Source organism: Microbacterium sp. NPDC090014 (assembly GCF_044748285.1).
Taxonomy (GTDB): domain Bacteria; phylum Actinomycetota; class Actinomycetes; order Actinomycetales; family Microbacteriaceae; genus Microbacterium.
This window is the reverse complement of sequence record NZ_JBIVFS010000001.1, coordinates 2,086,208-2,141,602: the sequence shown is the minus strand read 5'-3', so window position 1 is coordinate 2,141,602 and position 55,395 is coordinate 2,086,208. Positions and strand designations below refer to the sequence as shown.

Sequence of the window (55,395 nt, the reverse complement as noted above, 5' to 3'; positions counted from 1 at the left end):
GGCACCAGACCGTCGACCGCGAACGACCCGAAAGTCCTCTGGTCGGCGAAGACGATCGCGAGCTCGCCATGCCGAGGATGCTCGATGCTGATCCGGATGCGCTCGTGGCGTTCTGCCTCGGCGTCCGGCGCCCGCAGCAGCATCTGTCCGCTCATTCCGAGGTGCGCGATCAACGCGGAATCAGCGGTGTCCAGCGGCAGCCAGAGGAACTTGCCCCGTCGGTCGGCTGCAGTGACTCTGCGTCCCTCCAGGCGCGCGACGAAGTCGGACGGCCCGGCCGCATGCCGTGTGAGAGCTCGTTCATCGAACACGCTCACGGCCGTGATGAGCGAGCCGATCACCGCGGGAGCGAGACCCGCCCGGACGACCTCGACCTCGGGAAGCTCAGGCACGCTCGTTGAGCAGTCGCCACGCGCTGAGCGCGGCGGCCATCTCTGCCGTCTTCTTGCTGCTGCCCTTGCCGGTCATCGCCAGATCGCCGACGACCACGGTTGCGAGGAATCGACGATCGTGGTCGGGGCCGCTCGCCTCCACCGAGTACTGGGGCGGAGTCGCACCGACTCGCGCAGCCAGCTCCTGCAGGCTCGTCTTCGGATCCATCGCCGCGCCGTAGCGCTCGGGGTCGGCGAGGAGCGGCGCGGTCAGCCGGAGCACGAGCTCGGTCGCCGCCTCAGGACCCGCTGACAGATACGTCGCGCCGATCACGGCTTCCATCGTGTCGGCGAGGATCGAGTCCTTGTCGCGACCGCCCGTCTGTTCCTCACCGCGTCCCAGCAGCAGATGGCTGCCGAGATCGATCGCTCTCGCGACCTCGGCGAGAGCGACCGTCGAGACGACGCTCGCGCGCCGCTTGGCCAACTCCCCCTCATCCAGCCCCGGATGGGTCGTGAAGAGCATCACCGTCACGGCTTGTCCGAGAACGGAGTCGCCGAGGAACTCGAGACGTTCGTTATGGGGGATGCCGCCGTGCTCGTAGGCATAGGAGCGATGGGTGAGCGCCAACTCCAGAAGCTCCGCGTCGATATCGACGCGGAGCTTCTCTGGGAGCGGTCTCGTCCCCCCAGGGACCTCAGTCACAATCGTGAAGTCGCGACTCAGACGTCGGCGACCTTGCGACCCTTGTACTCGAGGAAGAGCTCGGTGCCCTGCGAGTCGGTGACGACCTTGGCCTGGTGAGGACGGCTGTAGACGACCTGACCGTTCTCGATGGTCTTGACGAGTGCGACGGGCGCCGCCTTCCACTGCGCGCGGCGCGAGCGGGTGTTCGAACGGGATACCTTGCGCTTCGGGGGGTTACCAGCCATGACTAGCTCTCTTCTTTCTCGGCGGCTCGGCTCTGTGCCTCACCGTCTTGGTCTGTGATCTGCTGGAGCGCGCTCCACCGAGGATCGATGGGAGCCACCTGCTCCGTCCCGGTGCTCGCGGTCAGCCTCTCGCCCGTCTCCGGGTCGAGCCCGGGGCAATCCGGCTGACACACCGGCTGAAATGGAAGCGCCAATACGGCCGCATCCCTGACTAGAGTTTCAAGATCCACGTGGTCGTCTTGAACCTCGAAGTCAGTTTCTTCCTCACCAGGATACGCGAAAAGCTCCTGGAACTCGACTTCGACGGGCCGGGTGATGTCGATCAGGCATCTTCCGCATACGCCGGAGTACTCAGCATCGGCGGTTCCGGACACCAGGATGCCCTCGTGAACCGACTCGAGACGCACGTCCAGGTCGAGCGCAGAACCGGCTTCATACGCGACGATTCCCTCTCCCCAGCCTTCGCCGAGGGTCACCGAGAACTCGTGCTCGCGCATCTCGCCCGGCTTGCGGACGATGTCACGGACGGGCAGGACGAAGGGACCATTCATTCGGGAACGCACCCGGCAATGGTACCGGCTCCTGCGGGATGGAGGCTGGTTCCGCGCTGTGTGGAGACGGCGCCTCCGGAAATCAGATCCCGCGTGATCCGGTGTCGAGGAAGGATGCAACCGCCGGAGGCACGAACGGCGACACGTCACCGCCGAGGCCGGCCACCTGGCGGACCAGGGAGCTGGAGACCAGGGCATGCGCGGGGTCGGGCAGGAGGAAGACCGTCTCGATGTCGGCGAGGTGACGGTTGACGATCGCCATCGGGGATTCGTACGCGACGTCGATCTGCGAACGGATGCCCTTCACGAGAACTCCCGCACCGACGTCGCGGGCGTAGTCCACGAGCAGCCCCATGCTCCAGGAGCCCACGACGACGTTGTCGCCGATCCCGTCCTCAGCGATCGACTGCTCGAGCAGCGACATCCGCTGAGCGATCGGGAGCAGCGCCTCTTTGCCGGGGTTGTGAACCACGAGCACGTGGAGTTCGTCGTACAGCTTGGCTGCGCGACGGATCACGTCGAGATGACCCAGGGTCGGCGGATCGAACGATCCAGGGACGACGGCGATCCGGCTGCTCATGCCCCCAGCCTAAAGCACGCGATGCCGCGGTCAGTTCTTCGCGAGTGCCGCCCGGTCGTCGTCGCTCACGCGTCGCTCGATCGCCGAGCGGAGTCCGGGATTCGCCCGCAGATCCGGGTCGTCGGAGAGGATGCCCTCCGCGAGCTCCCGGGCTCGGACGATCAGGCCCGAGTCTTTGACGACCCGCAGCAGCTTCAGGGAGGACCGAACTCCAGCCTGTGCGGCACCGAGCACGTCACCTTCACCGCGGAGCTCGAGATCGACCTCCGCGAGAGCGAATCCGTCGAGAGTCGCTGCCACCGCGTCCACGCGTTCGCGCGCCACTGACCCCTCTTCGGCTTCGGTGACCAACAGGCAGAGCCCTGGAACGCCTCCTCGACCGACACGGCCCCTCAGCTGGTGCAGCTGCGACACCCCGAACCGATCGGCGTCGAGAACGATCATGGTCGAGGCGTTCGGGACGTCGACGCCGACCTCGATCACGGTCGTCGCCACCAGCAGGTCGATCTCGCCGCGCGCGAAGGACTGCATGACGGCGTCCTTCTCGTCGGACGGCATGCGACCGTGCAGCACGGCCCGTCGGACGTTCCCGAGCCGGGGGTGCGTCGCCAGGGCCTCATCGAGCTGCACCACGCCCCAGCGAGGACCTGACGCACCCTCGGGCGGGATCACGGGCTGCTCCCCCGCTTCCGCCGTCTTCTTGGTCGTGTCGATCGCCGCGCATACCGCGAACACCTGTCGGCCCTGGGAGATCTCCTCGGCGGCGCGCTCCCAGACTCGATTGAACCAGCCGGGATGCTCTGCGAGCGGAGCGACGAAGGACTCGATTCCGGCTCGTCCCTTGGGCATCGTGCGGATCACGGAAGTGTCGAGATCGCCGAACACCGTCATCGCGACCGTGCGCGGGATCGGGGTCGCGGTGAGAACCAGCGCGTGCGGGCTGGACCCCTTCGCGCGGAGCGCCTCTCGTTGCTCGACTCCGAACCGGTGCTGCTCGTCGACGACGACGAGGCCGAGATCAGCGAAGGTCGTCTTCTCGCCGAGCAGCGCGTGCGTGCCCACGACGATCAGCGCCTGTCCGGAGGCGACGCGGAGCGCAGCCTTGCGACGCTCGGCGGCCGGCATCTGACCGGTGAGCAGGGTGGGCATCACGAGCGGTGACATCTGCGGCCCGAGCATCTTCGCGATCGATCGCAGGTGCTGCCCTGCGAGCACCTCGGTCGGGGCGATCAGCGCCGCCTGACCGCCGGACTCGGCCACCTGGAGCATCGCACGCAGCGCGACGAGGGTCTTGCCGGACCCGACCTCACCCTGCACGAGACGATTCATCGGCCAGGCGGCGACGAGGTCGCTCGCCACCTGCTCGCCGACCGTCTTCTGGTCGGGCGTGAGGTCGTACGGCAGCGAGGCGTCGAAGCGCTCGAGCAGCCCACCGGGCTTCGACGGACGCGCGGTCGCCGACAGCGATCGCACCGCATCGCGCTGCTGCAGGAGGGCGGTCTGGAGGGTGAGCGCCTCGTGCATCCGCAGGGTGCGGACCGCAGGATCGATGTCGTTGCGGGTCTTCGGGCGGTGAATCTGCTCGAGCGCCTCTCGGGCGGTCAGAAGTTCCTCCCGCGCGCGGACATCGGGGGCGAGAGGCTCCGGCACGTCGCCGAGGCCGTCGAGCGCCCGCGTGATGAACTTCGCGATCTGCCACGTCTGCAGCGTCGACGTCGCGGGATAGATGGGAATCAGCACGGCAGCGCGCGCGTCCGCCCGGCGTCTGGCCGCATCCTCGTCGTCGAACAGCTCGTACTCGGGATGCGCGAACTGCGTCATGCCGTTGAACTCGCCGACCTTGCCCGAGAAGACACCTCGACGTCCGACCGCGAGGTCCTCGGAGCGCCACTTGGCCGCGCCGAGGTTCTTCGCGAAGAACGTCAGAGACATCTTGCCGATGCCGTCGCCGATCACGACGTCGACCATCGCACCACGACGGTTGCGCATCGCCCTGGCGCTGGAGGACAGCACCTCGGCGACGATCGTCACCGTCTCGCCCAGAGGGAGTTCACGGATCGGGGTCAGCTCGCCCGGATCCGCGTACCGTCGGGGATAGTGCGACACGAGATCGCCGACCGTCTTCATGCTGAAGGCTCTGTCGAGAGACTTCGCCGGCGTGGCACCCAGCGCCTCATCGAGCGACGAATCCAGCGTGAGCGACATGATCCGAGTCTAGGAGGCCGCACGGACACGACGTGCGCCGCAGCTGTCGTATCGTGAACGGGTGACGAGGATCATCGCCGGAACAGCGCGCGGCGCACGGCTCGACGTGCCCCGCGCGGGAACGAGACCCACCAGCGATCGCGTGCGGGAGTCGCTCTTCGGAGCGCTGGAGTCCGCGGATGCCATCGTCGGCGCGCGCGTACTCGACCTCTATGCCGGCTCGGGTGCGCTGGGACTGGAGACCCTCAGCCGCGGCGCGACGAGCGCGGATCTCGTCGAGCACGGCCGAGAGGCGGCGTCGGTGGTCCGCCGCAACGCCGCCACCGTCGCGAAGGCCGGAGCGCCGAGCGCGAGGGTGCACCAGAGCACCGTCCGATCGTTCCTGCTGCGCGCCTCCGGCCCGTACGACCTCGTGTTCTCGGATCCCCCGTACGACCTCGACGACGAGGCGATGACGGCGGACCTCGTCACGCTCGCGCCGCTTCTCACTCCCGACGCCCTCGTGATCATCGAGCGCGCCCGGCGATCGACCCCTCCCGACCTCGCTGCGGCCGGACTGGAGCTGATCCGCGAGAAGGCCTACGGCGACACCGCGCTCTGGTGGGCCGAGCCCACTCCCGCGACGGAGCCGTCTCAGCCCGAGGCCGAGTCCCAGTCGCGATAGGGATCCCAGCCGCTGACATCCGCGGGTGCGCCGTCGACCAGCAGCTCGTGCTCGCCCCGGGGCACGACAGTGCCGATGACGCGGAAGCCCGCCGGCACGATCCCCGGCGGGAAGCAGGCGAGAAGGGCGTGATCCTCGCCACCGGCGAGAGCTCGCTGGGGGCTGTCGCCGAGGGCTGCGCTGTCGAGTGCGATGGTGACCTCGGAGGCCGCTGCCATCCGTCGCGCGTCGAGCGCGAGCCCGTCTGAGATGTCCATCATCGCGGTCGCGCCCGCGGTGGCAGCGAAAGGGCCGAGACCGATCGGCGGCGATGGACGGAGCTGTGCAGCCAGAGCAGCGCTCTCACCCGGGGCGAGCAGGGACGCATCGACGGGGACCGGCGCCTCCCCCTCACGGAACCTTCCGAAGAGCACCGAGAGTCCGTGAGCGGCGTGCCCCAGTTCGCCTGCGACCGCGACCGCGTCACCGACCCGTGCACCCGACCGGGTCACGGGCGGCCGGCCCTCGAGATCGCCGAGCGCGGTGACCGCCACGGTCAGGACGTCCGAGACCGTGAGATCGCCGCCGACCACCGCGCATCCCGGTGCGAGTGCGGCGCAGGCTTCTCGGAAGCCGTCTGCGAGGCGCTCGATGAACGACAGTCGAAGGTCGCGGGGAACGGCCAGCGCCACCAGGAGCGCCGTCGGCCGTGCGCCCATGGCCGCCACGTCGGCGAGGTTGACGGCGGCGGCCTTCCAACCGAGGTCGTACCCCGACGACCACGCGAGCCGGAAGTCCGGGCCGTGCACGAGAGTGTCCGTCGTGGCGACCACCGAACCCGAGGGAGCCGCTATCACCGCCGCATCGTCGCCGGGTCCGACGAGCGTGTGAGAGGCCCGCGCCGTCCTCGCCAGGATCGCTCGGAGTATCTCCCCCTCCGACAGTTCGCCGAGGGTCGGATCATCGTCGCGAGGTCGGGAGGACATGCAGTCAAAGGTAGCCTGGATGCATGCCCCGCTCTCGCCGTCTCGCCGTCGTCGCGGGCTCGCTGGTCCTCCTCGCCGCACTGTCCGGCTGCTCGACGACGATCCACCTCGAACCCGCTGAGGACGCCAACGATCCAGCCTGCGCCGAGGTGTCCGTGCTGCTCCCCGACGCCGTCGGCGATCTCGATCGGGTGTGGACCGATGCTCAGGCGACCGGAGCCTGGGGCGACCCGACCGTCGTGCTGCGCTGCGGCGTCGAACCGCCGGCGCCATCGACAGAGGTGTGCACGACCATCGGCAGCGTCGACTGGCTCGTTCTCGATCAGGAGGAAGACCGGCAGCGTCTCGTGACGTACGGTCGCGAGCCCGCCATCGAGGTGATCATCCGCCGTGGCGAGGAGATCGACTTCCGTACGGTCGTCGAGAGCCTCTCCACGAGCATCCAGTCGGGCCTCGCGCCCGCCACGGCACGCTGCACCGACCGGGTGCCCACCGAGGAGAACCCGGACGACGGATCGACCGAAGGCTGACCCGTCGAGGGTCAGCGGCGCAGGCCCGCCTCGATCAACTCGGAGATCAGGTCGCCGTAGCTGAGTCCGGAGGCCACCCAACACTTCGGGAACATCGAGATCGGAGTGAATCCCGGCATCGTGTTCAGCTCGTTGACCACCAGCTCTCCCGTAGGCGTGAGGAACATGTCGACGCGCGCAAGACCTCGCCCGTCCACCGCCTCGAACGCACGGACTGCGGCATCCTGAATGGCCGCGACCTCGGATTCCTCGAGCTCCGCCGGGCACACGACGTCGACGCCGTCGCCGCCGAGGTACTTTCCCTCGAAGTCGTAGAACCCTCGAGTCGTCAGCACGATCTCGCCAGGAAGCGACGCTCGGACGCCGTCGGCCCCTTCGAGCACGGCGACCTCGATCTCGCGGCCGACCACGCCCGCCTCGATCAGGACCTTGTCGTCTTCTGCGAACGCGATCGCCAGCGCCGCATCGAGCTCGTCGGCGCTCTCGACCTTCGAGACGCCCACGCTGGATCCCGCGCGAGCCGGCTTCACGAAGAGCGGCAGGCCGAGCGCCGCCGCCGAATCGCGGATCGCGACGGCATCCTGTTCCCACTGGCGCGCGCGCACCGTCAGTCCGGCCGCCACCGCGATACCGGCGGCCCGCAGCGCGATCTTCATGAAGTGCTTGTCCATGCACAGTGCGGAGTCGAGCACCCCGCCGCCGGCGTAGGGGACCTCGAGGGTGTCGAAGTACCCCTGGATGGTGCCGTCCTCGCCGTGCGGGCCGTGGAGGATCGGCAGCACGATATCGATCTCGCCGAGGGATTCGGTGGTGCCGTCGGTGCGCACGACGCGCAGGCTGCGGTCTCCGCCGGGTTCCGGCCACAGCACCCGTGTGCCGTTGTCGGCGACCTCGGGCAGGTGAGCGGCATCCAGCGGGAACTTCGCCGGGTCGTCGTCCTCGAGGACGAAGGCGCCGTCGCGCGTGATCCCGACCGGGATCACGGCGTACCGATCGCGATCAATCGCGCCCAGCACTCCGCCCGCCGTTGCGGAACTGATCGAATGCTCGCTGGAGCGCCCTCCGAAGAGCACCACCACCGTCTGCTTGTCCATGGTTGGTCCTCTCACCCTGCGGGGTGTCGTCATCCGTCGTCAGGTGGGGTGCGATGTCACGGGGGTTCATCTTGCCGTCGAGCACCATCTTCACCTGCTCGACGATGGGCATGTGCACGTCGGACTCGCGGGCGAGTTGCAGCACGGGCGCCACGGACGCGAGGCCCTCAGCGGTCTGCTGCATCTGCTTCACGACGTCCTGGAAGCTGTATCCCTGGCCGAGCAGGCGCCCGGCCGTGTTGTTGCGGCTCAGCGGGGACTGACATGTCGCGATGAGGTCGCCCAGGCCCGCGAGTCCCTGCAGGGTCTCGGGGTGAGCGCCGTTGGCGACGGCGAAATCGGTCATCTCCACGAGCCCGCGGGTGATGATCGACGCCTTGGTGTTCTCGCCGTACCCGACGCCGTCGACGATGCCGATGGCCACCGCGATGAGGTTCTTCAGCACTCCCCCGAACTCCGTGCCGATCACGTCGGTGTTCACGAACGTCCGGAAGTAGCTGTTACGTGCCGCGCGCGCGACCTCCTCGGCGGTCTCCCGACTGCGTGAGGAGATCACGGCGGCCGTGGGCTGCTCGCGAGCGATCTCGAGCGCGAGGTTCGGCCCGGAGGCGACCGCGATACGGTCGGGATCGCAGCGCAGCTCCTGCTCGATGACCTGGCTCATCCGGAGCCCCGTCGTGCGCTCGACGCCCTTCATCAGGCTGACGATCTTGGCGTCGTTGTCGGCGAGCAGCGGCCGAAGCGCCTTGAGATTCTCCCGCAGCGACTGACTCGGCACCGAGAGGTACACCTGGTCGACATCGCGGAGCGCGATCGCCAGCTCGTGCGTCGCGGACATCGTGCGCGGCAGGTTGATGCCGGGCAGATAGCGGGAGTTGCGCTTGGCCTCGTCGATCTCGTGGGCGAGTTCGGCTCGGCGCGCCCACATCGTGACCTGCGCCCCGCCGTCGGCGAGGATCTTTCCGAACGTGGTGCCCCAGCTTCCGGCACCGATCACCGCGACGCGTGGTCCTGCGGGAGCGTTGCGCTTAGGAGTCAAGGCGACCCGTCTCCTTCTGTCCATGGGCGGACGGGTTCCAGCGCTCGGCCGGAGCCTTCTCGTCACGCAGGTCCTCGAGCAGCGCCGTGATGGCCTGCATCAGTCGTTCGGTGGCTTCGTTCAGCGCAGATGCCTCGCCTGCACGACCACGGAGGTCCGACAGATCGACGGGATCGCCGATGACGACGTCCACGGGCTTGCGCAGCGGCCAGAGGCTGAGCCCCTTCTGGTAACGCCCCATGATCCGCTGGGTGCCCCAGTGGGCCATCGGGATGAGTGGGATGCCGTCGGTCAGCGCGAGCCGGACAGCCCCGGACTTTCCGCGCATCGGCCACATGTCGGGGTCGCGGGTCAGCGTGCCCTCCGGATAGACGATCACACCGCGACCGTGCTCGACGAGCTCGGCCGACTGCTTGAGCGTCTGCTTCGCCGCGGATGCCGACGAGGCGCGTGCCACGGGGACCATTCCTGTCGCGCGGAGCACGGCTCCGAGCACAGGAACCTTGAAGAGACTCTCCTTCGCCATGAAGCGCGGAGCTCGACCGATGCGCCACACCGCGAGTGCGACCACGAGCGGATCGAACTCGGAGTAGTGGTTCGGGGCGAGAACGTACGCTCCCTCACGCGGGAGCTTCTCGCTTCCCGTGATGCGGAGCTTCGCGACGAGCGAGATCAGCGGCACGGCGATCGCCGCGACCGGCCAGAACGCACTCGGTCGCGTGGTCTCCGTCGAGCGGGAACCCATCGGGGTCACCGGATGACGTCGAAGTCGGCGCCCACGGCATCGAGCTTGGCGAGGAACTTCTCGTAGCCGCGGCTGAGGATGTCCACTCCGGACACCCTCGACTCGCCTTCGGCGGTCAGCGCCGCGATGACGTGGCTGTATCCGCCGCGAAGATCGGGAACGACGATGTCTGCGGCGTGCAGCGGCGTCGGGCCGGTGATGACGGCGGCCTGCTCGAGGTCCCGGCGCGGGACACGACGGGCTCCGTCCTGCAGTCCGCGGGGGTGCACGACGATGTCGGCGCCCATCTTGACGAGCGCCTCGGTGAAGCCCAGACGGTTCTCGTAGACCGTCTCGTGCACGACCGAGCGGCCCTTGGCCTGAGTGAGCGCCACGACGAGAGGCTGCTGCCAGTCGGTCATGAACCCGGGGTGCACGTCGGTCTCGACGATGACCGGCTTGAGCTCGCCGTCGCGACGGAACAGGATCCCGTCCTCCTTGATGTCGAACCATCCGCCGGCCTTGCGGAACACGTTGAGGAACGTGAGCATCTCCTGCTGCTTCGCGCCGCCCACGAAGATCTCGCCGTCGGTGGCGAGTGCGGCGGACGCCCAGGATGCGGCTTCGTTGCGGTCGAAGATCGAGCGGTGGTCGTACCCCCGAAGCGTCTCGACACCCTCGATGAGGATGACGCGGTTCGGCTCGTAGGAGATGATCGCGCCCATCTTCTGCAGCACCGCGATCAGATCCATGATCTCGGGCTCGATGGCGGCGTTGCGAAGCTCCGTGGTGCCCTCGGCGCGAACGGCCGTGAGCAGCACCTGCTCGGTCGCTCCGACACTCGGGTACGGGAGGTGGATGTTCGCACCGTGCAGGCGCGCACCACCCGTCGACAGGCGGATGCCGCTCGGCAGCTTCTCGACGATGGCGCCGAACTTGCGGAGCGCGTCCAAATGGAAGTCGATCGGGCGGTCGCCGATGCGGCAGCCGCCCAGGTCGGGGATGAAGGCCTGACCGAGACGGTGCAGCAGCGGGCCGCAGAAGAGGATCGGGATGCGCGAGGCACCCGCGTGAGCGTCGATCTCCTCGAAGTGGGCCGACTCGACGTCGCTGGGGTCGAAGACGAGAGCTCCGGGCTCATCGCCGTCGGAGACCCGCACGCCATGGACCTCGAGAAGCGAGCGGACGACCGCGACGTCGCTGATGGCGGGCACGTCGCGCAGCACGCTGACGGTCTCTCCGAGCAGGGACGCGACCATCGCCTTGGTCGCGAGGTTCTTCGCGCCCTTGACGTCGACGCGGCCGCGCAGCGGGCGCCCTCCGCGAATGGCGAGGACGTCTCCGGTGAGTGGGGGGACTCCGTCCGGAAGAGCGTCGCGCACAGGTGTCGTCATTCGGAGCCTCACTTCATTCAACGGAATTCGGGGCGGGGTCGCCCTCGGCTCCCCCGCCCCGCCGTTCACTGCTGAACGGGAAGGGTCCGGGGCCGCCACGACTCGCGACGGGCCTCGAACTGCGCGATCTTGTCTTCGTTGCGCAGGGTGAGCCCGATGTCATCGAGCCCTTCGAGGAGCCGCCATCTAGTGTAATCGTCGATCCCGAGGTCAGCCTGGATCTCACCGATCGACGCGACTCGCGCCTCGAGGTCGACCGTGATCGAAGCCCCGGGATTCCGGTCGATCTCGGCCCAGATCCGCTCGAGATCCTCTTCGGAGATGGTGGCGGCGAGGAGCCCCTGCTTGCCCGAGTTGCCCCGGAAGATGTCGGCGAAGCGCGGGCTCAGGACCACCGCGAAGCCGAAGTCGCGAAGCGCCCAGACGGCGTGCTCGCGGCTGGATCCGGTGCCGAAGTCGGGGCCGGCGACGAGCACCGATGCGCCCTGGAAAGCCGGCTGGTTGAGCACGAACTCGGGATCCTGACGCCAGCCGTGGAACAGTGCGTCCTCGAAGCCGGTCTTCGTGACCCGCTTGAGGAACACGGCGGGGATGATCTGGTCCGTGTCGACGTTCGAGCGCTTCAGCGGGGCGGCGATGCCGGTGTGGGTGGTGAACTTCTCCATGGTCAGACCTCCGCCATCTCGTTCAGGTCGCTCGGACTCGACAGCGTGCCGCGGATCGCGGTCGCGGCGGCGACGAGCGGTGACACCAGGTGCGTGCGTCCACCCTTGCCCTGCCGGCCCTCGAAGTTGCGGTTGGAGGTCGACGCGCAGCGCTCCCCCGGCGCGAGCTGATCGGGGTTCATCCCGAGGCACATGGAGCACCCCGCGAATCGCCACTCGGCTCCGAAGTCCTTGATGATCTTGTCGAGTCCTTCGGCCTCCGCCTCCAGCCGCACCCGGGCGGAGCCGGGAACGACCATGACGCGGACGCCGTCGGCCTTCTTCTTGCCTTCGACGATCGACGCGAACGCGCGGAGATCCTCGATGCGGCTGTTCGTGCACGACCCCATGAAGACGGCGTCGACCGGCACCTCCTTGAGAGGCGTGCCAGGCGTCAGATCCATGTACTCGAGGGCCCGCTCGGCTGCGGCACGCTCATTGGCATCGGCGATCTCTGCCGGGTCGGGAACCGCCGCCGACAGCGAGCTGCCCTGACCGGGGTTGGTGCCCCACGTCACGAACGGCTCGAGCTCATCGGCATCGATGAAGACCTCGGCGTCGAACGTCGCCCCCTCATCCGTCGGCAGCGTTCGCCAGTACGCGACGGCGTCGTCCCAGTCCTGCCCCTTCGGTGCGTGCGGGCGACCCTTCAGGTACTCGAAGGTCGTCTCGTCGGGCGCGACCATGCCGGCACGAGCGCCGGCCTCGATCGACATGTTGCAGATCGTCATCCGGCCCTCCATCGACAACGCCCGGATCGCGCTGCCGCGGAACTCCAGGACGTAGCCCTGACCGCCGCCGGTGGTGATCTTCGCGATCACCGCGAGGATGATGTCCTTCGCGGTGACGCCGGGCCTCAGCGTGCCCTCGACGTTGATCGCCATGGTCTTGAACGGCTTCAGCGGCAGCGTCTGCGTCGCCATGACATGCTCGACCTCGCTCGTGCCGATGCCGAAGGCCATGGCGCCGAACGCGCCGTGCGTCGATGTGTGCGAGTCGCCGCAGACCACCGTGATGCCGGGCATCGTGAGACCGAGCTGCGGCCCCACGACGTGGACGATGCCCTGTTCGGCGTCGCCGAGCGAGTGCAGACGCACGCCGAACTCCGCGGCGTTGCGGCGCAGCGTCTCGATCTGCGTGCGGCTCGTGAGGTCGGCGATGGGCTTGTCGATGTCCCAGGTCGGCGTGTTGTGGTCCTCGGTGGCGATCGTTAGGTCGAGGCGCCGCAACGGTCGCCCCTCCGACCGCAGTCCGTCGAACGCCTGCGGGCTCGTCACCTCATGCACCAGGTGCAGATCGATGTAGATGAGGTCCGGCTCGCCGTTCTCGCCCTTGACGACGAGATGGTCGTCCCAGACCTTCTCGGCGAGGGTCCTGGGACGGACGGGAGCAGTGTCTGCTGCGGGGGTGTTCATTGCGTGTCTCCTGAAGCTGGCGGTTCGGCCCACGATGGACTCCGCGACGAGGAGGGGCTCAGAACGAGGTCTCGTCGCGGCCGCTAAGAAGGAGCACGATCCGCATGACGTCAGATTACCACCGCTTCAGCGCCCGGAGTCTCCGCGTGACACGCTACTGTCACCCACACCTTCGAGAGGCACCCGCATGACCGACGACAGCACCGGATTCGCCACGAGAGCGGTCCACGCGGCCCGGAATCAGGGGCCCGCATCGTCGAGGGCGACGCCGATCTACCTGACGGCGGGCTTCGAGTTCGACGACTTCGACCACGCCGCCGACCACTTCGGCACCGGCGCGGGGTTCGGATACACGCGCACGGGGAATCCGACGGTGCACGCCGTCGAGCGCCAGCTCGCCGCACTCGAATCCGCCGCAGAGGCCGTGCTCGTCGCCAGCGGCCAGGCCGCGGTCGTCACCGCACTGCTGACCGTCGCCGGAGCGGGCGATCACATCGTCTCCTCGACGCACATCTACGAAGGCACGCGAGGGCTTCTGCTCGACAACCTCGCTCGCCTCGGCATCGAGACGACGTTCATCGACGACATCGCCGACCCCGGCGCCTGGCGGGGTGCGATCCGCCCGACCACCCGGGCGCTGTTCGGCGAATCCATCGCGAACGCGCGCAACGACATCCTCGACATCTCCGCGGTGAGCGCGGTCGCCGACGAGTTCGCCATCCCGCTCATCGTCGACAACACCCTCGCGACGCCGTTCCTGTTCCGGCCGCTCGAGCACGGCGCCGCCATGGTGGTGCACTCCGCCTCGAAGTTCCTCGCCGGTCACGGGTCGGTGCTCGGAGGCGTGATCCTCGACGACGGTCGCTTCGACCCGGCGAAGGCGGGGCACAACGCTCCGCATCTCGTTCTTCCGGGGCGCGGCGGGTTCCCGAGCGTGGCTTCGCGTCATGGCGGCAACGCGCGCATCGCCTACGCGCGCGAGTCCGTCGCTCCGCGATTCGGCGCGTCCCCGTCGCCGCTCAACGCGTTCCTGATCGGACAGGGCGCCGAGACCCTCGGTCTGCGGGTCGAGCGGCAGTCCCGGAACGCCCTCGAGATCGCCCGCTGGCTCGCCGCGCAGGAAGCGGTCGAGAGCGTCGACTACGTCGGCCTCGACACGCATCCCGACCACGGCCTCGCCGAGACGTACCTCTCGGGAGGGTACGGCTCGATCTTCACCTTCACGCTCCGCGGGGGCCTCGACGCCGCACGCGACTTCGTCGAGAGCGTCGACGTGTTCACGCACATGACCCACATCGGCGACGTGCGCTCGCTGGTGCTGCACCCCGCGACCACCAGCCACTCGCATCGCACGCCCGAGGAGCGAGACGTCCTCGGAGTGCAGCCGGGAACCCTGCGGCTGTCGGTCGGCATCGAAGACGTCGCCGACCTCCTCGGCGACCTGGCCCGAGTCCTGGAACCCGCACGAGAGGCCGTCTCATGACCAGGCCCCAGCACTTCGGGTGGTTCCTGGCACGCGGCTTCGGCCCGCAGGGGTGGGGCTATCCGTCGCTGGACTGGGACTACGACTGGACCCGTCCGGAGATCTACCAGGAGGCGGCTCGCACGCTCGAGCAGGCAGGCTTCGACCTCCTCATCATCGAGGACGCGCCGTCGCTCGGCTCTCCCGACACGATCGACCTCCGGGTGCGCCATGCCTTCGGCGGCCCCAAGCACGACCCGCTGCTGCTCGCTCCCTACCTCTTCCAGGCGACACGGCATCTCGGGGTCGTGCCCACCGTGAACCCGGCGGCGTACCTGCCGTATACCGCGGCTCGGCAGTTCTCCACGCTTCAGCACCTCAGTGGCCACCGCCTCGGGCTCAACGTGGTGACCGACACCGGCAGTGCGCGACATTTCTCCGCCGCGGAACAGCTCGGGCACGATGCGGCATACGACCGCGCCGAAGAATGGCTCGCCGGCATCCGCTCGCTCTGGCGCAGCTGGGACGACGGTGCACTGGTCCGCGATCGCGAGACCGACGTGTTCGCCGACGGATCGACGCTGCGCTCCGTGCAGCACCGCGGAACGCACTTCGACTTCGACGGCCCGTTGAACGCCGTGCCGTTCACCGACGGGGAGCCGTCGATCGTCTCCCCCGGAGGCTCCGGCCGCGGCCTCGGATTCGCCGGCGCCAACTCCGATGTGCAGCTCGCCCTCGCGCCGCTGGACGAGGCCTCGGTGCGTGCCTATCGAGCGAAGATCCACGATGCGGCGATCGCCGCCGGACGCTCGCCGGACGACATCAAGATCCTGTTCGCGATCCAGCCGGTGATCACATCATCCGCCGAGGAGGCCGACCGAATCGTCGCCGCTTCCGCGCATCCCGACGACGCGACCCTCGTGCAGATCGCACGCAAGCAGTCCAGCGACCTGGAGACGGATCTGACCTCGCTCGATCTCGACAGACCACTCGACCTCGAGATCTTCGGCGAGCACGTCTCGCGCGGGAGCATCCAGCGCCTGATCGGCGACCGCGGAGACGATGCTCCTCTGCGAGCCCATCTCGCCGCGCTCGCTCGGACGGGCCGCATCTCCGATCGCTCGGGTTTCGTCGGCACTGCCGAGGAGTTCGCAGATCTGATCGAAGAGCTCGGCGAGTGGGGCAACGACGGCGTTCTGCTGTGGGGCGACTTCCACCCCGTCACGCTGCATCGGACGCTGGATGAACTCGTGCCCGTTCTTCGACGCCGGGGCATCCTGCGCCGGGACTACGTCGACGGAGGGCTGCAGGCGAACCTCCGCGCGTTCTGACGCGTACGCGAGCAGGGTCACCAGCCCAGGGTGCCGGGTGCGCCCTTGAAGGGGCCGACGACCGTCGACGTGACCCACCCGCCGTAGAACCCGCCCGGCTGCGGTGTGACGACCTCGTCCCCCACCGTGCACTCGTCCATCGGACCCGCATAGACGGCGACCCGGTCTGCCAGCATCTCGAAACCTCGAGAGGGATTCGGGTAGTTCCAGGCGGCCCCGGCCGCCGTCTGCGCTCCACCTCGCACATCGAGGTAGCGTGCGGCTCCCTTGAACTCGCAGAACGAGGAGCCCGGCGCGTCAGAGAGCGAGCCCGCGGTGAAGTCGGCGATCGGCAGGTAGTACACGGGAGGATGGCTCGTCTCGAGGACTCGCACCGCGTCGCGCGTGTCGGCGATGAGCTGGCCGCCGAGGCGGACGGTGATGCGCGCAGCCACGGGCTCGATCTTCGGCGGTCGAGGATAGTCCCAGACGGATTCCTGACCGGGCGAGGGCACGAGAGGGCGGGGTCTGCGCATCTGTTCACTGTACGTCGCACGGTGTTGACTGGGGCCATGTCAGAAATACCGATGTTCCCGCTGGGGTCGGTGCTCTTCCCGTACACCCCGCTCCCGCTCCGCGTGTTCGAGCCGCGGTACCTCACCATGATCGGACAGCTGCTCGACGAGGACGACCCTCAGTTCGGCGTCGTGCTCATCGAGCGCGGACATGAGGTCGGCGGTGGCGACCGCCGCAGTGGAATCGGCACGATGGCGCGCCTGGTGAGCGTGGCGGCCGATGCCCAGGTGCTGCACACCCTGGCGGTCGGCACGGCACGCTTCACCGTCGACCAGTGGCTCGACGAAGCTCCTTACCCGCGCGCAGAGGTGACCCCGCTGCCCGAGCTGACCTGGAACGACGCCCTCACCCCCCTGCGCACCGAAGCCGAGGCGATCGTGCGCCGGGTGCTGGCACGCACCGACTCGCCCTGGGACGCCGACACCGAGCTGTCGGAAGAACCGCTCGCGGCCGCCTGGCAGCTCGCCGCCATCGCGCCGCTGGGCGAATACGACCAGTACACGCTGCTGCAGTCCAGCACGGTGGGCGCTCTGCTGCGTCAGGTGATCGATCTCACGCTCGACGCCGAGGCGCTCTGGACAGCGGAGTGACACGTCTTCTGCTCGTCGCGGGAATCGCGGGCGCCGCGGAGAGCGACCGCCTCACTCGACCGTCGGGCTGACCCGCTGCGCCCGCTTCTCCCGAGACGAGGCGATGAGGCTGGCGACGGTGGCCACGGTCATCGCCACGACGATGACGCCCAGCGACACCATGTTGTCGATGTCGGGAACCCACTCGACATGCTGACCGCCGTTGATGAACGGCAGCTCGTTCTCGTGCAGCGCGTGAAGGATCAGCTTGATGCCGATGAATCCGAGGATGACCGCGATCCCGTAGTGGAGGTAGCGCAGACGATCGAGCAGATCACCGAGCAGGAAGTAGAGCTGGCGCAGACCCATGAGCGCGAAGATGTTCGCGGCGAAGACGAGGAACCCGTTGGTGGTGATCTCGAAGATCGCCGGGATCGAGTCGATCGCGAAGATCAGGTCGGTGACGCCGATCGTGATGAACACGATGACCATCGGCGTCCACATGCGCTTGCCGTCGACGGTCGTGCGCAGCTTCGAGCCGTCGTACTCCTCGCTGATGTCGATGCGGCGCCGCAGCAGGCGCACGATGAAGTTCTCCTTCTTCACATCGTCTTCGTGCTCGCCCTCGGGCATCGCCTGCTTGATCGCGGTGTAGATGAGGAAGGCACCGAAGATGTAGAAGATCGGCGAGAAGTGCTCGACGATCGTGACGCCGACGAGGATGAACGCTCCGCGGAGGACGAGGGCGATGATGATGCCGACCATCAGCACCTGCTGCTGCAAGCGTCGCGGCACCGCGAACTGCGCCATGATCAGCACGAAGACGAAGAGGTTGTCGATCGAGAGGCTGTATTCGAGCGCCCAGCCGGTGATGAAGTCGCCGGCGTTTCGCCAGCCTGCGACGTTTCCGAGAAGAACCGCGAAGAGCAGCGCGAGTCCGACGTAGAACACCACCCACAGGGTCGACTCCTTGGTCGAGGGGATGTGGGGACGAAGTCGGATCAGAAGCAGGTCGCCGATCAGGATGATCGTGAGGACGATCATCGAGGTGATCTCGAACCAGACAGGGATTTCCAAGGGCGTACAGCACCTTTCGGGAGGGTCGGAAAAACGCCGAAAGTCTCTCCCACGCACAGAGTGCGTCGCACGACCGGAGCAGCGATGTCGGTGCTCGTGATGACGGTGGATGCGCTTGCGGGATACTCCCTCTCGCCTCAGCAATGGTAGCGGAGTCGAAGACGCTTGCGGATGCCGCCGGCACCGATCTGAGACGATGGGGCGTCGACCGACACTTCCTGGGTGAGAGACACCGAACGGAATCGGGATGCCAGTGCAGACGAGTGACCAGAGAGTGGCGGCGCGGGCCGCGGCAGGTGACGAGAGCGCCTTCCGCGAGCTGTACCGCGCGTACGCCCGCCCGGTCTACTGGATCGCACACGGGATCGTCGGCGCCGCCGCGGATGCCGAGGACGTGACTCAGGAGACCTTCGTCACGGCGTGGCGGAAGCTGCCGGGGTTCGAGCTGCAGGGAGACTCCATCCTCCCGTGGCTCGCGACGATCTGCCGCTTCCAGGCCGCGAACCGCCTGCGCCAGCGCAGACGCGACCAGGCCAACACCGCGGATGCGGTCGATGAGACCCTCCCCTCGACGGTCAGCGTGGAGGAGCAGGTGATCACCGCGGACCTCGCAGAGCGGATCGCGGCGGAGGTCGGCACCCTCAGCGACCTCGATCGCGCGATCTTCCGCCTCTGCGCCGCGGAAGGCTACGCCTACCAGGCTGCGGCCGAGGAGCTCGGCGTGAGCCACGCCATCGTCCGGAACCGTCTCTCCCGAGTCCGCACCCGACTGCGTGGTGCCGTGAAGGAAGCGAGCGACGCATGAACGACACCTCCACCGAGCCACTGCCCGAGCTCACCGATGCCGCAGTGGAGCGCATCGAGAGAGCCGTGTTCGAGGACATCGCCGCCGAGCTGCCGCGGCAGTCGCCTGCAGAGAAGCGCGGTCGCGTTCGTCGTCGTCGGTGGCTCACCGGCACCGGCATCGCCGCGGCGTTCGTCATCGGCGTCCTCATCACCCCGCCCATCCTCACCGCGGTCGGCGGTTCGGCGACGAGCTCGGCCGACGGCGGGGGCGTGACTGTCGTCGAGGACGCTCGCTCGGGCGCCGTCGACCAGAGCGCGCCCTCGGCTCTGACCGAGTCAGCCGAGTCGGGCGCGGTCGCCGGAGATGTCGCAGCGGGTGATCGTGAGATCATCGCCACGGCCAACGCCACGGTGGAGGTGAAGGACGTCTCGGACGCCGCGGTCGCCATCGGGGCACTCGCAGAGTCGCATGGCGGCTACGTCGAGAGCACCGAGATCGGCGGTACCCCTGCCGTGGACGCCTCCTCCGATCCTGTCGCCGCGGACTCGGAGTACGGCTGGATCAGCATCCGCGTGCCGTCGGCGGATCTTCCCGCCGTCATCGATGAGCTCACCGAATCCGGCGAGGTGCTCTCCTCCTCCATCGCGCAGCAGGATGTGACCTCGACCGCGATCGATCTGCGAGCGCGCATCGATGCGACCAGGGCATCCGTCCAGCGACTCAGCGAGCTCATGTCCCAGACCGGCACCGTCGCGGAGCTCATCGAGGCGGAGGTGGCGCTGACCGATCGTCAGGCGCAGCTCGAGTCGTACGAGCAGCACCTCGCCTCGCTCGAGGACCAGGTCGCGATGTCGAGTCTCTCGGTGCAGCTGACCCGCACCGCCGCGCCGACGACGGCCGATCCCGCAGGATTCTCCGATGGGCTCGTCGCGGGATGGAACGGGCTCGTGGTCTCGCTGAACGCCCTGGTGGTCTCTGTCGGATTCCTGCTTCCGTGGCTCGCCGTGGCCGGGCTGGTCGTGCTGATCATATGGGGCGTCCGCCGAGCACGCCGCGGTCGTCGAGGCTCCGACGCGGCGGGTACCGACAGCTGAGATCACCCGTCAAATCTCGGATTTCCGGGGTATACAAGAACTCTTGTGAGAATCGGGAACCGGTTCTAACGTGACGTTCATGGAAGACATCTCGGTCGTCACCGCCGTGCACCACCCGCTGCGCCGACGCATCTACGACTACCTGCTGCTGTACGGCACATCGCAGGTGACGGCACTCGCCCGGTCGCTCGATGCGCAGGTCGGCAGCATCAGCCATCATCTGCGCATGCTGGAGCGGGCGGGCCTCGTCGAGCGCGCCGAGGACCCGTCGGGCGACCGGCGCACGAGCTGGTGGAAGATCGCCCGTCGCGGCCTGACCTGGTCGGCGGAAGACTTCGCGGACTCCCCCGCCGACGCGCTTCTGGCGCGCGAAGCGCAACGGCAGAGCATCCGGATGCAGATCGAGCGCCTCCAACGCTGGCAGCGCCGGCACGATGATCCGGCCGTCGCCGGCTATGACGCCTCGAACACCGAGACCACGGCCTGGGCGACGCCGGACGAGCTGCGCGACCTCAACTCGAGGCTGTCGGCGACGCTGAAGGACTGGCGCGACTCGGTCGATCTCGAAGACGGGCAGCGGCGGACACCGATCTTCTTCTTCGCGCACGCCTTCCCGACGACACCATGACCGCCGCAGACCCTGTGCAGCTCGTCGAGCCGCCGGCGTTCCGACGAGACCATCGAGTGCATGCGTGGATCCTCGTCAAGGCGCTCTCGGACGCGGGCGACGCCCTGTGGACGATCGCGCTGGCGTGGACCGCCGTGCAGACGGCCTCGCCTGCGGTCGCAGGACTCATCGTCGCCGCCGGCACTCTGCCTCGTGCGGTCGTCCTGCTGTTCGGCGGCATGATCGCCGACCGCGCGGACGCGCGCCGAGTGATGATGCTGTTCAACGCCGTCCGGGTGGGCGTTCTCGTGACGGTGGCGCTCTGGGTGCTCTCCGCGCCGCCCACCGTGGGTGTGCTCCTCCTCGCCGCCATCGCATTCGGCGTCTGCGACGCCTTCTACGAGCCCTCGGCGGGCACCGTCGCCCGCCAGCTCGTGCGAGCCGCTGACCTGCCGTCCTACGGCGCTCTCTCGCAGACCGCATCGCGACTCGGAACGATGGCCGGCGCGGCCGTCGGCGGTGTGATCGTCGCGTCCGCGGGCCTCGTCGGAAGCGCGGCGGTGAACGCGGTGACTTTCACCGTCGTCATCGCGTTCATCGCCATCTGGCTCAGACCGCGGTTCCTGCTCGCACGGGCAGACCGACAGTCCGCTCTTCGCGACATCGCGGGTGGATTCGCCCACCTCGGCGCACATCCGACCACCCGCACGCTCGTCATCGCCCTCTCGGGGCTCAACCTCGCGGTCGGTCCGGCCGTCGGGATCGGCCTCGCGCTCCGAGCACACGACGAAGGCTGGGGCGCGCCGGCTGTAGGGCTGTTCGAAGCTCTGTTGGGACTCGGCGCGGCGATCGGCGCCGTGTCCGTCGCCAGGTGGCGGCCTCGGCGCGAGGCACGCGCGGGATTCCGTGCTCTGATGCTGCAGGGAATGGCCATCGTCGCACTCGGCTGGGGTCCCGCGTGGAGTGTCGGAGTCGCTGCCTTCGTCATCGGTGCGACCGCCGGCTACGCATCGGTGCTGCTCAGCGCCACGTTCTCGGCAACCGTCGACACCGCGTACCTCGGCCGCATGAGCTCCATCACCCGGTTGGGCGACGACTGCCTGATGCCGCTCGCGATGGCCGCGTTCGGTCTGCTCGCGTCGACCACCGCGCTCTGGGTTCCCTTCGCCCTCTTCGGTGGAGCGATGACGGCATCGATGGTGGCGCCGTTGGCCAACCCCGCGTTCCGGAGCATGTCGCTGCGTACAGCCGTCGGATCCACATGATGGATGCGGAGACGACGAAAGCCCTCGGAGAACCGAGGGCTTTCGCTTGTTGTGACCCCAGCGGGATTCGAACCCGCGTTACCGCCGTGAGAGGGCAGCGTACTAGGCCGCTATACGATGGGGCCGTCTGACGGAACGTTTCCGTGCCGCGACAACTGTTCAAGTATGCCACGACGATTCTCACGTCGCCAAATCGAGCGGGGCGGTCTTCAGATCCCGGGCGTGGCGCACCTGCCGAGGGGTTTGCCACGGCGCCCCGGAAGGAGTTGACTCATCTCATGCGCGTCACCAAATTCGAACATGCCGCTCTTCGCATCCAGCAGGGCGATGACGTCCTTCTCCTCGACCCGGGCTCGTTCACGTCTCCCCTGAACGATCTCTCGGGTCTCGTCGCTGTCGTGATCACTCACGAGCACCCCGACCATTGGACCCCCGAGCACCTGGATCGGATCCTGCGCGCAGCCCCCGGCACCCCGATCTACGCCCCGGCGGGCGTCGCGCGCGCCGCCGACGGCTATGACATCTCCGTGGTCGCTCCGGGCGAGACGGTGGAGGTCGGTGCGTTCACGCTCCGCTTCTTCGGCGGCACGCATGAGGTGATCCACTCGTCACTGCCGGTGGTCGAGAACGTCGGCGTGCTGATCAACGATGTCTTCTACTACCCGGGCGACTCGTACGCGATCCCCGAGGGCGTCGAGGTCGGCACTCTCGCGGCACCGCTCGGCGCGCCGTGGCTGAAGATCGGCGAGGCCATGGACTACGTCCTGGCCGTGAAACCACGGCGGGCGTTCGGCACTCACGACATGACGCTGTCCGTCGCGGGCAAGACGATGCACCGGCAGCGGCTGCAGTGGGCGACCGAGCAGGGCGGCGGCGAGTTCTCGATACTCGAACCGGGCGACTCGCTCGACATCTGACGTGGCGGACTCCCCCTCTGCCGAGTACTCGCTCGACGAGGGCGGCGTACGAGATCTCCTCCGAAGCACGGACCCCGCCCTCGCCGAGCTTCCGCTGAGGCTGTTCGCCGACGGCTGGGACAACTCGATGTGGCGCCTCGGCTCCGAACTCGCCGTGCGACTGCCTCGACGCGATCTCTCGGTGCCGCTCATCACCCACGAGCAGCGTGCCCTGCGCACGATCGGCCCGGCTCTCGCCGCCGTCGGCATCCGTGCGCCCGTCCCCGTGATCGTGGGCGAGCCGAGCGCGCACTTTCCGCGACCCTGGTCCGTTCTGCCCTGGATCCCCGGAACGACGGCGCTCGCCTCCTCCCGCCCGAACAACGCGACCTGGGCGCCCCGACTCGCGGACGCCCTGCGCGCGCTGCACGTGGCCGCGCCGGTCGATGCTCCCCGCAACCCGGTGCGCGGACGCGCCCTATCCACTCGAGACGCCGCCATTCAGCCACGTCTGGACGCGTTCGACCGCCGGACGGCACTGCGCGACGCCTGGGCCGCGGCACTCGCAGCGCCGCCCGCATCGGAGCAGGTCTGGATCCATGGCGATCTGCACCCGGGCAACGTGCTCGTCGCCGACGGCACGCTCACCGCGCTCATCGACTTCGGCGATGTCACGGTCGGCGACCCCGCCTACGACCTCGCCTCGGCCTGGATGCTCTTCGACGCCTGCGGCCGAAAGGCATTCCGGCGAGCGACGAGGGAGCGTTACGACGACGCCACCTGGACCCGCGCGAGAGGCTGGGCGGCGTACATCGCCCTCGTCCTGATGACTCAGAGCGATGACAGGCCCGAGTACTTCGCCGTCGGAGTGAGCACGGCCGACGCGCTCGAAGAGGACTAGCTCTGCGCGGCTCGAATGCGCAGAGCTCGCGCCAGGTGGTCGCGCTGTTCGATGACGATCCGGCGCAGAGCGGCGGGCGCCATGTCGTTGTCCGCGAGCCAGGCATCCACGGCATCGAGTGTGGGCGAGGCGGGGAAGAGTCCGACCACGAGGCGTTGCGCCAGCTCGATGCTCCGTGTCGCCCACGCATCGCCGATCCGCCCGAAGTACTCGGCATCGAACCTCTCGATGAGATCGCGGCGTCCTCCGGATCGGAACCCGCCGATCACCGCGTCGAGATGATCGTTGCTGAGCGATCCGTCGTTCCACGCCGCGTCCCAGGCGGCAGCCCGGACGTCCGGTTCGGGACGCGAGGCCAGGGCCCTGCGGGCAGCGGTGCGTCCGCTGCCCGTGTCGTCGGACTCCAGCTCCGCGGCCACCGCATCGGCATCCGCGTGTCCCGTGGTGACGAGGGCGGTGAGGAGCTGCCACCGCAGATCCGGGTCGATCGTGAGCCCGTCGGGGGCATCGCCATGCAGGATCGCGCGGATGTCGTCTGCACGCACATCGTCGAAAGCTGATGCCGATGCGAGCGCACGCGCCCAGGAGAGCTGTGCATCGCTGCCGGCATCGGACGCCTGGAGCGCAGTCCACGCGGTCTCGACCCATGCTGTCAATTCACGCTGTCGCGCGTCATCGCTCGCGTAGTTGCGGATCGCGAAGAGCGTATTCGCGAGGATGCCGGCGAGAAGGCCGATGTTCGACTCCCGCGGAGCGTGGGCACGAACGATCTCGGCGTACCGAGCGACCGCGAGCTCGCCGTCGCGGGTGGCGTTCCAGAGCGATGACCAGATGACAGCCCTGGCGAGAGGATCGTCGAGCGAAGACAGTGATTCCCGCACCGTCGCCAGAGAGGCGTCGTCGAGACGCACCTTGGCATAGGTGAGGTCGTCATCATTGAGGAGCACGAGATCCGCAGCCGGGATGACGACCGGTGTCCGCTCGTCGTCGATGTCGAGCGCGATCTGATCGCGACGGACGACCCTCCCGTCGACACGATCGTAGAGACCGATGCGCAGGCGGTGCGGCCGAGGGTCGCTCTGCATGACGGCGGCGCCGCCGTCGGCATCCCGCTCCACCCACAGCGTCGAGACCCCGGTGGTCTGCAACCAGGCACGCGACCAATCGGTCATGTCCCGCCCGGAGACCGCACTCAACTGCACGAGGAAGTCGTCGAGGGTCGTGTTGCCGAAGGCGTTCGCCGCGAAGTACCGCCGCGCGCCCTCGAAGAACGCCTCGTCGCCGACGAACGCGACGAGCTGCTTGAGCACGGCGGCACCCTTGGCGTAGGTGATGCCGTCGAAGTTCAGCTTCGCCGCCTCGAGATCGGGGATGTCCGCGACGATCGGGTGCGTCGTGGGCAACTGGTCCTGCTGGTACGCCCACGCTTTGCGGTTCGCAGCGAATTTCACCCAGGCGTCGTGGAAGCGCGTCGCCACCGCCGAGGCGTGCGAACCCATGTAGTCGGCGAACGACTCCTTGAGCCACAGGTCGTCCCACCACTTCATCGTGACCAGGTCGCCGAACCACATGTGCGCCATCTCATGCAGGATCGTGTTCGCGCGAGCGGCACGCTGGGCATCCGTGGCGGCCCCTCGCGACAGGTAGGACTCTGTGAATGTCACGAGGCCGGGGTTCTCCATCGCGCCGAGGTTGTATTCGGGCACGAAGATCTGGTCGTACTTGCCCCAGGGATAGGGGTAGGCGAACGCGTCGGTGAAGAAATCGAGACCCTGGCGGGTGATCTCGAGGATCTCGTCCGACTCCAGGTACTGCGCGAGGGACTGTCGCGCGAACAGGCCCAGCGCGATGCGCTGATCGTCGCGCTGCCACTCGCCGTCGACTCGAGCGTAGGGTCCCGCCGCGATGGACGTGATGTAACTGGAGATCGGAAGCGTAGGAGCGAACTCGACACGTTGCACGCCGACGCCGGCGTCGACGCTGACCGCCGCCTGGTTCGACAGCACCTGCCAACCCGCCGGAGCATCGATCACGAACGTGTAGGGCGCCTTGATGTCGGGCTGCTCGAAGCAGGCCATCACCCGTCGCGCGTCGGCGGGCTCGTACTGCGTGTAGAGGTAGGTGCGGTCGTCGGCCGGGTCGTGGAACCGGTGCAGGCCTTCGCCGGATCGGCTGTAGCTCGCGACAGCTTCGACACGGACGACGTTCTCGGTCCCGAGGCCGCTCAGCTCGATGCGCGACCCGTCGTAGACGACATCGCGGTCGACGCCGTTGACGACGACCCTCTCGACACTCTCTCCGATGAAGTCCACCCAGGTCGAGTCCGCCGTCGCGGCGAAATCCAGGGTCGTGGTCGTGGAGAACCCGCTGCGTGCCCGCTCCGGTGCACCCGTGAGGTCGAGTTCTACGCGGATGCTGCGCACGGAGACGGCGGCGGATCGCGCCGCGGTCTCCTCTCGGGAGAGATTGGCTGTGTCCATGCCTCCATCCTTTCATCCGCGTTCCCGCCCTGCCGAACCTACGTACGTTGCCTCACGCAACAGGAGAGCGTAGAGTTGCGCTATGCAACATCAGACCGGGTCAGACGAACGCCGAACCGACAGCGCCGCCGTCCTGAAGTCGCTCGTCGCCATCACGCGGCGCGGCCTGGTCGACGCCCGCGCGGGAGAGCCGACGCTCTCGATGACCGACCAGTCCATCGTCATGGCGATCGCCGACCAGCCCGGGATCCGGTCGACGGACATCGCCCGGATGTTCCGGCTGAACCGCTCGACCGTTTCGCGTCAGCTGTCCGCACTCATGTCTCTCGGCCTCGTGCAGGAGACCCCTTCGAACTCCGGACGCGGCCGACCGCTCGAGCTGACCGCCGAGGGCGAAGAGGCATTCCGCGGCACACTGCGATCGCTGCAGGACGTCATCGACGCCCATCTCGCGCAGTGGACGGATGACGAGGTGCAGCGCTTCGCGCATGATCTCCGGCGTTTCGACAGCGGCGACGAACAAGCCTGACCACGGCCCACAAGGCCACCAGAGGAAGAAGAGAAATGAAGAACATCACTGTTCTCGGCACCGGCGTGCTCGGATCGCAGATCGCGTTCCAGACCGCCTTCCACGGTTTCGACGTCGTCGCATACGACATCGATCAGTCCGCGCTCGATCGCGCGGCCGAACGATTCGAGGGTCTCGCCTCGCGCTACATCGCAGACGGCGTGGAGAATGCCGCTGACGGCGGCGCGAAAGCCGCGATCGACCGCATCCGGCTCACGTCCGACCTCGCGGATGCAGCCGCTGCGGCTGACCTCATCATCGAGGCGGTGCCCGAGAACCTCGAACTCAAGCAGAGCATCTACCGGACCCTCGCCGACGCCGCACCGGCGACCACGATCTTCGCGACCAACTCCTCGACCCTCCTGCCGAGCGCGCTCGCGGAATCGACGGGTCGCCCCGACCGGTTCCTCGCCCTCCACTTCGCGAACGAGATCTGGTCGCACAACACCGCCGAGGTCATGGGAACCCCCGCAACCGACCCCACCGTCTACGAGACGGTCGTCGAGTTCGCGACGCAGATCGGGATGGTCCCCATCCAGATCAAGAAGGAGAAGGCGGGCTACCTGCTGAACTCGCTGCTCGTGCCCTTCCTCCAGGCCGGGGCCGAGCTGCTCGTCGACGGCATCGCCGAGCCCGCGGACATCGACGCGACCTGGCGGATCGGCACGGGCGCGCCGGCAGGCCCCTTCGAGATCTACGACATCGTCGGTCTGACGACCGCCTACAACATCTCGCGCATGGGCGGCGAGAAGCAGCAGCGCTTCGCAGACCTGCTCAAGGAGCAGTACATCGACCACGGCAAGCTGGGGGTCGCGACGGGCGAGGGTTTCTACACCTACCCTCGCGAGAGCTGACGCCCCTCACCGCCCGAGGAGCTTGCGGATGGCAGTCTCCGGCGACACCGACAGGTCGAGAGTGCGACCGCGCGCGTAGAGCCGGAAGACCCGCGGGTCGATATAGCTCCCTCGGGCGACCGCGAGAGTGTTGCCGAGCGCCGACGCCGTGGCCTGCACAGCGAGGCGCTCGGCGCGCCGTCGATCGGTCTTCGTCTCGAGTCGGCCGATCCGCGCCAGCGCGTCCGCCGCGAGGATCGTACCGTGCAGCGTGCGGAAGTCCTTCGCGGTGAACGACGATCCCGCCACCTGCCGCAGATAGTCGTTGACCTCGCTCGAGGTGAGGCGCACGCGGCGACGGCCCTTGCGATAGGCGAGCAGCGGAGCCTTCGGCGAACCGACGGCGAACTCCGACAGCGCCTCGGCGAGCGGCGCATCGGTGATCTCGATCGAGGCGAGCTGCTTGCTCTTCGCCGGGAAGCTGAGCGCGACCGTACTCCCGTCAATCCGCACGTCCCGTCGCCGAAGCGTGCTCAGGCCGCGACTGCCGTGTTTCACCAGGTAGCGCTCCGAGCCGATGCGCAGTGCAGCGTCGTCCAGCAGCCGGAAGGAGACGGCGAGGGCGCGTTCACGTGTCAGTCCCGGTTCACCGATGGCACGGGTGACCTTCGCCCTGGCGGCGGGCAGCGCCTCGGCCAGTTTGAGCGCCCGGGCGAACTTGCGCTGATCTCTGCCGGTGCGCCAGAGGGGATGGTAGAGATACTGACGTCTGCCCGCATCGTCTGTGCCGACCGCCTGAATGTGAGCGAGGGGGTCGGCGGCGATCCACACGTCTTTCCACGCGGGAGGTATCGCGAGGTCCCGGATGCGCTCTCGATCGGCCTCGGCCACGGGCGTGTTACCGGCATCGACGTATCGGAAGCCGGAGCCCGATCGCACGCGTCGAATTCCCGGCGTCTCGCCGGGGACGACTCTCGTGAGTGCCATTGGCATCCTCCCTGTCATGCCGCGTCGGGCATCTGCGATCACGATGCCCGGCCCGGCGACGGCAGTGAAGGGCATGGCGCGACACGGGTGCGCTCTGCTAGGCGATATCTCCCTCCGGACGGCATGCTCCGTCGGCAGCGGCATCGCGCCGATCGGATTGTCCGGGCACCCGATGGTCTGCCATCCTCGTGACTATGGCGATGTCATTCGAGGAGTTCCGTGCGTCCCTGACCCGTGCAGATCTGCGCGCCCCACTCGGGTTGCAGCTCACCGACCTCGAAGCCCGACAGGTGGCCGACGATACCGCGTCCGCTCAGAGCTGGTACGCCTACTGGGTGTCGACTCAGCCGACCGCTCCCCCGCCGCCCACGGGCCCCGCATACGACGCACCTCCTCCGGCGTACGACGCACCTCCTCCCGCATACGACACGGCGCCCGTGTACGCCACGCAGGCCCCGGCGCCAGCAGGCCCGCAGGTGTACCCGGGATACACGGCCGCGCCCGACGGCCCTCCGGGTCAGAAGAGGCGTGTCGGTCTCTGGGTGGCGCTCTCGATCGTGGGCGCGCTCCTTCTCATCGCGGCGATCGTCGTGATCTTCGCCTTCGCCACGGCGCGACACTGGACCAAGACCGATGTACCCGAGCAGCCAGAGACCTTCCGCAGCGAGGAGTACGAGACCGGGCGCTACGACGTCACGATGGACAACGTGAACCCCTGCAGCGTGAACCAGGACTGGACGGACTGCACGAACCTCATGGTCGCGACCTACACGGCAGCCTGCGTCGATGTCGAGCTCACCGAGAGCGCGACCCGCCTGTGCGCCGAGTACCGCGCGGCGATAGACGAGATGAAGGCGCAGGACGGCGACGGCTACTTCGTGGCCACGCTCGGCAGCTATGGCAGCCTTCACCGGACGCCTGAGATCGATACACGTCAGGTGTCGAACGACGACTACGAGCCGGCCGTCACGCACGAAGCGGTGTGCTACCTCGGGTTCATCGGAGAGTGCGAGTAGGCACGCATCCAGTAACGACAAAACCCCCGCCTGAGCGGGGGTTTTTGTCTTGCTGGGGTACCTGGACTCGAACCAAGAACAACGGAACCAGAAACCGCCGTGTTGCCAATTACACCATACCCCAAGGGCGAAACCGGAGTCTCGCACCGAGAGTCAAGCTTACCCGAGCCGCGGCCCTAATGCCAAAACGCCGCCGTTCGTCCGGGCGCGTCGCGGGCGGAGATGACGAGGGAGAGCACTCATCGGCGACTCTCCCTCGTCGACCAGGCCGTCTCAGCCGGCCAGGAACTCCGACAGCAACCGGAGCCGTCGCAGCGACTCGTCCTTGCCCAGGAGCTCCATGGACTCGAACAGCGGCGGCGAGATGCGGCGTCCCGTGATCGCGACACGCGGAGGACCGTAGGCGACACGCGGCTTGAGCTCGAGGCTCTCGACGAGCGCCGCTGCGAGAGCCTCCTGAATCTTCTCGGGCGTGAAGTCGGTCACCGGCTCGAGAGCCACCACGCACGCGTCGAGAACCTCGCCGGCGTTCGCAGGGAGCCCCTTGAGCGCGTCGGCGTCATACGAGACGTCGTCGGAGAAGAGGAAGCCGACCATGCCGGGCACGTCCCCGAGCAGCTGCACGCGCTCCTGCACGAGCGGGGCGACCCGGAAGGCGAGCACGAGCTCTTCGTGAGTCGGCTCGTCGAAGAGGCCGGCGGCCGCGAGGTACGGGATCGTCCTCTCGGCGAAGTCCTTCTCGTCGAGCTTGCGGATGTGGTCGCCGTTGATCGACTCGGCCTTCTTCTGGTCGAACCGAGCCGGGTTCGGGTTGACGTCCACGATGTCGAACGCCTCGGTGAACTCCTCGAGCGTGAAGACATCGCGGTCGTGACCGATGGACCAGCCGAGCAGCGCCAGATAGTTCAGGAGACCCTCGTGGATGAATCCGCGATCCCGGTGCAGGAAAAGATCCGCCTGAGGGTCGCGCTTGGAGAGCTTCTTGTTACCCGTCTCGCCGAGCACGAGCGGCATGTGAGCGAACCGCGGGACGAACGTGGTGACGCCGGCGTCGATCAGGGCCGCGTACAGCGCGAGCTGACGAGCCGTGGAGGGCATCAGGTCTTCGCCGCGCAGAACGTGCGTGATGCCCATGAGCGCGTCGTCGACGGGATTCACGAACGTGTAGAGCGGGATCCCGTTCGGACGCACCACCACGAAGTCCGGGAAGGAACCGGCGGGGAAGGTCACCTCACCGCGGATCAGATCGACGTAGGTGAGGTCCTCGTCAGGCACGCGCAGTCGGAGTGCCGGCTGACGACCCTCCGCGCGGAAGGCGTCCTTCTGCTCGGTCGTGAGATCCCGGTCGTGATTGTCGTAGCCGAGCTGCTTCGCGCGTCCGGCCGCCTCGTTGCGGGCGTCGATCTCCTCCGCCGTGGAGAAGCTCTCGTACAGGGCGCCGGAGGCGAGGAGCTTGTCGATCACGCCGCGATAGATGTCGTGACGCTCGGACTGGCGGTACGGGGCATGCGGCCCACCGACCTCGACGCCCTCATCCCAGTCGATCTTGAGCCAGGTCAGAGCGTCGACGAGCTGGCGGAAGCTCTCCTCACTGTCGCGCGCGGCGTCGGTGTCCTCGATGCGGAACACCATCTTCCCGCCGTTGTGGCGGGCGTACGCCCAGTTGAAGAGGGCCGTGCGGACCATGCCGACGTGCGGCAGTCCGGTGGGCGAGGGGCAGAAGCGGACGCGTACGTCGGAGCCGCTGGCGGTCGTGGTGAGGGGGTGCGGGGTAGCCATATCCCCTCGATTCTAGTTGCCGGGTGGCGTCTCGACCTCCCCGATCGCCAGCGGTCGCGGGCCGCTCAGGAGGGGTCACCGTGGGTAACAGTCCCTCACCCTGGGTAACAACCCGCATTCGACGCCGACGCGCTTCTATCGTTGCCGCATCGACCAACCGGAAGGGTGACAACATGACAATCACGGATGCAGTGACGACAGGCCTCAGCGATCGCTGGCGCGGCACGCCAAGACCTCAGACCAGCCTCGAGTGGATCGACCGCGCCGAGGAGGTGGCCGACATCCTCGCGGTGGATGCCGTCGAGCGGGACCGCGCGAATGCGACCCCTCGGGCCGAGGTCCAGCTGCTCAAGGACTCGGGGCTGGTCACCCTGCTCGGCCCTCGCGCCCACGGCGGCGCCGGTGAGAGCTGGGACACCGCCTACAAGGTGATCAGGGCGGTGGCCCGCGGCGACGGGTCGATCGGACAGGTCCTCGGGTATCACTACCTCTGGGCGTGGGCGGCCCGTCTCGTCGGAACCGAAGAGCAGATCGCCGCGGTCGAGGAGCTGTACACCGCGAACGACTTCGTCTTCGGCGGCGCGGTCAACCCGCGCGACTCCGACTTGGTGATCCGCGAAGACGGCGATGATCTCGTGTTCTCCGGGCGCAAGTCCTTCTCGACGGGCGGCCAGATCTCGGACCTGACCGTCCTCGAAGGCGTCCTCGAAGGCACCGAGACGCACATCTTCGCGATCGTCCCCACGGCTCAGGAGGGGATCGTCTTCGGAGACGACTGGGACAACCTGGGGCAGCGACTCACCGAATCGGGCTCGGTCGAGATCCGCGACGTCCGAGTCCCCTGGTCGGTGGCAGCCGGCTTCGTCGACCGGGTGTTCCGCCCCTTGACCTACAACACTCTGAACGTGCCGACCATCCAGCTCGTCTTCGCGAACTTCTACCTCGGCATCGCACAGGGTGCCCTCCAGACGGCATCCGCCTACACGCGATCTGTGACCCGCCCGTGGCCGTACGGCGGCGATGACAAGCAGCACGCGACAGACGAGTGGTATCTGCTCGAAGGCTATGGCGAGCTGGCATCGAAGCTGTGGGCCGACGAAGCGCTGCTCGATGCCGTGGGCGCCGAGATCAGTGCGGTGCTGCACGCCCCGCGCGAAGAACTCACTGCACGTCGACGTGGCGAGATCGCCGTGCGCATCGCGGCGGGGAAGCTGCGCATCGTCGACGACGGCCTGGAGGTCGCCACGAAGATCTACGAGCTCACCGGCGCCAGGGCCTCGGCCAACTCGGTCGGCCTCGACATCTTCTGGCGCAACCTGCGCACGCACAGCCTGCACGACCCGATCGCGTACAAGAAGCGGGAGGTCGGCGACTACGTGCTGCGCAACGAGGTGCCTGAGCCGACCTGGTACACCTGATCGCCGCGATTCAGGTGCTCCTCGGTGCCGCGCTCACGGAGGCGGTCGCGGCACCGGGGAGCCCTGGGCATTCTGCCCTGGGCGGTCTAGCCTCGCGGCGCGACGGCGACCGCCGCAGAATGCGCCAGCGGCAGGCGTCCGGCGATCGACCGCTCGGCGCACACGAACTCGAAGGCCGCGCGGAACGAGCGCCGACCGGCGTCGTCGAGCGCACGGTAGAACTGACCGGCTCCCCCGACGCCTCCCTCGGCGGACGCCCACAGCGCAGTCGCATCGGCCGACCACGTCCAGGTGATCTCAGACACCTGCGGGCGCGGCCAGCCCGCGTCGTCGAGCATCCTCGCGAAGCCGTCGACGGTGCGCTCGAAGTCCCTCTCCGGCGGCAGTCGCTCCCCCGTCGCAGGAATGAGTGCCGCACGCTCGCACACCTCCCGCCAGAGCCAGGTGGGCGAGTTCGTCCAGATCGTCGCCGACACCAGATCTACGGAGACGCGGAGGAGCTCCGCCGCGGATGCTCGGGGGTCGGCGACGTGGTTCAGCACGAAGTTCGCCACGACGACGTCGAACTGGCCGTCCTCGAAAGGCAGGTCAGGCAGCGTTCCGTCGCGCACCGGAATCTCGGGATGCTCGCGCAGCGCGACGTCTCGCATCGTCGGCTCGGGCTCGCATCCGGTCGCATCCCAGCCGGCATCGGCGAATGCGGCCGTGAGCATTCCTGTGCCCGACCCCACGTCGAGCAGCGTCCGTTTCCCAGGGGTTCCGAACGCTCCGAGCAGGGCCTCCGCGGTCCCGACGCAGAGCGACGCGTAGGAGTCGGCGTATGCGCGCCCGGTGCCCGTCCAGTCCTTCATCCGCGCGAGCGGCCGAGCGGCGACAGCGCGACGATGGCGATGACGATCACCGATGCCGCGATCCCGAGCCCTGCGTACTGGAAGTTCGCGAGCACCACACCCGCGAGCACAGCGCCTGCTGCGGCCGAGAGGCTCATCAGCGAATCGCTGCGGCCCTGCCTGCGCGTGCGGATCTCGGAGGCACTCGACTCGGTCAGCAGCGCGGCCCCTGCCACCGTCGCCGCGCTCCATCCGAGTCCCAGCAGGATGAGAGCGACGATCACGCCCCACTCCCGATCGTTCGCGAAGACGGCGAACGCGAGCGCCCCGCCGAGAAGGATCTGCCCCAGCAGAACCACGCGCAGCCGGCCCCATCTGTCGGCGAGGATGCCGAAGACGGGCGACAGCGCGTACATGCCTCCGACGTGCAGGGCGATCGTGATGCCCACGAGAGCCGAGACATCGGCCGGGGTGGGCGCCATGCCGTGTGCACCGTGCGCCATATGGGCGAGGTGGACCGGGGTCATCGCCATGACGGAGGCCATCACCACGTGCGAACCGGCCACCGCGAACATCGCGTAGCGCGCGACCACAGGTCGGTCGGCGACGACGGCGCCCGTCGCCTTCGCGGCCGCCGAGGCGAGCCGCTGCGCTGCCAGAAGCGGGTCGGGGCGGAGCGCCACGAGGTACAGGGCGAGCGCGACGCACTGAGCGACGAACGAGAAGGCGTAGGAACCGGTCTGTGGCGGCATGCCGATCGCCGCCCCGACGATCTCCCCCGGCCCCAGCAGCAACGGCCCAGCGACACCGCCGATGGTGGTCGCCCAGACCACGATCGACAGATCCCTTCCGCGATGCCGTGGTGCGGCGAGGTCGGTCGCGGCGAACCGCGACTGCAGATTGCCCGCATTGCCGGCGCCGATCATCAGGATGCCGACCAGCAGCAGCGGGAACACCCGCACCGACGCCGCGAGGATCACCACCGCGATGCCGACGAGTGCGAAGAGGTTTCCCAAGGTGAGGGCTCGGCGTCGGCCCACCTTGGCAGCCAGGCGCGCGAGCGGGATGGCGCACAGCGCGGCGCCGAGGGTGACCGACGCCGTCGCGAGCCCCGAGAGGGCGTCGCTGCCCGAGATGTCAGCCGCAAGCAGAGCGCCGAGAGACACCGTCGCCCCGAAGGCGATCCCGCCCAGTACCTGCCCTGTGGAGAGAACCAGCACGGTTCGCCGCTGCACCGCCGCCTGCTGAGCAGCCGTGAGGGCGACGCCGGTCATGATGCGCGCACGGCGTCGCGCACGGTGTTGCGCAGGATACCCAGTCCGGTGATCTCGACCTCGACGGTGTCCCCGGCGACGAACTCCCCCACACCTGCGGGCGTACCCGTGAGGATGACGTCGCCGGGCAGCAGCGTGAAGGCCGCCGAAGCATGCTCGATGATCGCCTCGACCGAGTGGATCATGTCGGTGAGCGGCGCCTTCTGCCGCACCTCGCCGTTGACGCGGGTCTCGATCGTCGCGACCGAGGGGTCGAAGTCGGTGCTGATGGTCGGGCCGAGAGGGCAGAAGGTGTCGAAGCCCTTCGCCCGAGCCCACTGACCGTCCTTGCGCTGGAGGTCTCGCGCGGTGACGTCGTTGGCGATCGTGTAGCCGAGCACGTGATCGAGGGCATCCGCGGCCTTCACGTTCTTCGCGACCCTGCCGATCACGACAGCGAGCTCACCCTCGTACTCGGTCTGCTCCGAGATCGAGGGGCGCACGATGGCGTCTCCCGGGCCGATGACGGCGGTGTTGGGCTTGAGGAACAGCAGCGGCTCCTCGGGGGCGACTCCGCCCATCTCGGCGGCGTGATCGTGGTAGTTCTTGCCGACGCAGACGATCTTGGAGCGCGGGATCACCGGAGCGAGGATCACCGCGTCCGCGATCGGCACCCGGTCACCCGTGGGTTCGTAGCCCGCGAAGAGCGGATCGCCGGAGAGGACGACGAGGTCGGTGTCATCGACGATCCCGAAGAGGATGGCGTCGTCATGGCTGAATCGGGCGATCTTCATGCCACCAGCCTATCCAGCGTGATGCACGACGAGACCCCGCTGCACGGAAGCGCAGCGGGGTCTCGAGAGTACGAAGGCTCAGGCGTCGAGCCGCAGAAGCCAGCCGTGCTTGTCCTCACGGCGGCCGTACTGGATGTCGGTGAGCTCTTCGCGCAGCGACAGGGCCAGTTCGCCGAGCGGCTGCGGCTCATCGAAGCCCTCGCCGACGAGAGCACCGATGGGAGTCACGACGGCGGCGGTGCCGCAGGCGAAGACCTCGACGATGTCGCCTGAGGCCACACCCTCGCGCCACTCGTCGATGGAGATCGGACGCTTCTCGACCGCGTAGCCGCGGTCTTCGGCGAGCTGCAGCAGCGAATCGCGTGTGATCCCCTCGAGGATGCTGTCGGACTCGGGCGTCACGACGCGGCCGTCTTTGAAGACGAACACGACGTTCATGCCGCCGAGCTCCTCGACGTTGCGCTGCTCGTTGAGGAACACGACCTGGTCGCAGCCCTTCGCGCTCGCCTCACTCTGCGCGAGCAGGCTCGAGGCGTAGTTGCCGCCGGTCTTCGCCTTGCCGGTGCCGCCCTTGCCGGCACGGGCGTAGTCCTCGGAGAGCCAGATCCGCACGGGCTTCACTCCCCCGGTGAAGTACGCTCCGGCTGGGCTGGCGATCACGTAGTACGCGACCTTCTGAGCCGCGCGAACACCGAGGAAGGCCTCCTTGGCGAACATGAACGGACGCAGGTACAGGCTCTGGTCGGCACCTGAGGGCACCCAGCGACCGTCGACCGCGATGATCTCGCGCAGCGACTGGATGAAGTACTCGGTGGGCAGCTCCGGGAGCGCGAGTCGACGCGCGCTGGCCTGCAGTCGTGCCGCGTTGCGGTCGGGGCGGAACGTGTGGATCGAGCCGTCGGCGTGACGATAGGCCTTGATGCCCTCGAAGATCTCCTGGGCGTAGTGCAGCACGGACGCGGCCGGGTCGAGCGGGATGGGTCCGTAGGGCTGCACGCGCGGTCGGTGCCATCCGCCCTTGACGGACCAGCAGATGTCGACCATGTGGTCGGTGAACACGACACCGAACCCCGGGTTCTCGTGAACCTCGGCGACCCGACCGGGCGTCGCGGCGGTCAGGTTCTTGGTCACAGCGAACTCCAGCGGAGCCACGGTGGTCTCGGCGTCGATGGTCGTCATCTCGTCATCCATTCCTCATGCGGCGCGCATCCTCGCGCCGTCTCAGCCTACGCCTGTCGGTCAGAGCAGAGCAGCGATCGCGGAGCCGATCTCCGCGGTCGTGCGCGCACCCGTGCGGGTCGCGATGTCGGATTCGACGGCGGCACTCACTCGAGCGGCCTCCGCTCCGAGTCCGAGGTGGTCGAGCAGCAGCGCGACCGACAGGATCGCCGCGGTGGGGTCGGCCTTCTGCTGCCCCGCGATGTCGGGAGCCGAGCCGTGCACCGGCTCGAACATCGACGGGAAGGTGCCGTCGGGGTTGATGTTGCCCGATGCGGCGAGTCCGATGCCGCCGGTGACAGCGCCTGCGAGATCGGTGAGGATGTCGCCGAAGAGGTTGTCGGTGACGATCACGTCGAAGCGCGAGGGATCGGTGACGAGGAAGATCGTCGCGGCATCGACGTGCAGGTAGTCGACGGACACGTCGGGATGCTCGGACGCGACCTCGTCGACGACGCGCTGCCAGATGGCGCCGGCGTGCACGAGCACGTTCGTCTTGTGCACGAGGGTGATCTTCTTGCTGCGACGTTCGGCGAGATCGAACGCGTATCGCACGACCCGCTCGACACCGAATGCCGTGTTCACGGACGTCTCGTTGGCGACCTCGTGCGGTGTGCCCTTGCGGATCGCGCCGCCGTTGCCGACGTACGGCCCCTCAGTGCCCTCGCGGACGACGACGAAGTCGATCTCGCCGGGGTTCGCGAGCGGACCCGAGGCACCGGCGAAGAGCTTGGACGGACGCAGATTGACGTAATGATCCAGCGTGAAGCGGAGTTTCAGCAGCAGGCCGCGCTCGATGTTCGCGTCCTTCAGGCGCGGGTCTCCTGGCGTGCCGCCGACCGCGCCGAGCAGGATCGCGTCGTGTTCGGAGATCGACTGCAGATCATCGTCGGTGAGAGTGTCGCCCGTCTCGAGGAAACGGGCGGCGCCGAGCGAGAAGCGCGTCTTGTCGAACGTCACATCGCTCGATGCGGTGACCGCGTCGAGGACCTTCTCGGCCTCGGCGACGACCTCTGGGCCGATTCCGTCACCGGGGATGACGGCCAGCTTCACGACACGCGACATGACACTCCTTGCATCGGGATGGACCGGCCGACGCTCGGATGCATGCCGAGCGGGCCGGTCCTCCCAGCGTACTGGTCAGTGCGAGGGCGCCTTGCGCAGTGTGACGGCGGCGATCACCCCGGCCACGATCACCAGGCCCGCGCCGATCAGCGAGGTCACCAGGACACCCGATCCGAAGGCGGCGGCAGCCGCATCCCACAGCGCGTCTCCGAGCTGCGCGGGCAGATCCTTCGCGGCAGTGTAGGCGCCGGCCAGCGTCTCCGTCGCGGCGTGCGCCGCCTCCGCTGGGATGCCGGAGGAAATCACCAGCGCCCCGCGGTAGAACGCGGTGATCAGGCCGCCGAGGACGGCGGTGCCGAGCACCGCTCCCAGCTCGTAGGCGGTCTCGGACACGGCGCTGGCCGCGCCCGCCTTCTCGGCCGGAGCACTGGACAGGATCAGCTCATTCGAGATCGTCTCCGCCGCCCCGATGCCGATGCCCAGCACCACGAAGGCGATGATCAGCGGAGCGACGCCGTGATCCGCCGTCGTGAACGCGACCAGGAGGTAGCCGGCGACAGAGAACGCGAGACCCGCGGGCACGAGCACGTGCGGTGGCACTCGCCGTGAGATCGGCACGACCGAGAGGCCGGCGACGATCATCGCGGCCATTCCGGGCACGAGCGCTGCGCCGGCCGTCATCGGCGAGAGGCCGAGGACGAGCTGCAGGTGCTGCGACACGAAGTAGAGGAAGCCCACGAGCGCCACGACGCTCAGGAGGTTCACGAGGATCGCCCCCGAGAAGGAGCCCCGGCGGAACAGCTGCATGTCGAGCATCGGGACCTCGGCTGCGAGCTGACGTCGCACGAAGAGATACCCCATCGCGATGCCGAGCAGCGCCCACGCCCCCGCAGTGAGACTGGGGCCGTCGACGGCGAGCGACTTGATCGCGTAGACGACCGGGATCATCGCTGCCATCGAGAGCATGATGCTGACGATGTCGATGCGTCCGGGGTGCGGGTCACGGCTTTCGGGAACGAGCAGCGGCGCCGCGATGAGGAGCGGGATCAGCACGGGCACGGCGATCAGGAAGACCGAGCCCCAGTCGAAGTGCTCGAGCAGGAAGCCGCCGACGATCGGCCCGAGGGCCGAGCCCGCGGAGAACGCCGACGCCCAGACCGCGATGGCGAGGCGCCGCTGATCGCGGTTCGTGAAGATCGAGCGCAGCAGCGAGAGGGTCGACGGCATCAGCATCGCGCCGAAGAAGCCGAGCAGCGCTCGTGCGGCGATGAGAAGACCTGCCGTGGGGGCGAACGCAGCGAGTGCCGACACGGCCGCGAAGCCGGTCGCGCCGATCAGCAGCATCCGACGACGCCCGAAGCGGTCTCCGAGTGTGCCCATGGTCACGAGCAGCCCGGCGAGCACGAGCGGATACACATCGATGATCCACAGCTGCTCCGCTCCGGTGGGCGCGAGCGCGATGGAGATCTCGGGCAGTGCGAAGCTCAGCACCGTGTTGTCCACCGACACCAGGAGCACCGGCAGCATGAGGACGACGAGTGCCGCCCAGCCACGGGCGCCGACGCGGGGAGCATCCGTCTCTGTCGTCGGGATCGACGCAGTACGGGTCATGGAACACCTCTCAGGATCACGACGGCATCGTTACTAAACCGTCCAGATGGTATAGTAACAGAATCGTCATACGTCCGCGCTACTGTGAATCGAGACGAACAGAGGATCCCCGATGCCCCGACCTCCCCTCGCCCGCGAACGCGTCCTGGACGCCTTCGAATCGATCGTCATCGAAGACGGTGAGCGGGCGGCCACGTTGGATGCGACAGCGAAGGCCGCCGGCGTGTCGAAGGGCGGCCTCCTCTATCACTTCGGCTCGAAGGACGAGCTGGCAGCGGGCCTCATCGAGCGCCTCGATGCGCTCACCACTCTGGATCTCGAGCGGATGACCTCGGCCGAAGAGGGCCCCGTCGCGTACTACGTGCGCACCTCCGTGATGGAGGACGACGCGCTGGACCGCGTCCTCATCGCCGCCACCCGCCTGGCCCAAGGCGGCTCGGCACCCGCTGCCGACGCGCTGCGACGCAACCGCGACCGCTGGGAGGACACGATCCGTCCTCATGTGCGGGATGCCGCGAGCCTCGATCTCGTGATGCTGCTCAGTGACGGCCTGTACTTCAACAACTCGCTCGATGTGCACGGTCCCGAGCGCCTGGTGCCGAGAAGTGACGAGCTGTCCGACCTGATCGCGCTCGTGCTGCGCGCCACCGCTCCCTGAGGCCGGGAACGACAGAGCGGGAGGAGCGACCTCCCGGTCGCTCCTCCCGCTCTGTCGGAGTCTCCCCTGCGATCAGACCTCGGTGATCTCGATCTGACGGAACAGGTCTGCGTCGATCTCGTTGCGCAGGTCGTCGAGCAGATCGTCCGAGACCGGCGAGTCGAGGGTGAGAACGCTGAGCGCCTGATCGCCCGCCCCCAGGCGCGAGATCTGCATGCCTGCGATGTTGATACCGGCCTCGCCGAACTTCTGACCGTAGACCGCGACGATGCCGGGACGGTCGGTGTAGAGCATCACGACGTGGTGCTTCTCGATCGGCAGCTCGAGGGCGTGGTCATTGATGGCGACCAGCTTCTCTGCCTGCTTGGGACCCGTGAGGGTGCCCGACACCGACAGCTGCGTGCCGTCGGAGAGCGCTCCGGCCAGAGTGATGACGTTGCGGTACTCGTCGCTCACGTCGTCCTTGAGCAGACGGACCGCGATACCGCGCTGGTCGGCGAGCAGCGGTGCGTTGACGTACGACACGGTCTCGCTGACGATGTTCGTGAAGACGCCCTTGAGCGCGGCGAGCTTCAGCACGCTCACGTCGTAGTCGTTGAGCTCGCCGTGCACCTCGACATCGAGGCTCGTGAGAGGCGACGTCGCGAGCGCCGCGAAGATCTGGCCGAGCTTCTCGACGAGCGAGATGCCGGGGCGCACATACGGGTCGATGACTCCCCCGGCCACGTTGACCGCATCGGGAACGAGGTCGCCGCCCAGCGCGAGGCGCACGGAACGCGCGACCGAGACCCCGGCCTTCTCCTGCGCCTCCTCCGTGCTGGCACCCAGGTGCGGAGTGACGACGACGTTCGGGAGGTCGAGCAGCGGACGAGCAGTTCCGCCCTCGGCCGGGGGCTCGGAGGTGAAGACGTCGAGACCCGCACCCGCGATCTCACCGGCGACGAGGGCCGCGTGCAGCGCTTCCTCGTCGATGAGGCCACCGCGGGCGACGTTGACGACGAAGGCCGTGGGCTTCATGGCCGTGAACTGCTCGGCACCGATCATGCCGGTCGTCTCCGGCGTCTTCGGCATGTGGATCGTGAGGAAGTCCGCCTCTGCGACGAGCTCGTCGAGCGAGAGGAGCTGCACGCCGAGCTGCTGCGCGCGGGCCGAGGTGACGTAGGGGTCGTAAGCGACGACGCGCATGTCGAACGCGGCGAGGCGCGCGGCGACGAGAGCTCCGATGCGGCCGAGGCCGACGATGCCGACTGTCTTCTCGAAGAGCTCGGCTCCCGTGAACGAGCTGCGCTTCCACTGACCGGCCGCGAGCGACGCGTGTGCGGCGGGGATGCGACGGGCGAGGCTGAGGATGTGGCCGACCGTCAGCTCGGCGGCCGAGACGATGTTCGAGGTCGGCGCGTTGACCACCATGACACCCGCGGCGGTGGCCGCCTTGATGTCGACGTTGTCGAGCCCGACGCCCGCGCGGGCGACGACCTTGAGCTTCGGAGCGTGGGTGAGCGCCTCTTCGTCGATGTGCGTCGCCGAACGGATGAGCACCGCGTCGGCATCCGCGAGCGAGGCGAACAGCGCTTCGCGGTCGGTGCCGTCGACGTTGCGAACGTCGAAGTCGGGGCCGAGGGCCTCGATCGTGGCGGGAGAGAGAACTTCAGCGATGAGCACGACGGGCTTCGGCACAGGGATCCTTCGGGGCAGCGCGACAGGGGGCCGATGCGCCGCACACCGTGGGGGCGCGATCACTTCAACTGTACCCGAGCGGCTCCGCTGCTCCGTGCCGTGTGACGCCGTCTGTCAGAGAGCGACGGTCACGAGATCGGACATGTTGAGGATGCTGTAGCCGATCAGGCTCAGCCAGAACACCGCCACGACGCCGAGACCCGCCAGCAGCACCAGAGCGAGCTCGCCCGCGCGTCGCCGTCGCCCGATCACGTACGCGAACACGAAGACGAGCGCCGGGAACACCACTCCGAAGAGAAGGGTCACCCAGCCGATGCCGGTGAGTCCGCTCTGGGCCATGGAGACGAGATGAGCGACGGCATTCCAGATCGCATAGGCGTAGAAGAGTCCTGCGACTCCGAGCACGAGTGCATTGAGCCACCGCGGGGAGGCGGAGGTCGCCGGAGAGGTCGACTGCTCGGTCATGATCCGATCACCCCCACCGTCACGAAAGGCCAGGGCACGAGCAGCACCACTCCGAGCAGCAGCAGTCCGACCCGGATCCACGTCGCCTTCGCACGGGTCAAGACCCACACCGCGAGGAACCAGAGTGCGGGCGCCGCGACCGCGAGCACGAACCACGGCACGTACATGGCATCGGCCACGATCAGATTGGCCAGCGGCTTCAGCCGCAGCCCTCCGACGACCCAGCCGATGCTGTACAGGAGGTACACGCCGCCGACGACCCCGAGGGTCAGCAGCATCGCGGTGCTCAGGTGTGCTGATTCCTGCTCGTCCGGCATCGTGACGGTGCCGTCGGCCTTGACGCGACCGACGGCCTCGCTGCCGCGGCCGACGGCGTTCCAGCCGTCCGGCAGCGCCGCATCATCGGCGTGATCCCGCTGGGTGGACGCCTCGCTCTCAGAGCGCTTCGGAGTGCGCGCCTTCGGCGCGACGCCGTCGTCGCCGTCCCAGCTCAGGGCATCGTCGGAGTCGGAAGTCATGTCCCCAGCGTAGGACACGTCGTCCACTATGCTCGGGGGCATCTGGGCCACCGCGGCCCTCTCCGGAAGGGAAGCCAGTGGCCGAGCAGAACGACAGGGTCGACCAGAGCACACCGGGCGGAGCCGACGAGCCCGCCGCGGGATGGAAGCCGACAGCCGCGGCGAAGTCGCGGGCGACGACCTTCCGCTGGATCGCCGCGGTCCTGTGGGGTCTCGCCATCGCGGCCGAGGCGGTGTCGATCTTCTGGCTGCTCCGCCAGCGCGAGTACGTCGGCGAGGACGGCACGCTCGTGCGCGACCCCGACACGGGCCTCCTGGAGGAGCAGGGCGTCACGGCGCAGTTCCCGCAGTGGGCGTTCGTCACGCTTCTCGTCCTGCTCGTCGTCATCGCCGCGCTCGCGATCACCGGCTCGCTGCTCTGGAAGAAGGCGAACAGGCTCGACCCCGCGCGCCGATCCGAGACCGTGCGCTTCTTCGTGCAGAACCAGCTCGGCGCGATCATCGCGGTCGTGGCCTTCCTCCCCCTGGTGATCCTGATCTTCCTCAACAAGGACATGAGCAAGGGGCAGAAGACGACGGCCGGCATCGTCGGCGTGGTCCTCGCCCTGCTCGCCACAGTGATCGGTGTCGACTTCAACCCGCCGTCCGTCGAGAAGTACACGGCCGACCAGTCGGCGGTCATCCTGATGCTCGGAAAGGACGAGGTCGTGTGGGTCGACGGCGGTGCGGTCTACCACGTGTGCGATGAGGTCTCCGACATCCAGACCGGCAGCGAGAAGCGCGCCGGCACCACGGCTGAGGCCGTGGAGGCCGGCAAGAGCCGCCTCACGCTGAAGTTCGCCTCCGAGCTGCGCACCTGCGGTCTCGCCGTGCCCGAGAACGCCGACGAGATCGAGGACGCGTTGCGCGAGATCCAGGGCGGAGCGGTCGACACTCTTCTGCCCGCGCCGGTATGGGCCGACCCCGCCGACGCCCCGATCGAGGTCGAGGAGGCTCCGGCGGAGTGACCCGCAGAACCGCGAGAAGGGGCCCGGTGCGATCCGCACCGGGCCCCTTCTCTTCGACCGTCTCAGATCAGCGCGCAGCGCTGCCGTCGACGTAGTCTTCGTCCTGCTGCTTCCATGCGAAGAGCGAGCGCAGCTCCTTGCCGGTGGCCTCGATCGGGTGTGTCTCCTCCTTGGCGCGCAGTGCCAGGAACTCCTCGGCGCCGTTGTCCTGGTCGTCGATGAAGCGCTTCGCGAAGTTGCCGTTCTGGATGTCCGCGAGGATCGCCTTCATCGACTCCTTGACCTCGGGGGTCACGACGCGGGGACCCGAGACGTAGTCGCCGTACTCAGCAGTGTCGGAGACCGACCAACGCTGCTTCGCGATGCCGCCCTCCCACATGAGATCGACGATGAGCTTCAGCTCGTGCAGCACCTCGAAGTACGCGATCTGCGGCTGGTATCCCGCTTCGGTGAGCGTCTCGAAGCCGGCCTGCACGAGGTGGCTGACGCCACCGCACAGCACGGCCTGCTCGCCGAACAGGTCGGTCTCGGTCTCTTCGGTGAAGGTCGTCTTGATGACGCCGGCACGGGTGCCGCCGATGGCCTTCGCGTACGAGAGCGCCGTGGCCCACGCGTTGCCCGATGCGTCTCGCTCGACGGCGATGATGTCGGGGATTCCACGGCCGGCGACGAACTCGCGACGGACCGTGTGACCCGGAGCCTTCGGGGCGACGAGGATCACGTCGACGCCCTCAGGAGCATCGATGTAGCCGAAGCGGATGTTGAAGCCGTGCGCGAAGGCGAGCGTCTTGCCCTCGGTGAGGTTCGGTGCGATCGACTCGCTGTAGATCGTGCGCTGGTGCTGGTCAGGCGCGAGGATCATGATGAGGTCGGCCCACTGCGTCGCGTCGGCGACGGTCTTGACCGCGAATCCGGCCTCTTCCGCCTTCGGCGCCGACTTCGACCCCTCCTTGAGGGCGATGGCGACCTCGACACCCGAGTCGCGAAGGTTCTGCGCGTGCGCGTGACCCTGCGAGCCGTAGCCGACGATCGCGACCTTCTTGCCCTGGATGATCGACAGATCGGCGTCTGCGTCGTAGAAGATCTCGGTGCTCACTGGTTTCTCTCCTTGATTGATGTTCGTGTACGTGTGTGAAATCTGGTCAGCCGCGCAGGACGCGCTCGGTGATGCTCTTGCCTCCGCGGCCGATGGCGAGGAGGCCCGACTGCGCGATCTCCTTGATTCCGAAAGGCTCGAGGGCGCGGAGCATGGCATCGACCTTGCCCCGGTCACCGGTGACCTCGATCACCAGCGCGTCGGAGGCGTAGTCCACCACAGAGGCGCGGAACAGGTTCGCCACCTCGATGACGTTCGACCTGGTCGCGTTGTCGGTGCGCACCTTGACGAGCATGTGCTCGCGCTGCACCGAGGTCGGGAAGTCGAGCTCGACGATCTTGATGACGTTGATCAGCTTGTTGAGCTGCTTGGTCACCTGCTCGAGAGGAAGATCCTCGAGGTCGACGACGACCGTGATGCGCGAGATGCCAGGCACCTCGGTCACGCCCACCGCGAGAGAGTCGATGTTGAAGCCACGGCGTGCGAACAGTCCCGCGACTCGGGTCAGCAGGCCGGGGGTGTTCTCCACGAGGAGGCTCAGCACGTGAGTCGACATGGTCAGTCCTCCTCGTCGAATGCGGGCGCGTGCTCGCGGGCGTACTGGACGTAGCTGTTGCTCACGCCCTGGGGAACCATCGGCCACACCATCGAATCGGCGCTGACGACGAAATCGATGACGACGGGACGGTCGTTCGTCTCGAGGGCGAGCTTGATCGCCGCGTCCACCTCCTCCTCCTTCTCCACGCGGATCGCGAGGCAGCCATATGCCTCCGCGAGCTTCACGAAGTCGGGGATGCGGACGGTGCCGTGACCGGTGTTGAGGTCGGTGTTCGAGTGGCGACCGTCGTAGAACAGCGTCTGCCACTGGCGCACCATGCCCAGCGACGAGTTGTTGATGATCGCGACCTTGATCGGGATGTTGTTGATCGTGCAGGTGGCGAGCTCCTGATTGGTCATCTGGAAGCAGCCGTCACCGTCGATCGCCCACACCACACGGTCGGGCTCGGCGACCTTCGCGCCCATCGCAGCGGGAACCGAGTAGCCCATGGTTCCTGCGCCCCCGGAGTTCAGCCAGGCGTTGGGGCGCTCGTACTTGATGAACTGCGCAGCCCACATCTGGTGCTGTCCCACGCCCGCGGCGTAGATGCCCTCCGGCCCGGTCAGCTCACCGATCCGCTGGATCACGTACTGCGGCGCGAGGAGGCCGTCGGTCGTCGGCGCGTACCCGAGCGGGAACTCGTTGCGCAGCCCGTCGAGGTACGACCACCACTCCTCGGTGTCAGGGGTCGTGGTGGTGATCGCGGTGCGGAACGCCGACTCGAGATCGACCAGCACGTCGCGGACGTCGCCCACGATCGGCACGTCTGCGGTGCGGATCTTAGAGATCTCGGCCGGATCGATGTCGACGTGCACGACCTTGGCGTTCGGCGCGAAGAGCGCGGCCTTGCCGGTCACGCGGTCGTCGAACCGCGCCCCGAGGGACACGATCAGGTCGGCCTCCTGCAGCGCCAGCACCGCCGGAACGGTGCCGTGCATGCCCGGCATGCCGAGGTGCTGCTGGTGGGAGTCGGGGAATGCGCCGCGAGCCATGAGCGTGGTCACGACGGGCGCCTTCGTGGTCTCGGCTAGGGCGAGCAGCTCGGCAGACGCGCGACCGCGGATCACACCGCCGCCGACGTACAGCACCGGCTTCTTGGCCTCGGCGAGAAGGGTCGCCGCCGCCTGGATCTGCTTGCCGTGCGCCTTGGTCACGGGGCGGTATCCGGGCAGGTCGTACTTGGGAGGCCAGACGAACGGCGCCATCGCCTGCTGGGCGTCCTTCGTGATGTCGACGAGCACCGGTCCCGGTCGGCCGGTCGAGGCGATCTCATAGGCCGCCGCGATGGCGCCCGGGATCTCCGACGCATCCTTCACGAGGAACGAGTGCTTCGTGACCGGCATCGTGATGCCGACGATGTCGGCCTCCTGGAACGCGTCAGTGCCCATCAGCGTCGAGAACACCTGCCCGGTGATCGCGAGCAGCGGCACCGAGTCCATGTAGGCGTCGGCGATCGCGGTCACGAGGTTGGTCGCACCGGGACCCGACGTCGCGATGCAGACGCCGACCTTGCCCGAGGACGACGCGTAGCCTTCGGCGGCGTGTCCCGCTCCCTGTTCGTGCCGCACGAGGATGTGCCGCAGCTCGGCGGCGTCCATCAGCGGGTCGTAGACCGGGAGGATCGCTCCTCCGGGAAGACCGAAGACGTCCTTGACGCCGAGGAGCTCGAGCGTGCGGACCACGGCCTCGGCTCCGGAGATCTCCGGTGCGGCGGACTTGGGTGCGGGCGGCCTCGGCACAGCCGAGACGGTGTCAGCAGTCATGACACTCCTTCTGATGGTCTGTTGGCGACGTCGGAGGCTGGGATGCCGGAGCCGACGCGGATCAGCCGGTCGTCGCGCCCTCGGCGGCGGACCGCACGAGACGCGAGTACTTGGCAAGAACGCCACGGGTATAGCGCGGGGGTAGCGGCTCCCAGCCAGAGCGGCGGGAGGCGAGCTCCGCCTCGTCGACGAGTAGGTCGAGAGAGCGAGCTGCGATATCGACCCGTATCAGATCACCATCGCGCACGAAGGCGATAGGACCTGCGTCCACCGCTTCGGGTGCTATGTGGCCGATGCACAGGCCGGTTGTGCCGCCTGAGAATCGTCCGTCAGTCAAGAGTAGTACATCTTTTCCGAGCCCCGCGCCCTTGATGGCCGCGGTGATGGCGAGCATCTCGCGCATACCGGGTCCGCCCTTCGGACCCTCGTAGCGGATGACGATGACGGTGCCCGCCTCGATCTCGCCGTTGGCCACGGCGTCCATGGCCGCGCGCTCGCGCTCGAACACCCGGGCGGAGCCCTCGAAGACGGCCGCGTCGAAGCCTGCGGTCTTCACGACGGCACCCTCGGGCGCGAGCGACCCGTGCAGGATCGTCAGGCCGCCGGTCGCGTGGATCGGGTTGTCGAAGGTGTGGATGACCTCGCCGTCGATTGGCTGCGGGTCGAGGTCCGCGAGGTTCTCGGCGAGCGTCTTGCCCGTCACGGTGAGCGCGTCACCGTGCAGCAGGCCCTCGTCGAGCATCGCCTTCATGATCACGGGGATGCCGCCGTGGCGGTCGACGTCGTTCATGACGTACTTGCCGAACGGCTTCATGTCCGCGACGTGCGGCACCTTGTCGCCGATGCGGTTGAAATCGTGCAGGCTCAGCTCGACCTCGGCCTCGCGCGCGATCGCGAGCAGGTGCAGCACGACATTGGTCGAACCGCCCAGGGCCATCGCGAGGGCGATCGCGTTCTCGAACGCCTCCTTGGTGAGGATGTCGCGGGTCGTGATGCCCTGGCGGAGCAGGTTGACGACGGCCTCGCCGGAACGGTGCGCGAAGTAGTCACGACGACGATCTGCGGCGGGCGGCGCGGCAGACCCGGGAAGGCTCAGGCCCAGGGCCTCGGCGACCGACGCCATCGTGTTCGCCGTGTACATGCCACCGCAGGCGCCCTCACCCGGTGCGATCGCGCATTCGATGCGCTTGAGGTCCTCTTCGCTCATGAGTCCCGCGCGGCAGGCGCCGACGGCCTCGAACGAGTCGATGATCGTGACGTCCTTCTCGGTGCCGTCCGAGAGCTTGACCCAGCCCGGTGCGATGGAGCCGGCGTAGAGGAACACGCTCGACAGGTCGAGCCGGGCGCTGGCCATCAGCATTCCGGGGATCGACTTGTCGCAACCGGCGAGCAGCACCGATCCGTCGAGTCGCTCGGCCATCATCACGGTCTCGACCGAGTCGGCGATGACCTCGCGCGACACGAGCGAGAAGTGCATGCCCTCGTGGCCCATCGAGATGCCGTCCGAGACCGAGATCGTGCCGAACTGCAGCGGGTACCCGCCGCCGGAGTGCACGCCCTCCTTGGCACCCTGCGCGAGCCGGTCGAGGCTCAGGTTGCAGGGTGTGATCTCGTTCCAGCTGGAGGCGATGCCGATCTGGGGCTTGTCCCAGTCGGCGTCGCCCATGCCGACGGCACGGAGCATGCCTCGGGAGGTCGTCGCCTCGATGCCGTCGGTGACGACGCGGCTGCGGGGCTTGATGTCGATGGGCGCGCTGGTGGAGGGATCATGCGAGGACATGACGGAAGTCTATTCCCGCCGGGAGGTGCGCTCGTCCGCGAGCGCCTCCAGAAGCAGGGCGATCTGTTGTGGGTTCTCCACACGAAGCTCGGCGGCGCTCTCCCCCGGTCCCACGCGGACGCCGAGATCGTCGCCGCTGAGCACGCGCATGGCGTCCTCGTCCGTGACGTCATCGCCGGCGAAAAGGATGGCGGTGGCGTCGAAATGCTCGCGTAGCGCGGTCATCGCGGCGTCCTTGCCCTCGTTCCGCGACGAGAACTCGAGCACGCGGTGCCCCGAGCGGCGTCGCCAGTGCGGGAAGCGCTCCGCGACGAGTGCATCGATCTCGGCGAACACCGCCTTCTCGACCTCGGGTGTGGCCGTGCGGGTGTGCACACCCATTCCGAAGGTCTTGGGCTCGAGCTCCGCCCCCTCGTATCGATCGATGATCGGCCGCGCGGCCTCCCACAGCTCCTCTCGCGACCCCTCAGCGGTGTCGCCGTCGACCTCGTTGGCGCCGACCCCGGGATACCAGTACTGCGCACCGTGCGATCCGGCCAGCGCGATCAGCGAGTCATCCGTGTGCTCGGTGATCACCCGCAGGTCGTGCATGCTGCGCCCGGAGACGTAGGCGACGACCGTGTCGGGGAGCGCCGCGAGACGGGCGACCTGCACGGCGACCTCGGGCAGAGCCCTGGCGGCCATCGGATCGGGGACGAGCGGAGATGCCGTGCCGTCGAAGTCCAGCGCGACGATCAGTCTGGGTGTGGCGGCGATGGCGCTCAGCGCCGGGTCTGCGGCTCCGGGGGTCCAGCTACGGGTCACAGTGTCTCCAATCGAGGCGGTGTCCTCCCAGTATGACCCGGCGGAACGGTGCGACCCGGCCGATCAGCGTCCGCGGACGTCCGCGAGTGCGCGCAGGAACGACGACGACCACGCGTTCACGTCGTTCTCCAGCACGCGACGTCGCAGCGACCGCATCCGCTTGCCCTGCTCAGCGGGCGTCATGGTGACCGCGGTCATGATCGCGTCCTTCAACCCGGCGATGTCGTGCGGGTTGACGCGCACCGCCTGCCGCAGCTCGTCGGCGGCGCCCGTGAACTCGCTCAGCACGAGCACCCCGCGATTGTCGGCCCGCGTCGCGACGTACTCCTTCGCGACGAGGTTCATGCCGTCGCGCAGCGCGGTCACGAGCATGACGTCGGCGGCGAGGTACAGTGCGACCATCTCCTCGCGCGGGTAGCCCTGGTGCAGATAGCGGATGGCGGTGTGCCCCATGGTGTCGTGATCGCCGTTGATGCGCCCGACCGCGAGTTCGATCTCGTCGCGAAGATGCACGTACGCGTCGACACGCTCTCGGCTCGGACTCGCGACCTGCACGAAGGTGACGTCGTCGACGCTCAGCTTGCCGTCTTCGAGGAGCTCGCCGTACGCCTTGATGCGATGCCGGATGCCCTTGGTGTAGTCGAGGCGGTCCACGCCCAGGAGGATCTTCTTCGGGTTGCCGAGGCTCGCTCTGATCTCGGCCGCGCGCGCTCGGACATCGGGGCGTGCCGCGAGCTCGAGGTACGGAGCGGTGTCGATCGAGATCGGGAAGGCCCGAGCGACGGCGGTGCGCGTGCCGCCCCCCGCGGTCGGGATGGTGACCGCCGACCCCTTCACCTCGTGACGCAGACGACGGCGCACAGCGGTCAGGAAGTAGGTGGCGTCCTGTGCGCGCTGGAAGCCGATGACATCAGCGCCGAGCAGGCCTTTGAGCACCTGATCACGCCACGGGAGCTGGGCATAGAGCCCGTGCGCAGGGAACGGGATGTGGTGGAAGTAGCCGATCGTGACATCGGGCCTCAGTTCGCGGATCATCTGCGGCACCAGCTGCAGCTGGTAGTCGTGCACCCAGACGGTGCCGTCCTGTGCGACGACGTCGGCGGCTGCCTCCGCGAAACGGCGGTTGACCTTGACGTACGCCTCCCACCATTCGCGGTGGTACTGCGGCGGCGCGATGACGTCGTGGTACAGCGGCCAGATCGTGTCGTTCGCGAAGCCCTCGTAGTAGTCGGCGACCTCCTCGGCGCTGAGCGGCACCGGGATCAGGTCGATGCCGTTGATCTCGAATCGATCCAGCTCGACATCCGGCTGGCCGGCCCACCCGACCCAGGCTCCGCGCGCACTGCGCATCATCGGCTCGAGTGCGGCGACCAGACCGCCCGGGGAGGTCCGCCACTCCTCGTCTCCGTCAGGACCCACGACCCGGTCGACGGGAAGTCGGTTGGCGACGACGACGAAATCTGCGACTGACATGGGTGAGTGCTCCTGACGATGCAGTGGGGGTGCTCCTCAGGCTACAGAAGCTCAGACCGAGGCTACGCGAGGTCTGGTGCCGCTCAGCCACCAGTTGACAAGCCCGGCGACGAAGGCTATCGCCGCAGAGATGATCGGCAGCACGAGAGCGCTGGTCGTTCCAGCGCTCTCGGCGAGCTCTCCCGCCACGGCCGCGCCGAGGGACTGGCCGACGACGATCCCCGAGCCGAGCATCGTCATCACGGTCGCCGAGCGCCCCAGAGGGCTGCGCGCAGCCCCGAAGCTGTACTGCGTGACGAGGGTCGGGCCGATGCCGATCCCCATGATTCCGAGAGCGATCATCATGGTCGCCGGCGAGTCGACGAGGAGGAGCAGCAGGCTTCCGCCGAGCAGGATGCCGGCGAAGAGCAGCCAGCGCGCGCGGAGCGAGAACCGCACCGGGAGCCACGCGACGCCGAGCGCGAGAATCGCCGACCCGACGCCCATCACGCCGTAGAGGAGCCCTGCCTGTTCTGCGGCGCCGCGGTCCGCCATGAAGGAGGTGAGCGATGTGAGCATCGTGCCGAAGAACATGCCGACGCCGAGGATGCCGACGACGACGATCAGCAGACGCGGGCTGAAGAGCTCGGTCACGGCCGACGGCGCCCGCCCGTCCTCGCCTCGGTGCACCGAGACGACACGCGCGCTCGGATGCAGGGCGAACGCGCCCACGAACACGACCGTGAGCACCGCCGCACCGATGAGCGGGGCCCACGGCGCGATGGCGGAGGCGAGGATGCCGACGATGAACGGGCCGAACACGAACACGGTCTCATCGGCGGCGGACTCATACGCCATGGTCCCCGAGACGGTGCGCGTGCGCGCCGCCTCAGGCATCCGATCGGCGATCATCGTCACGAGTCTGGATCGAGACATCGGAGCGACCTGCGGAGCGGTGGCCCCGATGCCGAACGCGGATATCAGCACCAGCGCGTCCGCTCCCCCCGTGTAGACGACGACGGTGAAGAGCACCAGCATCGCCCCGTTGGCGATCGCCAGGATCAGCAGCACCATGCGCTGTCCGAACCGATCGGCGGCGGCGCCGAGCAGAGGTCCGAAGCATGCCGTGCCGAGTCCGACGGCCGCGGACGTGAGTCCGCCGAGCGAGAGCGAACCGCGCGCCGAGACGACGACCGTGAGTACTCCGACGACCATCATCGCGAACGGAAGCCGGGCGATGAACGCGATGATGAAATACGGGAGCCCCGCGATGCGGAGCAGTCCTCGCTCCTCAGCCGCGGGGATCGGGGCAGGGTGCTCGGGAATGGGAGTTGCGTGTGTCATGGGCTCTCGCGCGTCCACGGACGCGGGGTCGGGTGCCGCCGCTGTCCGCCGGGAAGCCGGCGGCCGGTAGATACACGGATTGCGGCCGCGGACCAGCCGCGACCCTTCCATGGTAGCGCGGTCGGCGGGACGACGCCTGGGTTCCCGGGCCGCCTCATCGACGGACGGCTCTGACAGATTCCCCGCCGAGTTGTCAAGGCGGGGCGCGACGCAGCCGTCGACAGGTAGCGTGAAGTCATGAACTACCTCTCGGGCACCGGAATCGTCGGCGCGATCATGACGGGCGTCACTCTGCTCCGCGGATCCCGCGACACCAAGATCACCTGGCGCTCCGCCCTCGCGTGGGTGAGCTGGGGAATCACGCTCGCGCTGTCGATCGGCGCTGTCATCGACACCCGCCGCGCGAAGCAGGGTCGCCCCGTGTCGCCCGATTCGCCGGTCTATGCCAAGCAGCAGAAGGAGCGCGAGAAGGAAGCCAAGAAGCAGCGCTCCGAGGGCGTCAAGCCGATCAAGCGCTGAGTCTCAGCGGGTGAGGATCAGCGCCTCGCCCTGACCGCCTCCTCCGCATAGCCCCACAGCCGCGACGCCGCTTCCCCTGCGAGCGAGTTCGTGTGCCATGTGGACGACCAGACGTGTGCCTGACGCGCCGATCGGATGACCGATCGCGATGCCGCCGCCGTGGACGTTCACGATGTCGCTGGAGAGCCCGAGCTCGAGCTGCGATCGGGCGACGACCGCTCCGAAGGCCTCGTTGATCTCGACGACATCGAGGTCTGCGGCTGTGATGCCCTGCTTCTCGCACGCGCGTTCGATGGCCCGCGCGGGCTGCGCCTGCAGCGAGTTGTCCGGCCCTGCGGTCTGCCCGCTGGCGCCGACGGTGACGAGCACCGGCCAGCCTCTGGTGACCGCCGTGGCGCGGGTCGTCACGACGACCGCCGACGCTCCGTCGGAGATCTGAGACGAATTGCCGGCCGTGATCGAGCCGCCGTCGGCGAACGCCGCCCGAAGGCCCGCGAGAGACTCGACGGTCGTGTCGGGCCTGATGCCCTCATCGGCGGTGACGAGCGTCGGCTCCCCCCGCCGCTGGGGAACGGCGACGGACACGATCTCATCGTCGAAGACGCCGGCGGTCTGAGCCGCCGAAGCACGCTGATGCGACAGCGCCGCCACCTGATCCTGAGCCCCGCGCGTCAGCTCGTAGCGGGCGTTGTGGCGCTCGGTGGACGCGCCCATGCTCTCTTTGTCGTACGCGTCGGTGAGGCCGTCGTGGGCCATGTGATCGAGCACCTCCACGCTGCCGTACGTCCATCCGTCCCGCGACCCCATGAGCAGGTGCGGAGCCCTGGTCATGGATTCCATGCCCGCCGCGACGACGACCGCCGCGTCTCCCGTCCGGATCATCCGAGCCGCGTCGATGATCGCCGTGAGACCTGAGAGGCACACCTTGTTCACGGAATGGGCGGGAACGTCCCAGCCGATACCGGCTCCGATCGCCGCCTGTCTCGCTGCGTTCTGTCCCGAGCCGGCCGCGAGGACCTGGCCGACGATCACGGCGTCCACGTCCGAGGGATCGATGGACCCCTGTTCCAGGGCACCTCGGATCGCGAATGCGCCGAGCTCCGGCGCGCTGAAGCTCGCCAGCTGTCCCTTGAGGCGGCCCTGGGGAGTGCGTGCCGCGGCGACGATCACGACGTCCGCGTCGCTCGAGTGGTCTGGGGCGTTCATCTCCGCCTCTCCGTTCTGTGCGTTCATCGGTCGTGCAGTTCTTCGGGGACCGTGAGTGTCGGCTCCGTCGCCGCCACGACCTGCTCCACCGTCACGCCCGGTGCGAGCTCGACGAGCGAGAGACCGTCCGGTGTCACGTCGATCACCGCCAGGTCGGTGATGATGCGATCGACGACCCCGCGGCCTGTGAGTGGAAGCGAGCAGTCGTGCACGATCTTCGCCGATCCGTCCTTCGCGGTGTGCTCCATCAGCACGATGACGCGCGCGGCACCATGCACGAGATCCATCGCGCCGCCGGGTCCCTTCACCATCTTGCCCGGGATCATCCAGTTCGCGAGGTCTCCGGTGGCGGACACCTGCATGGCGCCGAGGATCGCCGCGTCGATCTTGCCGCCTCTGATCATGCCGAAACTCGTCGCGGAGTCGAAGTACGCGGCACCGGCCAGCACCGTGACGGTCTCTTTGCCGGCGTTGATCAGGTCCGGATCCACCGCGCCCTCGTGCGGGTACGGTCCGACGCCGAGGATGCCGTTCTCGGATTGCAGCACGACGGTCACCCCCTCCGGCACGTGGTTCGGCACGAGCGTGGGCAGCCCGATGCCGAGGTTGACATAGGAGCCGTCCCGCAGCTCTGCGGCAGCGCGAGCGGCCATCTCATCGCGTGTGAGCGCCATGTCAGACTCCTTCCGGCGTGACGGTTCGACGTTCGATGCGCTTCGGGATGTCGGTGCCGACCTCGACGACGCGGTGCACGAAGACACCCGGCAGATGGACGCGGTCCGGATCCAGCTCCCCCGGTTCGACGAGCTGCTCCACCTGCGCGATGCAGATTCGTCCGGCCATCCCCGCGAGCGGGTTGAAGTTGCGCGCCGCCTTGTTGAAGATCAGATTCCCGTGTCTGTCCCCCGCCAGCGCATGCACCAGCGCGAAATCGGTGGTGATG

General features: G+C 68.1%; 55 protein-coding genes and 2 tRNA genes (2 of these 57 only partly in view). 18 read left to right on the top strand and 39 right to left on the bottom strand.

All coding sequences use genetic code 11. The features are described from left to right. The 6 genes from mutM to ACIPV5_RS10090 all read right to left on the bottom strand — a co-directional run. Positions 1-392: the 5' end (the start) of a bifunctional DNA-formamidopyrimidine glycosylase/DNA-(apurinic or apyrimidinic site) lyase gene (gene mutM, locus ACIPV5_RS10115; protein WP_400340955.1), read on the bottom strand. 472 nt of this gene lie to the left of the window's left edge; only the first 392 of its 864 coding nucleotides appear in the window; the start codon lies at positions 390-392; its stop codon lies off the left edge, out of view. Next, positions 385-1,077 carry a ribonuclease III gene (rnc, locus tag ACIPV5_RS10110; RefSeq protein ID WP_053095908.1) on the bottom strand — a complete coding sequence of 231 codons (693 nt, stop codon included), beginning with the start codon at positions 1,075-1,077 and terminating at the stop codon, positions 385-387. Before rnc ends, mutM begins: the two co-directional genes overlap by 8 nt. A 17-nt stretch (positions 1,078-1,094) precedes the next feature. Then, positions 1,095-1,304: a 50S ribosomal protein L32 gene (gene rpmF / locus ACIPV5_RS10105; protein ID WP_017830754.1), complete on the bottom strand. Its 210-nt coding sequence runs from the start codon at positions 1,302-1,304 to the stop codon at positions 1,095-1,097. A gap of 2 nt (positions 1,305-1,306) precedes the next feature. After that, positions 1,307-1,855 carry a DUF177 domain-containing protein gene (locus ACIPV5_RS10100; protein ID WP_053095906.1) on the bottom strand — a complete coding sequence of 183 codons (549 nt, stop codon included), beginning with the start codon at positions 1,853-1,855 and terminating at the stop codon, positions 1,307-1,309. Positions 1,856-1,937: 82 nt separating this feature from the next. After that, positions 1,938-2,435, bottom strand: a complete 498-nt coding sequence (gene coaD / locus ACIPV5_RS10095) for a pantetheine-phosphate adenylyltransferase (protein WP_053095905.1) — start codon at positions 2,433-2,435, stop codon at positions 1,938-1,940. Between the two features lie 30 nt (positions 2,436-2,465). Then, entirely contained in the window at positions 2,466-4,640 is a 2,175-nt protein-coding gene (locus ACIPV5_RS10090; RefSeq protein ID WP_400340954.1) for an ATP-dependent DNA helicase RecG, read from the bottom strand. Positions 4,641-4,701: 61 nt separating this feature from the next. On the opposite strand from ACIPV5_RS10090, the gene rsmD reads away from it, so the two are divergent. After that, the gene (gene rsmD, locus ACIPV5_RS10085; protein ID WP_400340953.1) at positions 4,702-5,304 is read left to right on the top strand and encodes a 16S rRNA (guanine(966)-N(2))-methyltransferase RsmD; all 603 of its coding nucleotides are present in this window, start codon (positions 4,702-4,704) and stop codon (positions 5,302-5,304) included. Here rsmD and thiL read toward each other — a convergent pair. Then, positions 5,274-6,269 (bottom strand): thiamine-phosphate kinase, encoded by a 996-nt coding sequence (gene thiL, locus ACIPV5_RS10080; RefSeq protein ID WP_400340952.1) that lies wholly within the window; start codon positions 6,267-6,269, stop codon positions 5,274-5,276. The two genes, rsmD and thiL, sit on opposite strands and share 31 nt — an antisense overlap. Positions 6,270-6,292: 23 nt before the next feature. On the opposite strand from thiL, the gene ACIPV5_RS10075 reads away from it, so the two are divergent. Further along, positions 6,293-6,799: a DUF3515 family protein gene (locus ACIPV5_RS10075; protein WP_053095897.1), complete on the top strand. Its 507-nt coding sequence runs from the start codon at positions 6,293-6,295 to the stop codon at positions 6,797-6,799. A gap of 11 nt (positions 6,800-6,810) precedes the next feature. On the opposite strand, the gene ACIPV5_RS10070 is transcribed toward ACIPV5_RS10075, so the two are convergent. The 6 genes from ACIPV5_RS10070 to leuC form a co-directional block, all read right to left on the bottom strand. Next, positions 6,811-7,893 carry a D-alanine--D-alanine ligase family protein gene (locus ACIPV5_RS10070; protein ID WP_400340951.1) on the bottom strand — a complete coding sequence of 361 codons (1,083 nt, stop codon included), beginning with the start codon at positions 7,891-7,893 and terminating at the stop codon, positions 6,811-6,813. Continuing rightward, entirely contained in the window at positions 7,799-8,956 is a 1,158-nt protein-coding gene (locus ACIPV5_RS10065; RefSeq protein WP_150115057.1) for an NAD(P)H-dependent glycerol-3-phosphate dehydrogenase, read from the bottom strand. The genes ACIPV5_RS10070 and ACIPV5_RS10065 overlap by 95 nt, the downstream gene beginning before the upstream one ends. Further along, positions 8,922-9,677 (bottom strand): 1-acyl-sn-glycerol-3-phosphate acyltransferase, encoded by a 756-nt coding sequence (locus ACIPV5_RS10060; RefSeq protein WP_053095891.1) that lies wholly within the window; start codon positions 9,675-9,677, stop codon positions 8,922-8,924. The genes ACIPV5_RS10065 and ACIPV5_RS10060 overlap by 35 nt, the downstream gene beginning before the upstream one ends. 5 nt (positions 9,678-9,682) lie before the next feature. Beyond that, on the bottom strand, positions 9,683-11,050 hold the full coding sequence (gene murA, locus ACIPV5_RS10055) for a UDP-N-acetylglucosamine 1-carboxyvinyltransferase (RefSeq protein ID WP_053095889.1): 1,368 nt from the start codon (positions 11,048-11,050) through the stop codon (positions 9,683-9,685). Between the two features lie 65 nt (positions 11,051-11,115). Further along, positions 11,116-11,715 carry a 3-isopropylmalate dehydratase small subunit gene (gene leuD, locus ACIPV5_RS10050; protein ID WP_072591193.1) on the bottom strand — a complete coding sequence of 200 codons (600 nt, stop codon included), beginning with the start codon at positions 11,713-11,715 and terminating at the stop codon, positions 11,116-11,118. Between the two features lie 2 nt (positions 11,716-11,717). After that, positions 11,718-13,169 (bottom strand): 3-isopropylmalate dehydratase large subunit, encoded by a 1,452-nt coding sequence (leuC, locus tag ACIPV5_RS10045; RefSeq protein WP_056278653.1) that lies wholly within the window; start codon positions 13,167-13,169, stop codon positions 11,718-11,720. A gap of 187 nt (positions 13,170-13,356) precedes the next feature. Here leuC and ACIPV5_RS10040 point away from each other — a divergent pair, with 187 nt between their 5' ends. Beyond that, entirely contained in the window at positions 13,357-14,652 is a 1,296-nt protein-coding gene (locus ACIPV5_RS10040; RefSeq protein ID WP_400340950.1) for an O-acetylhomoserine aminocarboxypropyltransferase/cysteine synthase family protein, read from the top strand. After that, positions 14,649-15,962: an LLM class flavin-dependent oxidoreductase gene (locus tag ACIPV5_RS10035; protein ID WP_400340949.1), complete on the top strand. Its 1,314-nt coding sequence runs from the start codon at positions 14,649-14,651 to the stop codon at positions 15,960-15,962. The genes ACIPV5_RS10040 and ACIPV5_RS10035 overlap by 4 nt, the downstream gene beginning before the upstream one ends. Positions 15,963-15,979: 17 nt before the next feature. On the opposite strand, the gene ACIPV5_RS10030 is transcribed toward ACIPV5_RS10035, so the two are convergent. Next, complete coding sequence (locus ACIPV5_RS10030; protein WP_400340948.1) at positions 15,980-16,477, bottom strand: DUF427 domain-containing protein; 498 nt, start codon at positions 16,475-16,477, stop codon at positions 15,980-15,982. A gap of 36 nt (positions 16,478-16,513) precedes the next feature. On the opposite strand from ACIPV5_RS10030, the gene ACIPV5_RS10025 reads away from it, so the two are divergent. After that, a complete protein-coding gene (locus tag ACIPV5_RS10025) occupies positions 16,514-17,107 on the top strand; it encodes an LON peptidase substrate-binding domain-containing protein (protein ID WP_400340947.1) in 594 nt (197 codons plus the stop codon). Positions 17,108-17,158: 51 nt separating this feature from the next. Here the strand turns inward: ACIPV5_RS10025 and ACIPV5_RS10020 are convergent, their stop codons facing one another. Then, positions 17,159-18,163 (bottom strand): TerC/Alx family metal homeostasis membrane protein, encoded by a 1,005-nt coding sequence (locus ACIPV5_RS10020; protein WP_053095882.1) that lies wholly within the window; start codon positions 18,161-18,163, stop codon positions 17,159-17,161. 247 nt (positions 18,164-18,410) lie between these two features. Here ACIPV5_RS10020 and ACIPV5_RS10015 point away from each other — a divergent pair, with 247 nt between their 5' ends. The 4 genes from ACIPV5_RS10015 (at position 18,411) to ACIPV5_RS10000 (ending at position 21,916) form a co-directional block, all read left to right on the top strand. Beyond that, the gene (locus ACIPV5_RS10015) at positions 18,411-18,968 is read left to right on the top strand and encodes an RNA polymerase sigma factor (protein ID WP_056278648.1); all 558 of its coding nucleotides are present in this window, start codon (positions 18,411-18,413) and stop codon (positions 18,966-18,968) included. Then, positions 18,965-20,044, top strand: a complete 1,080-nt coding sequence (locus ACIPV5_RS10010) for a DUF4349 domain-containing protein (RefSeq protein WP_400340946.1) — start codon at positions 18,965-18,967, stop codon at positions 20,042-20,044. The genes ACIPV5_RS10015 and ACIPV5_RS10010 overlap by 4 nt, the downstream gene beginning before the upstream one ends. A gap of 79 nt (positions 20,045-20,123) precedes the next feature. Further along, on the top strand, positions 20,124-20,672 hold the full coding sequence (locus tag ACIPV5_RS10005; protein ID WP_400340945.1) for an ArsR/SmtB family transcription factor: 549 nt from the start codon (positions 20,124-20,126) through the stop codon (positions 20,670-20,672). Continuing rightward, a complete protein-coding gene (locus ACIPV5_RS10000; RefSeq protein ID WP_056278645.1) occupies positions 20,669-21,916 on the top strand; it encodes an MFS transporter in 1,248 nt (415 codons plus the stop codon). The genes ACIPV5_RS10005 and ACIPV5_RS10000 overlap by 4 nt, the downstream gene beginning before the upstream one ends. 52 nt (positions 21,917-21,968) lie before the next feature. Here the strand turns inward: ACIPV5_RS10000 and ACIPV5_RS09995 are convergent. Then, a tRNA-Glu gene (locus ACIPV5_RS09995) sits at positions 21,969-22,041 on the bottom strand. Between the two features lie 153 nt (positions 22,042-22,194). Here ACIPV5_RS09995 and ACIPV5_RS09990 point away from each other — a divergent pair. Next, on the top strand, positions 22,195-22,833 hold the full coding sequence (locus tag ACIPV5_RS09990) for an MBL fold metallo-hydrolase (protein WP_053095878.1): 639 nt from the start codon (positions 22,195-22,197) through the stop codon (positions 22,831-22,833). A gap of 1 nt (position 22,834) precedes the next feature. After that, complete coding sequence (locus ACIPV5_RS09985) at positions 22,835-23,713, top strand: aminoglycoside phosphotransferase family protein (protein WP_400340944.1); 879 nt, start codon at positions 22,835-22,837, stop codon at positions 23,711-23,713. Here ACIPV5_RS09985 and pepN read toward each other — a convergent pair. Beyond that, the gene (pepN, locus tag ACIPV5_RS09980; protein WP_400340943.1) at positions 23,710-26,193 is read right to left on the bottom strand and encodes an aminopeptidase N; all 2,484 of its coding nucleotides are present in this window, start codon (positions 26,191-26,193) and stop codon (positions 23,710-23,712) included. The two genes, ACIPV5_RS09985 and pepN, sit on opposite strands and share 4 nt — an antisense overlap. 82 nt (positions 26,194-26,275) lie before the next feature. Here pepN and ACIPV5_RS09975 point away from each other — a divergent pair, with 82 nt between their 5' ends. Together ACIPV5_RS09975 and ACIPV5_RS09970 are read left to right on the top strand one after the other, a co-directional pair. Further along, positions 26,276-26,722 (top strand): MarR family winged helix-turn-helix transcriptional regulator, encoded by a 447-nt coding sequence (locus ACIPV5_RS09975; protein WP_400340942.1) that lies wholly within the window; start codon positions 26,276-26,278, stop codon positions 26,720-26,722. Positions 26,723-26,757: 35 nt separating this feature from the next. Then, complete coding sequence (locus ACIPV5_RS09970; RefSeq protein WP_400340941.1) at positions 26,758-27,615, top strand: 3-hydroxyacyl-CoA dehydrogenase; 858 nt, start codon at positions 26,758-26,760, stop codon at positions 27,613-27,615. Between the two features lie 6 nt (positions 27,616-27,621). Here ACIPV5_RS09970 and ACIPV5_RS09965 read toward each other — a convergent pair whose 3' ends face one another. Further along, positions 27,622-28,581, bottom strand: a complete 960-nt coding sequence (locus tag ACIPV5_RS09965; RefSeq protein ID WP_372983609.1) for a DNA topoisomerase IB — start codon at positions 28,579-28,581, stop codon at positions 27,622-27,624. 194 nt (positions 28,582-28,775) lie between these two features. Here ACIPV5_RS09965 and ACIPV5_RS09960 point away from each other — a divergent pair, with 194 nt between their 5' ends. Continuing rightward, positions 28,776-29,597, top strand: coding sequence for a hypothetical protein (locus tag ACIPV5_RS09960; RefSeq protein WP_400340940.1), 822 nt, complete (start codon positions 28,776-28,778; stop codon positions 29,595-29,597). Positions 29,598-29,649: 52 nt separating this feature from the next. On the opposite strand, the gene ACIPV5_RS09955 is transcribed toward ACIPV5_RS09960, so the two are convergent. Together ACIPV5_RS09955 and gltX are read right to left on the bottom strand one after the other, a co-directional pair. Then, positions 29,650-29,721 (bottom strand) — tRNA-Gln (locus tag ACIPV5_RS09955). Between the two features lie 149 nt (positions 29,722-29,870). Continuing rightward, positions 29,871-31,376 (bottom strand): glutamate--tRNA ligase, encoded by a 1,506-nt coding sequence (gltX, locus tag ACIPV5_RS09950; protein ID WP_056278639.1) that lies wholly within the window; start codon positions 31,374-31,376, stop codon positions 29,871-29,873. 173 nt (positions 31,377-31,549) lie between these two features. On the opposite strand from gltX, the gene ACIPV5_RS09945 reads away from it, so the two are divergent. Beyond that, entirely contained in the window at positions 31,550-32,794 is a 1,245-nt protein-coding gene (locus ACIPV5_RS09945; protein ID WP_400340939.1) for an acyl-CoA dehydrogenase family protein, read from the top strand. A gap of 86 nt (positions 32,795-32,880) precedes the next feature. On the opposite strand, the gene ACIPV5_RS09940 is transcribed toward ACIPV5_RS09945, so the two are convergent. The 6 genes from ACIPV5_RS09940 to ACIPV5_RS09915 form a co-directional block, all read right to left on the bottom strand. Beyond that, entirely contained in the window at positions 32,881-33,645 is a 765-nt protein-coding gene (locus ACIPV5_RS09940) for a class I SAM-dependent methyltransferase (RefSeq protein ID WP_400340938.1), read from the bottom strand. Further along, positions 33,642-34,898, bottom strand: coding sequence for an MFS transporter (locus tag ACIPV5_RS09935; protein WP_400340937.1), 1,257 nt, complete (start codon positions 34,896-34,898; stop codon positions 33,642-33,644). The genes ACIPV5_RS09940 and ACIPV5_RS09935 overlap by 4 nt, the downstream gene beginning before the upstream one ends. Next, positions 34,895-35,671, bottom strand: coding sequence for a fumarylacetoacetate hydrolase family protein (locus tag ACIPV5_RS09930; protein ID WP_187249545.1), 777 nt, complete (start codon positions 35,669-35,671; stop codon positions 34,895-34,897). Before ACIPV5_RS09930 ends, ACIPV5_RS09935 begins: the two co-directional genes overlap by 4 nt. A 78-nt stretch (positions 35,672-35,749) precedes the next feature. Then, complete coding sequence (locus ACIPV5_RS09925; RefSeq protein ID WP_053099091.1) at positions 35,750-36,850, bottom strand: branched-chain amino acid aminotransferase; 1,101 nt, start codon at positions 36,848-36,850, stop codon at positions 35,750-35,752. Positions 36,851-36,910: 60 nt separating this feature from the next. Continuing rightward, positions 36,911-37,954 carry a 3-isopropylmalate dehydrogenase gene (locus ACIPV5_RS09920; protein ID WP_053095867.1) on the bottom strand — a complete coding sequence of 348 codons (1,044 nt, stop codon included), beginning with the start codon at positions 37,952-37,954 and terminating at the stop codon, positions 36,911-36,913. Positions 37,955-38,029: 75 nt separating this feature from the next. After that, positions 38,030-39,565, bottom strand: a complete 1,536-nt coding sequence (locus ACIPV5_RS09915; RefSeq protein ID WP_400340936.1) for an MFS transporter — start codon at positions 39,563-39,565, stop codon at positions 38,030-38,032. Positions 39,566-39,677: 112 nt separating this feature from the next. Between ACIPV5_RS09915 and ACIPV5_RS09910 the strand changes: the two genes are divergently transcribed. Continuing rightward, positions 39,678-40,223: a TetR/AcrR family transcriptional regulator gene (locus tag ACIPV5_RS09910; protein ID WP_053095865.1), complete on the top strand. Its 546-nt coding sequence runs from the start codon at positions 39,678-39,680 to the stop codon at positions 40,221-40,223. Between the two features lie 72 nt (positions 40,224-40,295). Here the strand turns inward: ACIPV5_RS09910 and serA are convergent, their stop codons facing one another. The 3 genes from serA to ACIPV5_RS09895 form a co-directional block, all read right to left on the bottom strand. Continuing rightward, a complete protein-coding gene (gene serA / locus ACIPV5_RS09905; protein ID WP_053095864.1) occupies positions 40,296-41,900 on the bottom strand; it encodes a phosphoglycerate dehydrogenase in 1,605 nt (534 codons plus the stop codon). 114 nt (positions 41,901-42,014) lie between these two features. Beyond that, positions 42,015-42,365: a hypothetical protein gene (locus tag ACIPV5_RS09900; protein ID WP_056278633.1), complete on the bottom strand. Its 351-nt coding sequence runs from the start codon at positions 42,363-42,365 to the stop codon at positions 42,015-42,017. After that, the gene (locus tag ACIPV5_RS09895; RefSeq protein ID WP_400340935.1) at positions 42,362-42,883 is read right to left on the bottom strand and encodes a hypothetical protein; all 522 of its coding nucleotides are present in this window, start codon (positions 42,881-42,883) and stop codon (positions 42,362-42,364) included. Before ACIPV5_RS09895 ends, ACIPV5_RS09900 begins: the two co-directional genes overlap by 4 nt. 77 nt (positions 42,884-42,960) lie before the next feature. On the opposite strand from ACIPV5_RS09895, the gene ACIPV5_RS09890 reads away from it, so the two are divergent. After that, the gene (locus tag ACIPV5_RS09890) at positions 42,961-43,890 is read left to right on the top strand and encodes a hypothetical protein (protein ID WP_400340934.1); all 930 of its coding nucleotides are present in this window, start codon (positions 42,961-42,963) and stop codon (positions 43,888-43,890) included. Between the two features lie 67 nt (positions 43,891-43,957). Here the strand turns inward: ACIPV5_RS09890 and ilvC are convergent, their stop codons facing one another. The 7 genes from ilvC to ACIPV5_RS09855 all read right to left on the bottom strand — a co-directional run bounded on the left by ilvC (position 43,958) and on the right by ACIPV5_RS09855 (position 52,727). Continuing rightward, on the bottom strand, positions 43,958-45,145 hold the full coding sequence (ilvC, locus tag ACIPV5_RS09885; RefSeq protein ID WP_261987737.1) for a ketol-acid reductoisomerase: 1,188 nt from the start codon (positions 45,143-45,145) through the stop codon (positions 43,958-43,960). Further along, positions 45,033-45,542: an acetolactate synthase small subunit gene (ilvN, locus tag ACIPV5_RS09880; RefSeq protein WP_056278631.1), complete on the bottom strand. Its 510-nt coding sequence runs from the start codon at positions 45,540-45,542 to the stop codon at positions 45,033-45,035. The genes ilvC and ilvN overlap by 113 nt, the downstream gene beginning before the upstream one ends. A gap of 2 nt (positions 45,543-45,544) precedes the next feature. Beyond that, a complete protein-coding gene (locus ACIPV5_RS09875) occupies positions 45,545-47,347 on the bottom strand; it encodes an acetolactate synthase large subunit (protein WP_285362954.1) in 1,803 nt (600 codons plus the stop codon). A 61-nt stretch (positions 47,348-47,408) separates the two neighbouring features. After that, positions 47,409-49,127, bottom strand: a complete 1,719-nt coding sequence (gene ilvD, locus ACIPV5_RS09870; RefSeq protein WP_053095858.1) for a dihydroxy-acid dehydratase — start codon at positions 49,125-49,127, stop codon at positions 47,409-47,411. Between the two features lie 9 nt (positions 49,128-49,136). Beyond that, positions 49,137-49,931 carry a trehalose-phosphatase gene (otsB, locus tag ACIPV5_RS09865; RefSeq protein WP_230100562.1) on the bottom strand — a complete coding sequence of 265 codons (795 nt, stop codon included), beginning with the start codon at positions 49,929-49,931 and terminating at the stop codon, positions 49,137-49,139. A gap of 63 nt (positions 49,932-49,994) precedes the next feature. After that, on the bottom strand, positions 49,995-51,404 hold the full coding sequence (locus tag ACIPV5_RS09860; protein ID WP_053095857.1) for a trehalose-6-phosphate synthase: 1,410 nt from the start codon (positions 51,402-51,404) through the stop codon (positions 49,995-49,997). A gap of 51 nt (positions 51,405-51,455) precedes the next feature. Further along, positions 51,456-52,727: an MFS transporter gene (locus ACIPV5_RS09855; protein WP_072591164.1), complete on the bottom strand. Its 1,272-nt coding sequence runs from the start codon at positions 52,725-52,727 to the stop codon at positions 51,456-51,458. A 237-nt stretch (positions 52,728-52,964) separates the two neighbouring features. Between ACIPV5_RS09855 and ACIPV5_RS09850 the strand changes: the two genes are divergently transcribed. Further along, entirely contained in the window at positions 52,965-53,246 is a 282-nt protein-coding gene (locus ACIPV5_RS09850; protein WP_053095855.1) for a hypothetical protein, read from the top strand. Between the two features lie 3 nt (positions 53,247-53,249). Here ACIPV5_RS09850 and ACIPV5_RS09845 read toward each other — a convergent pair whose 3' ends face one another. The 3 genes in view from ACIPV5_RS09845 to ACIPV5_RS09835 are tightly spaced (at most 23 nt apart) and all read right to left on the bottom strand, a layout consistent with a single transcriptional unit that may run on beyond the window. After that, complete coding sequence (locus tag ACIPV5_RS09845; RefSeq protein WP_400340933.1) at positions 53,250-54,452, bottom strand: acetyl-CoA C-acetyltransferase; 1,203 nt, start codon at positions 54,450-54,452, stop codon at positions 53,250-53,252. Positions 54,453-54,475: 23 nt separating this feature from the next. Beyond that, positions 54,476-55,126 (bottom strand): CoA transferase subunit B, encoded by a 651-nt coding sequence (locus ACIPV5_RS09840; RefSeq protein ID WP_400340932.1) that lies wholly within the window; start codon positions 55,124-55,126, stop codon positions 54,476-54,478. A 1-nt stretch (position 55,127) separates the two neighbouring features. Further along, positions 55,128-55,395, bottom strand: the end of a protein-coding gene (locus ACIPV5_RS09835; RefSeq protein WP_056279039.1) for a CoA transferase subunit A. The gene runs 506 nt beyond the window's last position; only the last 268 of its 774 coding nucleotides appear in the window; its start codon lies off the right edge, out of view; it ends in the stop codon at positions 55,128-55,130.

Coding starts and splice junctions, on each gene's coding strand:
- rpmF (WP_017830754.1), bottom strand. CDS start 1,304: ATGGCTGGTAACCCCCCGAAGCGCAAGGTATCCCGTTCGAACACCCGC.
- ACIPV5_RS10100 (WP_053095906.1), bottom strand. CDS start 1,855: ATGAATGGTCCCTTCGTCCTGCCCGTCCGTGACATCGTCCGCAAGCCG.
- coaD (WP_053095905.1), bottom strand. CDS start 2,435: ATGAGCAGCCGGATCGCCGTCGTCCCTGGATCGTTCGATCCGCCGACC.
- ACIPV5_RS10090 (WP_400340954.1), bottom strand. CDS start 4,640: ATGTCGCTCACGCTGGATTCGTCGCTCGATGAGGCGCTGGGTGCCACG.
- thiL (WP_400340952.1), bottom strand. CDS start 6,269: ATGTCCTCCCGACCTCGCGACGATGATCCGACCCTCGGCGAACTGTCG.
- ACIPV5_RS10075 (WP_053095897.1), top strand. CDS start 6,293: ATGCCCCGCTCTCGCCGTCTCGCCGTCGTCGCGGGCTCGCTGGTCCTC.
- ACIPV5_RS10070 (WP_400340951.1), bottom strand. CDS start 7,893: ATGGACAAGCAGACGGTGGTGGTGCTCTTCGGAGGGCGCTCCAGCGAG.
- ACIPV5_RS10065 (WP_150115057.1), bottom strand. CDS start 8,956: ATGGACAGAAGGAGACGGGTCGCCTTGACTCCTAAGCGCAACGCTCCC.
- ACIPV5_RS10060 (WP_053095891.1), bottom strand. CDS start 9,677: ATGGGTTCCCGCTCGACGGAGACCACGCGACCGAGTGCGTTCTGGCCG.
- murA (WP_053095889.1), bottom strand. CDS start 11,050: ATGACGACACCTGTGCGCGACGCTCTTCCGGACGGAGTCCCCCCACTC.
- leuD (WP_072591193.1), bottom strand. CDS start 11,715: ATGGAGAAGTTCACCACCCACACCGGCATCGCCGCCCCGCTGAAGCGC.
- leuC (WP_056278653.1), bottom strand. CDS start 13,169: ATGAACACCCCCGCAGCAGACACTGCTCCCGTCCGTCCCAGGACCCTC.
- ACIPV5_RS10040 (WP_400340950.1), top strand. CDS start 13,357: ATGACCGACGACAGCACCGGATTCGCCACGAGAGCGGTCCACGCGGCC.
- ACIPV5_RS10035 (WP_400340949.1), top strand. CDS start 14,649: ATGACCAGGCCCCAGCACTTCGGGTGGTTCCTGGCACGCGGCTTCGGC.
- ACIPV5_RS10030 (WP_400340948.1), bottom strand. CDS start 16,477: ATGCGCAGACCCCGCCCTCTCGTGCCCTCGCCCGGTCAGGAATCCGTC.
- ACIPV5_RS10025 (WP_400340947.1), top strand. CDS start 16,514: ATGTCAGAAATACCGATGTTCCCGCTGGGGTCGGTGCTCTTCCCGTAC.
- ACIPV5_RS10015 (WP_056278648.1), top strand. CDS start 18,411: ATGCCAGTGCAGACGAGTGACCAGAGAGTGGCGGCGCGGGCCGCGGCA.
- ACIPV5_RS10010 (WP_400340946.1), top strand. CDS start 18,965: ATGAACGACACCTCCACCGAGCCACTGCCCGAGCTCACCGATGCCGCA.
- ACIPV5_RS10005 (WP_400340945.1), top strand. CDS start 20,124: ATGGAAGACATCTCGGTCGTCACCGCCGTGCACCACCCGCTGCGCCGA.
- ACIPV5_RS10000 (WP_056278645.1), top strand. CDS start 20,669: ATGACCGCCGCAGACCCTGTGCAGCTCGTCGAGCCGCCGGCGTTCCGA.
- ACIPV5_RS09990 (WP_053095878.1), top strand. CDS start 22,195: ATGCGCGTCACCAAATTCGAACATGCCGCTCTTCGCATCCAGCAGGGC.
- pepN (WP_400340943.1), bottom strand. CDS start 26,193: ATGGACACAGCCAATCTCTCCCGAGAGGAGACCGCGGCGCGATCCGCC.
- ACIPV5_RS09975 (WP_400340942.1), top strand. CDS start 26,276: ATGCAACATCAGACCGGGTCAGACGAACGCCGAACCGACAGCGCCGCC.
- ACIPV5_RS09970 (WP_400340941.1), top strand. CDS start 26,758: ATGAAGAACATCACTGTTCTCGGCACCGGCGTGCTCGGATCGCAGATC.
- ACIPV5_RS09965 (WP_372983609.1), bottom strand. CDS start 28,581: ATGGCACTCACGAGAGTCGTCCCCGGCGAGACGCCGGGAATTCGACGC.
- ACIPV5_RS09960 (WP_400340940.1), top strand. CDS start 28,776: ATGGCGATGTCATTCGAGGAGTTCCGTGCGTCCCTGACCCGTGCAGAT.
- gltX (WP_056278639.1), bottom strand. CDS start 31,376: ATGGCTACCCCGCACCCCCTCACCACGACCGCCAGCGGCTCCGACGTA.
- ACIPV5_RS09945 (WP_400340939.1), top strand. CDS start 31,550: ATGACAATCACGGATGCAGTGACGACAGGCCTCAGCGATCGCTGGCGC.
- ACIPV5_RS09940 (WP_400340938.1), bottom strand. CDS start 33,645: ATGAAGGACTGGACGGGCACCGGGCGCGCATACGCCGACTCCTACGCG.
- ACIPV5_RS09935 (WP_400340937.1), bottom strand. CDS start 34,898: ATGACCGGCGTCGCCCTCACGGCTGCTCAGCAGGCGGCGGTGCAGCGG.
- ACIPV5_RS09930 (WP_187249545.1), bottom strand. CDS start 35,671: ATGAAGATCGCCCGATTCAGCCATGACGACGCCATCCTCTTCGGGATC.
- ACIPV5_RS09925 (WP_053099091.1), bottom strand. CDS start 36,850: ATGACGACCATCGACGCCGAGACCACCGTGGCTCCGCTGGAGTTCGCT.
- ACIPV5_RS09920 (WP_053095867.1), bottom strand. CDS start 37,954: ATGTCGCGTGTCGTGAAGCTGGCCGTCATCCCCGGTGACGGAATCGGC.
- ACIPV5_RS09915 (WP_400340936.1), bottom strand. CDS start 39,565: ATGACCCGTACTGCGTCGATCCCGACGACAGAGACGGATGCTCCCCGC.
- ACIPV5_RS09910 (WP_053095865.1), top strand. CDS start 39,678: ATGCCCCGACCTCCCCTCGCCCGCGAACGCGTCCTGGACGCCTTCGAA.
- ACIPV5_RS09900 (WP_056278633.1), bottom strand. CDS start 42,365: ATGACCGAGCAGTCGACCTCTCCGGCGACCTCCGCCTCCCCGCGGTGG.
- ACIPV5_RS09895 (WP_400340935.1), bottom strand. CDS start 42,883: ATGACTTCCGACTCCGACGATGCCCTGAGCTGGGACGGCGACGACGGC.
- ilvC (WP_261987737.1), bottom strand. CDS start 45,145: ATGCCATGCTCCGCGCCCTCGAGCCTTTCGGAATCAAGGAGATCGCGC.
- ilvN (WP_056278631.1), bottom strand. CDS start 45,542: ATGTCGACTCACGTGCTGAGCCTCCTCGTGGAGAACACCCCCGGCCTG.
- ACIPV5_RS09875 (WP_285362954.1), bottom strand. CDS start 47,347: ATGACTGCTGACACCGTCTCGGCTGTGCCGAGGCCGCCCGCACCCAAG.
- ilvD (WP_053095858.1), bottom strand. CDS start 49,127: ATGTCCTCGCATGATCCCTCCACCAGCGCGCCCATCGACATCAAGCCC.
- ACIPV5_RS09860 (WP_053095857.1), bottom strand. CDS start 51,404: ATGTCAGTCGCAGATTTCGTCGTCGTCGCCAACCGACTTCCCGTCGAC.
- ACIPV5_RS09855 (WP_072591164.1), bottom strand. CDS start 52,727: ATGACACACGCAACTCCCATTCCCGAGCACCCTGCCCCGATCCCCGCG.
- ACIPV5_RS09850 (WP_053095855.1), top strand. CDS start 52,965: ATGAACTACCTCTCGGGCACCGGAATCGTCGGCGCGATCATGACGGGC.
- ACIPV5_RS09845 (WP_400340933.1), bottom strand. CDS start 54,452: ATGAACGCCCCAGACCACTCGAGCGACGCGGACGTCGTGATCGTCGCC.
- ACIPV5_RS09840 (WP_400340932.1), bottom strand. CDS start 55,126: ATGGCGCTCACACGCGATGAGATGGCCGCTCGCGCTGCCGCAGAGCTG.